This is a genomic window from Corynebacterium antarcticum, from assembly GCF_016595285.2.
In the GTDB taxonomy this organism is placed as follows: domain Bacteria; phylum Actinomycetota; class Actinomycetes; order Mycobacteriales; family Mycobacteriaceae; genus Corynebacterium; species Corynebacterium antarcticum.
The window spans coordinates 344,936-401,988 of sequence record NZ_JAENIP020000002.1 but is presented as its reverse complement, the minus strand read 5'-3'; the positions used below and the strand labels follow the sequence as shown (position 1 = coordinate 401,988).

General features: G+C 66.5%; 58 protein-coding genes and 4 tRNA genes (2 of these 62 running past the window's edge). 15 read left to right on the top strand and 47 right to left on the bottom strand.

Annotated features, from left to right (window positions below; genetic code table 11):
- From JIM95_RS06025 to rpsJ, 20 genes are all read right to left on the bottom strand, one after another.
- Positions 1-269: the 5' portion of a methionyl-tRNA formyltransferase gene (locus JIM95_RS06025; RefSeq protein ID WP_200260420.1), read on the bottom strand. The gene continues 673 nt to the left of window position 1, outside the view; 269 of the gene's 942 nt are visible here — the first part of the coding sequence; its start codon is at positions 267-269; the stop codon falls past the left edge of the window.
- A 178-nt stretch (positions 270-447) separates the two neighbouring features.
- The gene (gene rplE, locus JIM95_RS06020) at positions 448-1,017 is read right to left on the bottom strand and encodes a 50S ribosomal protein L5 (RefSeq protein WP_200260423.1); all 570 of its coding nucleotides are present in this window, start codon (positions 1,015-1,017) and stop codon (positions 448-450) included.
- Between the two features lie 2 nt (positions 1,018-1,019).
- Complete coding sequence (gene rplX, locus JIM95_RS06015) at positions 1,020-1,334, bottom strand: 50S ribosomal protein L24 (RefSeq protein WP_198739034.1); 315 nt, start codon at positions 1,332-1,334, stop codon at positions 1,020-1,022.
- Entirely contained in the window at positions 1,335-1,703 is a 369-nt protein-coding gene (rplN, locus tag JIM95_RS06010; protein ID WP_198734946.1) for a 50S ribosomal protein L14, read from the bottom strand.
- Between the two features lie 459 nt (positions 1,704-2,162).
- A complete protein-coding gene (locus JIM95_RS06005; RefSeq protein WP_200260426.1) occupies positions 2,163-3,953 on the bottom strand; it encodes a siderophore-interacting protein in 1,791 nt (596 codons plus the stop codon).
- A gap of 107 nt (positions 3,954-4,060) precedes the next feature.
- Positions 4,061-5,158: a thioesterase domain-containing protein gene (locus tag JIM95_RS06000; protein WP_200260428.1), complete on the bottom strand. Its 1,098-nt coding sequence runs from the start codon at positions 5,156-5,158 to the stop codon at positions 4,061-4,063.
- Between the two features lie 62 nt (positions 5,159-5,220).
- Positions 5,221-6,825 carry an amino acid adenylation domain-containing protein gene (locus JIM95_RS05995; RefSeq protein ID WP_200260431.1) on the bottom strand — a complete coding sequence of 535 codons (1,605 nt, stop codon included), beginning with the start codon at positions 6,823-6,825 and terminating at the stop codon, positions 5,221-5,223.
- Between the two features lie 62 nt (positions 6,826-6,887).
- Positions 6,888-8,201, bottom strand: coding sequence for a SidA/IucD/PvdA family monooxygenase (locus JIM95_RS05990; protein WP_200260434.1), 1,314 nt, complete (start codon positions 8,199-8,201; stop codon positions 6,888-6,890).
- Positions 8,202-8,466: 265 nt separating this feature from the next.
- On the bottom strand, positions 8,467-8,910 hold the full coding sequence (locus JIM95_RS05985) for a hypothetical protein (protein WP_200260437.1): 444 nt from the start codon (positions 8,908-8,910) through the stop codon (positions 8,467-8,469).
- Positions 8,911-9,097: 187 nt separating this feature from the next.
- Complete coding sequence (gene rpsQ, locus JIM95_RS05980) at positions 9,098-9,388, bottom strand: 30S ribosomal protein S17 (RefSeq protein ID WP_198739026.1); 291 nt, start codon at positions 9,386-9,388, stop codon at positions 9,098-9,100.
- A 2-nt stretch (positions 9,389-9,390) separates the two neighbouring features.
- Positions 9,391-9,621, bottom strand: a complete 231-nt coding sequence (gene rpmC, locus JIM95_RS05975) for a 50S ribosomal protein L29 (RefSeq protein ID WP_198739025.1) — start codon at positions 9,619-9,621, stop codon at positions 9,391-9,393.
- The gene (gene rplP / locus JIM95_RS05970) at positions 9,621-10,037 is read right to left on the bottom strand and encodes a 50S ribosomal protein L16 (protein ID WP_198734954.1); all 417 of its coding nucleotides are present in this window, start codon (positions 10,035-10,037) and stop codon (positions 9,621-9,623) included. Before rplP ends, rpmC begins: the two co-directional genes overlap by 1 nt.
- Positions 10,038-10,041: 4 nt before the next feature.
- The gene (rpsC, locus tag JIM95_RS05965) at positions 10,042-10,794 is read right to left on the bottom strand and encodes a 30S ribosomal protein S3 (RefSeq protein ID WP_198739024.1); all 753 of its coding nucleotides are present in this window, start codon (positions 10,792-10,794) and stop codon (positions 10,042-10,044) included.
- Positions 10,794-11,159 carry a 50S ribosomal protein L22 gene (gene rplV, locus JIM95_RS05960; RefSeq protein WP_200260440.1) on the bottom strand — a complete coding sequence of 122 codons (366 nt, stop codon included), beginning with the start codon at positions 11,157-11,159 and terminating at the stop codon, positions 10,794-10,796. The genes rpsC and rplV overlap by 1 nt, the downstream gene beginning before the upstream one ends.
- Before the next feature lie 3 nt (positions 11,160-11,162).
- Positions 11,163-11,441, bottom strand: coding sequence for a 30S ribosomal protein S19 (gene rpsS, locus JIM95_RS05955; RefSeq protein ID WP_013241207.1), 279 nt, complete (start codon positions 11,439-11,441; stop codon positions 11,163-11,165).
- Positions 11,442-11,454: 13 nt separating this feature from the next.
- A complete protein-coding gene (gene rplB / locus JIM95_RS05950) occupies positions 11,455-12,297 on the bottom strand; it encodes a 50S ribosomal protein L2 (protein ID WP_200253893.1) in 843 nt (280 codons plus the stop codon).
- A gap of 30 nt (positions 12,298-12,327) precedes the next feature.
- Positions 12,328-12,633 carry a 50S ribosomal protein L23 gene (gene rplW, locus JIM95_RS05945; protein WP_198739022.1) on the bottom strand — a complete coding sequence of 102 codons (306 nt, stop codon included), beginning with the start codon at positions 12,631-12,633 and terminating at the stop codon, positions 12,328-12,330.
- Positions 12,633-13,289, bottom strand: coding sequence for a 50S ribosomal protein L4 (rplD, locus tag JIM95_RS05940; RefSeq protein ID WP_198739021.1), 657 nt, complete (start codon positions 13,287-13,289; stop codon positions 12,633-12,635). The genes rplW and rplD overlap by 1 nt, the downstream gene beginning before the upstream one ends.
- Positions 13,286-13,942: a 50S ribosomal protein L3 gene (gene rplC / locus JIM95_RS05935; RefSeq protein WP_200260443.1), complete on the bottom strand. Its 657-nt coding sequence runs from the start codon at positions 13,940-13,942 to the stop codon at positions 13,286-13,288. Before rplC ends, rplD begins: the two co-directional genes overlap by 4 nt.
- A 38-nt stretch (positions 13,943-13,980) precedes the next feature.
- The gene (gene rpsJ / locus JIM95_RS05930; RefSeq protein WP_003854291.1) at positions 13,981-14,286 is read right to left on the bottom strand and encodes a 30S ribosomal protein S10; all 306 of its coding nucleotides are present in this window, start codon (positions 14,284-14,286) and stop codon (positions 13,981-13,983) included.
- A 783-nt stretch (positions 14,287-15,069) separates the two neighbouring features.
- On the opposite strand from rpsJ, the gene JIM95_RS05925 reads away from it, so the two are divergent.
- The 6 genes from JIM95_RS05925 (at position 15,070) to JIM95_RS05900 (ending at position 19,159) form a co-directional block, all read left to right on the top strand.
- Entirely contained in the window at positions 15,070-15,588 is a 519-nt protein-coding gene (locus tag JIM95_RS05925; protein ID WP_200260446.1) for an Asp23/Gls24 family envelope stress response protein, read from the top strand.
- A 10-nt stretch (positions 15,589-15,598) separates the two neighbouring features.
- Positions 15,599-15,907: a hypothetical protein gene (locus JIM95_RS05920; protein WP_200260449.1), complete on the top strand. Its 309-nt coding sequence runs from the start codon at positions 15,599-15,601 to the stop codon at positions 15,905-15,907.
- Positions 15,908-15,968: 61 nt separating this feature from the next.
- Positions 15,969-16,154, top strand: coding sequence for a hypothetical protein (locus JIM95_RS05915; protein WP_200253904.1), 186 nt, complete (start codon positions 15,969-15,971; stop codon positions 16,152-16,154).
- An 89-nt stretch (positions 16,155-16,243) separates the two neighbouring features.
- Entirely contained in the window at positions 16,244-18,052 is a 1,809-nt protein-coding gene (locus tag JIM95_RS05910) for an Asp23/Gls24 family envelope stress response protein (RefSeq protein WP_200260452.1), read from the top strand.
- Entirely contained in the window at positions 18,045-18,593 is a 549-nt protein-coding gene (locus JIM95_RS05905; RefSeq protein WP_200260456.1) for a DUF6286 domain-containing protein, read from the top strand. Before JIM95_RS05910 ends, JIM95_RS05905 begins: the two co-directional genes overlap by 8 nt.
- A complete protein-coding gene (locus tag JIM95_RS05900) occupies positions 18,590-19,159 on the top strand; it encodes a hypothetical protein (protein ID WP_200260459.1) in 570 nt (189 codons plus the stop codon). Before JIM95_RS05905 ends, JIM95_RS05900 begins: the two co-directional genes overlap by 4 nt.
- 598 nt (positions 19,160-19,757) lie before the next feature.
- On the opposite strand, the gene tuf is transcribed toward JIM95_RS05900, so the two are convergent.
- The 18 genes from tuf to JIM95_RS05810 form a co-directional block, all read right to left on the bottom strand.
- Complete coding sequence (tuf, locus tag JIM95_RS05895; RefSeq protein WP_200260461.1) at positions 19,758-20,948, bottom strand: elongation factor Tu; 1,191 nt, start codon at positions 20,946-20,948, stop codon at positions 19,758-19,760.
- A 433-nt stretch (positions 20,949-21,381) separates the two neighbouring features.
- Positions 21,382-23,511: an elongation factor G gene (gene fusA / locus JIM95_RS05890; protein ID WP_200260464.1), complete on the bottom strand. Its 2,130-nt coding sequence runs from the start codon at positions 23,509-23,511 to the stop codon at positions 21,382-21,384.
- A gap of 337 nt (positions 23,512-23,848) precedes the next feature.
- Entirely contained in the window at positions 23,849-24,316 is a 468-nt protein-coding gene (gene rpsG / locus JIM95_RS05885) for a 30S ribosomal protein S7 (RefSeq protein WP_198734970.1), read from the bottom strand.
- A gap of 3 nt (positions 24,317-24,319) precedes the next feature.
- The gene (gene rpsL / locus JIM95_RS05880; RefSeq protein WP_198734971.1) at positions 24,320-24,691 is read right to left on the bottom strand and encodes a 30S ribosomal protein S12; all 372 of its coding nucleotides are present in this window, start codon (positions 24,689-24,691) and stop codon (positions 24,320-24,322) included.
- Positions 24,692-25,108: 417 nt separating this feature from the next.
- Positions 25,109-29,113, bottom strand: coding sequence for a DNA-directed RNA polymerase subunit beta' (locus JIM95_RS05875; RefSeq protein WP_200260467.1), 4,005 nt, complete (start codon positions 29,111-29,113; stop codon positions 25,109-25,111).
- A gap of 142 nt (positions 29,114-29,255) precedes the next feature.
- Positions 29,256-32,753 (bottom strand): DNA-directed RNA polymerase subunit beta, encoded by a 3,498-nt coding sequence (gene rpoB / locus JIM95_RS05870; protein ID WP_200260519.1) that lies wholly within the window; start codon positions 32,751-32,753, stop codon positions 29,256-29,258.
- A gap of 369 nt (positions 32,754-33,122) precedes the next feature.
- Entirely contained in the window at positions 33,123-34,115 is a 993-nt protein-coding gene (pgfA, locus tag JIM95_RS05865) for a cell envelope lipid trafficking protein PgfA (RefSeq protein ID WP_200260470.1), read from the bottom strand.
- Between the two features lie 175 nt (positions 34,116-34,290).
- A complete protein-coding gene (gene rplL / locus JIM95_RS05860) occupies positions 34,291-34,677 on the bottom strand; it encodes a 50S ribosomal protein L7/L12 (RefSeq protein ID WP_198734974.1) in 387 nt (128 codons plus the stop codon).
- A 99-nt stretch (positions 34,678-34,776) separates the two neighbouring features.
- Positions 34,777-35,298 (bottom strand): 50S ribosomal protein L10, encoded by a 522-nt coding sequence (gene rplJ, locus JIM95_RS05855; RefSeq protein ID WP_200260473.1) that lies wholly within the window; start codon positions 35,296-35,298, stop codon positions 34,777-34,779.
- Between the two features lie 445 nt (positions 35,299-35,743).
- Positions 35,744-36,460, bottom strand: a complete 717-nt coding sequence (rplA, locus tag JIM95_RS05850; protein WP_200260476.1) for a 50S ribosomal protein L1 — start codon at positions 36,458-36,460, stop codon at positions 35,744-35,746.
- Positions 36,461-36,576: 116 nt separating this feature from the next.
- Positions 36,577-37,014 carry a 50S ribosomal protein L11 gene (gene rplK / locus JIM95_RS05845; RefSeq protein WP_198734977.1) on the bottom strand — a complete coding sequence of 146 codons (438 nt, stop codon included), beginning with the start codon at positions 37,012-37,014 and terminating at the stop codon, positions 36,577-36,579.
- A 382-nt stretch (positions 37,015-37,396) separates the two neighbouring features.
- On the bottom strand, positions 37,397-38,308 hold the full coding sequence (gene nusG / locus JIM95_RS05840; protein ID WP_234034732.1) for a transcription termination/antitermination protein NusG: 912 nt from the start codon (positions 38,306-38,308) through the stop codon (positions 37,397-37,399).
- A gap of 163 nt (positions 38,309-38,471) precedes the next feature.
- Positions 38,472-38,819 carry a preprotein translocase subunit SecE gene (gene secE / locus JIM95_RS05835; RefSeq protein WP_200260479.1) on the bottom strand — a complete coding sequence of 116 codons (348 nt, stop codon included), beginning with the start codon at positions 38,817-38,819 and terminating at the stop codon, positions 38,472-38,474.
- Between the two features lie 42 nt (positions 38,820-38,861).
- Positions 38,862-38,934: transfer RNA gene (locus JIM95_RS05830), tRNA-Trp, on the bottom strand.
- Positions 38,935-39,088: 154 nt separating this feature from the next.
- Positions 39,089-39,160 (bottom strand) — tRNA-Met (locus tag JIM95_RS05825).
- 57 nt (positions 39,161-39,217) lie between these two features.
- Positions 39,218-39,290, bottom strand: a tRNA-Thr gene (locus JIM95_RS05820).
- A gap of 234 nt (positions 39,291-39,524) precedes the next feature.
- Positions 39,525-39,606: transfer RNA gene (locus JIM95_RS05815), tRNA-Tyr, on the bottom strand.
- 96 nt (positions 39,607-39,702) lie between these two features.
- Complete coding sequence (locus JIM95_RS05810) at positions 39,703-40,746, bottom strand: polyprenyl synthetase family protein (RefSeq protein ID WP_200260482.1); 1,044 nt, start codon at positions 40,744-40,746, stop codon at positions 39,703-39,705.
- Between the two features lie 265 nt (positions 40,747-41,011).
- Here JIM95_RS05810 and JIM95_RS05805 point away from each other — a divergent pair, with 265 nt between their 5' ends.
- On the top strand, positions 41,012-42,268 hold the full coding sequence (locus JIM95_RS05805; RefSeq protein WP_200260525.1) for a geranylgeranyl reductase family protein: 1,257 nt from the start codon (positions 41,012-41,014) through the stop codon (positions 42,266-42,268).
- 4 nt (positions 42,269-42,272) lie between these two features.
- Here JIM95_RS05805 and JIM95_RS05800 read toward each other — a convergent pair whose 3' ends face one another.
- The 6 genes from JIM95_RS05800 to JIM95_RS05775 form a co-directional block, all read right to left on the bottom strand.
- Positions 42,273-42,962, bottom strand: a complete 690-nt coding sequence (locus JIM95_RS05800; RefSeq protein WP_200260485.1) for a demethylmenaquinone methyltransferase — start codon at positions 42,960-42,962, stop codon at positions 42,273-42,275.
- 20 nt (positions 42,963-42,982) lie between these two features.
- Positions 42,983-44,149 carry a glycosyltransferase family 4 protein gene (locus JIM95_RS05795; protein ID WP_248113180.1) on the bottom strand — a complete coding sequence of 389 codons (1,167 nt, stop codon included), beginning with the start codon at positions 44,147-44,149 and terminating at the stop codon, positions 42,983-42,985.
- Between the two features lie 72 nt (positions 44,150-44,221).
- Positions 44,222-45,349: a glycosyltransferase family 4 protein gene (locus JIM95_RS05790; protein WP_248113179.1), complete on the bottom strand. Its 1,128-nt coding sequence runs from the start codon at positions 45,347-45,349 to the stop codon at positions 44,222-44,224.
- Entirely contained in the window at positions 45,342-45,827 is a 486-nt protein-coding gene (locus JIM95_RS05785; protein WP_248113177.1) for a DUF3592 domain-containing protein, read from the bottom strand. Before JIM95_RS05785 ends, JIM95_RS05790 begins: the two co-directional genes overlap by 8 nt.
- Positions 45,824-47,467 (bottom strand): 2-succinyl-5-enolpyruvyl-6-hydroxy-3-cyclohexene-1-carboxylic-acid synthase, encoded by a 1,644-nt coding sequence (menD, locus tag JIM95_RS05780; protein ID WP_200257804.1) that lies wholly within the window; start codon positions 47,465-47,467, stop codon positions 45,824-45,826. The genes JIM95_RS05785 and menD overlap by 4 nt, the downstream gene beginning before the upstream one ends.
- Positions 47,468-47,505: 38 nt before the next feature.
- Positions 47,506-48,588, bottom strand: a complete 1,083-nt coding sequence (locus tag JIM95_RS05775; RefSeq protein ID WP_200257805.1) for an o-succinylbenzoate synthase — start codon at positions 48,586-48,588, stop codon at positions 47,506-47,508.
- 34 nt (positions 48,589-48,622) lie between these two features.
- Between JIM95_RS05775 and JIM95_RS05770 the strand changes: the two genes are divergently transcribed.
- The 6 genes from JIM95_RS05770 (at position 48,623) to JIM95_RS05745 (ending at position 54,120) form a co-directional block, all read left to right on the top strand.
- Positions 48,623-49,564 carry a 1,4-dihydroxy-2-naphthoyl-CoA synthase gene (locus JIM95_RS05770; protein WP_200257807.1) on the top strand — a complete coding sequence of 314 codons (942 nt, stop codon included), beginning with the start codon at positions 48,623-48,625 and terminating at the stop codon, positions 49,562-49,564.
- A 303-nt stretch (positions 49,565-49,867) separates the two neighbouring features.
- Positions 49,868-51,136 (top strand): inorganic phosphate transporter, encoded by a 1,269-nt coding sequence (locus tag JIM95_RS05765; RefSeq protein ID WP_200257810.1) that lies wholly within the window; start codon positions 49,868-49,870, stop codon positions 51,134-51,136.
- Positions 51,133-51,408 carry a hypothetical protein gene (locus JIM95_RS05760; protein WP_200257811.1) on the top strand — a complete coding sequence of 92 codons (276 nt, stop codon included), beginning with the start codon at positions 51,133-51,135 and terminating at the stop codon, positions 51,406-51,408. Before JIM95_RS05765 ends, JIM95_RS05760 begins: the two co-directional genes overlap by 4 nt.
- Positions 51,409-51,648: 240 nt before the next feature.
- On the top strand, positions 51,649-51,963 hold the full coding sequence (locus JIM95_RS05755) for a hypothetical protein (RefSeq protein WP_200257813.1): 315 nt from the start codon (positions 51,649-51,651) through the stop codon (positions 51,961-51,963).
- A gap of 33 nt (positions 51,964-51,996) precedes the next feature.
- On the top strand, positions 51,997-53,169 hold the full coding sequence (gene menE, locus JIM95_RS05750; protein WP_200257815.1) for an o-succinylbenzoate--CoA ligase: 1,173 nt from the start codon (positions 51,997-51,999) through the stop codon (positions 53,167-53,169).
- 57 nt (positions 53,170-53,226) lie between these two features.
- Entirely contained in the window at positions 53,227-54,120 is an 894-nt protein-coding gene (locus tag JIM95_RS05745) for a 1,4-dihydroxy-2-naphthoate polyprenyltransferase (protein ID WP_200257818.1), read from the top strand.
- 20 nt (positions 54,121-54,140) lie between these two features.
- Here JIM95_RS05745 and JIM95_RS05740 read toward each other — a convergent pair whose 3' ends face one another.
- Entirely contained in the window at positions 54,141-54,461 is a 321-nt protein-coding gene (locus JIM95_RS05740; protein WP_248113175.1) for a DUF4229 domain-containing protein, read from the bottom strand.
- A 75-nt stretch (positions 54,462-54,536) separates the two neighbouring features.
- On the opposite strand from JIM95_RS05740, the gene JIM95_RS05735 reads away from it, so the two are divergent.
- Positions 54,537-54,842: a hypothetical protein gene (locus JIM95_RS05735; protein ID WP_200257819.1), complete on the top strand. Its 306-nt coding sequence runs from the start codon at positions 54,537-54,539 to the stop codon at positions 54,840-54,842.
- Positions 54,843-55,121: 279 nt separating this feature from the next.
- The gene (locus JIM95_RS05730; protein WP_234034572.1) at positions 55,122-55,532 is read left to right on the top strand and encodes an ArsR/SmtB family transcription factor; all 411 of its coding nucleotides are present in this window, start codon (positions 55,122-55,124) and stop codon (positions 55,530-55,532) included.
- A 40-nt stretch (positions 55,533-55,572) separates the two neighbouring features.
- Here the strand turns inward: JIM95_RS05730 and rfbA are convergent, their stop codons facing one another.
- Positions 55,573-56,442, bottom strand: a complete 870-nt coding sequence (gene rfbA / locus JIM95_RS05725) for a glucose-1-phosphate thymidylyltransferase RfbA (RefSeq protein ID WP_200257826.1) — start codon at positions 56,440-56,442, stop codon at positions 55,573-55,575.
- On the bottom strand, positions 56,439-57,053 hold the 3' portion of the coding sequence (rfbC, locus tag JIM95_RS05720) for a dTDP-4-dehydrorhamnose 3,5-epimerase (RefSeq protein ID WP_200257828.1). It continues 18 nt past the right edge of the window; 615 of the gene's 633 nt are visible here — the last part of the coding sequence; its start codon lies beyond the right edge, outside the window; its stop codon occupies positions 56,439-56,441. The genes rfbA and rfbC overlap by 4 nt, the downstream gene beginning before the upstream one ends.

The window sequence follows — 57,053 nt, the reverse complement described above, 5'->3', positions numbered from 1 at the left end:
GCGATCACCGACGTCCAGTTCGTCACCACCATGAGATCCGCGTCCGCCTCACGGATCGCCTCCGCGGCGGCGCCGTCGAGGCGCTTCGTCTCGATGACCGGGATTCCACGCTGCCGGGCGAAAGCGGCGACGTCCTCATCCATTCCGGCGTAGTACGGATCGTCGATCGGCGGCTGGGTGCAGACGAGCACGATCTCATGACCGCTGTCGGCGAGGGCGGTGATGGAACGGTAGCCGAAGGTGGCGAAACCGGTGAAAATGATGCGCATGCCCGAATCGGACCTCTTTCCGGTGGGTGTAGATAGGGAAGCCTCAACAACGGACATCGTAGCCGAGCGGTTCAGCCTCCCCTCCACCGAGGGGCCTGAGTCGAAACCCGGAAATGCGGAACCGCCCCCTCCGGATGTCCGGAGGGGGCGGTTCGACCGATCGGCCGGAAAGCGTCGTCTAGCGCTCCTGGCCCGGCTTCTTGAAGGGGAAGCCCAGCTCGCGGAGCAGGGCACGGCCTTCATCGTTGTTCGTCGCCGTCGTGACTACGGTGATGTCCATACCACGGGGGCGGTCAACCTTGTCCACGTCGATCTCGTAGAACATGGTCTGTTCCGTGAGGCCGAAGGTGTAGTTGCCGTGGCCGTCGAACTGCTGGTCCGAGAGTCCGCGGAAGTCGCGGATACGGGGCAGGGCGACGGTCAGCAGGCGGTCCAGGAACTCCCACATGCGGTCACCACGGAGGGTGACGCGGGCGCCGATGGGCATGCCCTCACGCAGCTTGAAGTTTGCGATGGACTTCTTGGACCGACGGATCTCCGGCTTCTGACCGGTGATCAGGGTGAGGTCCTCGAGCGCGCCGTTGATGAGTTTGGCGTCGCGGGCGGCGTCGCCGACGCCCATGTTCACGACGACTTTGACGACGCCGGGAACCTGCATGACGTTGTCGTAGTTGAACTCTTCAGACAGTGCGGTGCGGATTTCCCCGCGGTAGCGGGTCTTCAGACGAGGGGTGTAGTTCTCGCTCATGTTCAGATGTCCTTCCCGTTGCGTCGGGAGATGCGCACGCGCTTGCCGTTCTCATCGATCCGGTAGCCGACGCGGGTCGGGTTTCCGTCGGAATCGATGACCATGACGTTGGAGACATGGATCGGCGCTTCCTGGGTGACGATGCCACCGGACTCGGCGCCACGCTCGGGCGCGGAGTTCGCGACGTGCTTCTTGATGCGGTTGACTCCCTCGACCAGGACCTTGGAGCGCTTCGGGTAGGCCTCGATGACCTTGCCGCGTGCGCCCTTGTCCGGACCGGAGATGACGAGGACGTTATCGCCCTTGTGGATCTTCATTTAGATTACCTCCGGTGCCAGCGAGACGATCTTCATGAACTTCTTCTCACGGAGTTCACGTGCGACGGGGCCGAAGATACGGGTACCGCGCGGATCGCTGTCGTTCTTGATGATGACGGCTGCGTTCTCGTCGAAACGAATGTAGGAGCCGTCCGGACGACGGGTCTCCTTCTTCGTGCGGACGATGACGGCCTTGACGATTTCGCCGGCCTTCACGTTGCCGCCGGGAGTGGCTTCCTTGACGGTGGCGACGATGACGTCACCGATACCGCCGAAGCGTCGGGTGGAGCCACCGAGAACGCGGATGCACAGGATCTCCCGTGCACCAGTGTTGTCGGCGACCCGCAGACGCGATTCCTGCTGAATCACTATGGGTCTCCTGACCTGGATTTCAATGTGCGCCGGATTTCCGACCCGGACGCACGCGGTCTGATGTACTTGCACGGCCACTGACGCTCCGGGGAGAACCCGGTGAAGGCGACGAACACCGTACATGAGCGGGCACCGGCGATCGGCCATGGTGGGACCGGCGATACCCGCGGTGTCGAAGGGTCTCGGCCCGCGCTCGGAAACGCACGGCGGGCCGACCCACGTCAGCGACCGAATCATTCAATCACATGCAGCGCAGCGCAGCAACCCGCCCCGGACCCACCCCACCCACGGTCTCGGTGCGTGGGGACGATGACGGGCCCGACATATCCGGTACCTGGGATTTCTCCCGGATCCCTTCCGCCCTCCACCCCGGGAGTGAACCGTGTCCGGCGCCCCGGAAGGACCGCCGTTCCCGGCGGACCCGCTTCACGCGATGTGGACGCTTTTCCGCCCCGACTACCGTCGGGTGGCCGTGACCACCCAGGAACCCCAGCCCACGGCCACGGCCCCGTCCACCTTGTAGCCCGCGCGTTCGAGCGTGCTCCGGATGTCCCGGCGCGTCGGCAGCGATGTGCCCGCCACACACAACCGCACCAGGTCGTCGACGTAGTCGTCCGCGTCCCCGCCGCTCTCATCGACCTGCCGCGTCACCAGCACCAGTTTCGGCACGCCGGTGGCGGCGAGCAGATCGGCGGGTCCGGCCGGGGCCGCCAGAGCGAAGGGGTCGACCACCACCAGCGTATCCACGTCCTCCACGGCTTCGCCCGCCGAGTAGGCGCGGCAGGTCACCGCCCCGCTGAGGGGTATGTCCGGTACACCTCCGGGGACAAGGCACACCACCGACACATCGGGGCGACGGTCGCTGCACTCCTGCGCGTAGACATCCGCGGCGGCACCGGCGAACCCCACCACCGGACGGCGTGCCCCGTCGGTCACCGCATCCAGAGCCTCCACCACCGCGGGCGCCGTCGATGCCGCCTCTGATGCCCGCCGCTGGCGGCCGACACGGTCCACCAGCGCAGCGGTGTCGATCGACCCGACCCCGTGTGCGGTACCCAGTTCGACGGCCCCACCGGTGCGCACCGCGTCGTCGAGGTGCAGAAACGCGAGCAGATCCACCAGCCCGGACCCGGCGAGCATCTGCACGGCCCGGGACTCGGGGTCGACGAGTTCCCGGCCCATCGCCGTGAGCCTGATCCGGGTCACCCCGGGCACCCCGTCCCGGTCCGCCGTCTCAAGCCTCAGAAGGCCACGGGCCTCGAGATACCGGGCGAACCGCAGCACGGCGGATTCAGTTGTTCCGGTTTCCGCGGCCACTGCCGCCGGAGTGTCCTTTCCGCCGTCCACCGCGGTGAAAAGACCGATCCGCACCGCGGCGCGCAGTGCCAGACCGCCCGAGACATCCGCGAGTTCAGCCAGCGCGTGCAGGGGTGCCGCTCCACCACCGTCACCGTCGGTCTGCTCGCGCCAGTACCCGGTCACCTCCCGGTCGGCCGGGTCCACGCCATGGTCCCTGATGACCTGACGCATCCTCCTCAGCTGGCCCGCCTCACCGGCACACCACACGTAGACGCGACCGGCGGGCCACTCCAGCGTCTCGAACGCCTCGGCCAGATTTCCCCCCTCGGCGCGGATGACCCACCGCAGGTCCACGTCCGCCGCGGTGGTGAGCTGTTGGACATCGTGTCGTTCGGCCACCTCCACGAGGGCGGTCACCGGAGTGCCGGTGGGTAGGTCCTCGAGGCATCTCCCGATGGCCGGGAGCGCGGTCATGTCCCCCACGAGGACGAGATGGTCGGCGTGGGTGGGCAACGCGCCGCACCGTTTCGGACCCGCCACCCACACCCTGGCTCCGGGTGCCGCGGAGACCGCCCAGTTCTCCGCGAGCCCCTTGCCGTGCCGGGCGAAGTCGATGGTGACCTCGCCTGCGTCTGCGTCGTACTTCCGCACGGTGTAGGTCCGGAAGAGCCGGTTGACCTCATCATTCCACTTCAGCCGGCCGTCTCCCCCCGACGGCGGGTACGGCCGGGATCCGGTCACCGGATCCGGGAAGATGATGCGGACGTCGTCGTCGAAACCGTCGCTGATGAACTCGGGCATCCCGTGCCCGTCACGGGTGTGTGCCCGAAGCCCCGGGCCGCCGAGAACGACGCGTCGCATTCCCGGGGTGAGGTCCTCGGAACGGATCACCTCGAGTTCCCGGATGCTGATCGGGTGGATGTCGTGGGTTCGACTGCTCCGCGTCATGTGCAGTGGTGTCCTTCCGGGAATCGGGGTGCGAAGATCAGGGGCACTCAGGCTACCGGGCCGGGTACGGTCCGCGGTCGTGGACTCCCCCGCCCCCTGGGGCGGCCTCAGTCGCCGAGATGGCGCTCAATCACGGGCGCCATGGACTCCCACGCCCGGACGGAACTCATCGCCAGGTGAGTGCTGTCGACCGTGTGTGAGCTGACCGGCTCGACGCCGTCCAGATCCTCCCACGCCTTGAGCGGTTCCCAGTTCAGACCGGCCATGTCCGTCGTGTCGCCGGCACGAAGCACGAGAACCGGACCGGTGTACGGCGACCGGGTCGCGGTCATGTGGATCATGAAGCACCGTCCGGATGCGTCCTTCATCGCGTCGATCTCCTCCTGCGAGAAGTTGGGGGCGTTGGCGGCCCGGATCATCTCTCCGATCAGGGCGTCATCGAAGTGTCCGAGTACGGCCATGATGTCGCCGAACCCACCGTCGCCGGGGAGCTCCGGGATCTCCTCATCCGGCTTGTGGTGCCGGATGAAGGTGTCCAGTGCGGCGGCGAGACCGTCCGGTGTGTCCGGCGCGATCCCGGAGGGGTAGGCGTCGATGACGCCGAGGAAGTCGACCGTCTCGCCGTCCTGCTGGAGCATGCCCGCGATGGTGTGGGCCAGCGCACCGCCGGAAGAGTAACCGAGCAACCGGTACGGCCCCTCCGGCTGCACCTGCCGGAGGAGATCGAGATAGTGGCGGCAGAGCGCGTCGTGATCGAGACCGATCGACAGGGTGGTCTCGGCGTCCGGGAGCTGCACCCCGATGACCCGGTGGTTCCCTTCGAGGAGCCCGGCGAGTGGGGCGTAGCTCCAGGCAAGTCCGACGACGGCGTGGAAACAGAAGATCGGGGCACCGTCACCGCCGGAGAAGTCGACCAGTACGCCCTCCCCGGGGAGCTGGGCGCGGGCCGGAGCTTCCTCCCCCCCGATGGTGGCCGCCGAGGCGATGGCCTCCGGCGTCCGGTGCGTCAGGATCGTGTCGACTCCGACGTCGAGTCCCGCCCGACGGAGACGCCCCAGGAGCTTCATCGCCGACAGGGAGTGCCCGCCGCAGGCGAAGAAGTCGTCACCGGATCCGATGACGGTTCCGGTGAGTTCGCTCATGTTCCGGGCGATGAGGTCCGTCGCCTCGGCGCGATCCGGTACGGAACTGGGATTGTTGCTCATGATTGTGGGGCTCCTCGGGAAGGTGCTTGGAGTGGGTGCGGGAGAACGGGGAGGCGGGGCTTTCAGGCGCGGTCGTGGTATATCCGGACCAGCGCACGCCGATCGAGTTTCCCGTTGCCGGTGACGGGGAGTTGATCGATCCTGGTGATGGTCGACGGCACCGCGTAGGCCGGAACCCGGTCCCGCAGGTGCGCCGTCAGCGTGTCGAATTCCGGGCATCCCGGTTCCGCGACGATGAACCCGCGCAGCTCCGGGTGCTCCCCGGTCGTGTCGGCAACCGCCGCGGCGGCACGGACGCCGTCGAGGGCTGCGAGTGCGGATTCGACCTCGCCGAGGGTCACGCGGTTGCCGCGGATCTTCACCTGGTCGTCGACACGACCGGCATAGTACATCTGACCCTTGTGCCAGCCGGCGAGATCACCCGTCCGGTACATCCGCCCTCCGTCATCGCCCTCGAAGGGGCTGGGGACGAACGTCCGGGCCGTGAGTTCCTCATCACCGACGTATCCGGCGGCGAGCTGAACCCCCGCGAGGTAGAGTTCGCCGGTCTCGTCGTCACCGACCTCGTTGCCCCCGGCATCGAGGATGTGGACGGTGACATTGTCCTCGGGGAGGCCGAGCAGGCACGTTCCCTCCGGACAGGGGGGAGTCGAATCCGCGGTGTACTCGACGCACGTGACGTCCATCGCCGCTTCCGTAGGTCCGTACAGTCCGAGTATCCGGCACCCGATCTCGTCGAGGCAACGTTGTGCCAGATCCGTCGGGACCGCCTCTCCTCCGAGGAGCAGGAACCGGAGACCGTTCAGAACCTCGAGGGAGTCGCCGAAGTCCTCGAGGACCTCGGCGACGACCCGCATGTGACTCGGAACCATGGACAGCACCGTGACCCGGTTGTCCCGGATGACGTCCACGAAGCCGTCGACGTCCCCCGGCCACCAGTCCGCCGCGGGTAGCACGACGGCGCCTCCACCGGCCAGTGGGGTGATCATCTCCGCGACACTCACGTCGAACCCCACGGGCGCCTTCTGCATCCACCGGAGGTCCTCGACCGGCCCCAGTGTGCGCACGAACCACTGCATGTGGGCGGCCGCTCCCCGGTGGACGTTCAGGACGCCCTTCGGGGTGCCCGTCGTCCCGGAGGTGTAGATCAGGTAGACGCCGTCATCCGGGGTGACGGGCCGGGTGAGCTCGGCCAGTTCGACCGCGGAGGTGTCCCCTTCCGGAGACAGGGGAACCGGAATCACCGGCAGGTCCGTGGTCGGCAGCTCCACGTCGCCGACGGTGAGCACCAGAACGGGATCGGAGTTGTCGAGTATGAACGCGATGCGCTCCACCGGATTCGAGGGATCGACGGGCGTGTAGACACCACCCGCCCGGATCACGGCCGCCGCGGCGATCGGCAGTGCGGCCGATCGCCGGGCGACGACCGCGACCCGGTCCCCCGTGGAGACTCCCGCCCCGAGGAGGGTTCGGGTGAATGCGTTGACCCGGGAGTCGAACTCACCGTGGGTCAGGGTCGCGTCCGCCGCGACCACCGCGTCGAGGTCCGGGTGCTGCTGCGCGGCGAGCCGGATCATCGCGTCGACGGTCCCGGGTTCGACCGGGACCACCGGGCCACGGTTACGGGAGGGTACCGGTCGGAGCTGGGTGGGTGAGATTGAGTTCATGGATCCGTTCTCGTGTGATGGTCTGATGTGCCTGGCCGGGTCATCGTCACCGGGGAATCCGGTCACACCCTGTCGCTGGTGGCACGGCTGCCCACGGACACCAGCCCGTCGCCTTCACCGGCGATGCCCCCGAGGATCCGATCCGCGAGGAGTCCGAGGCAGCTGAGATTTCCAAAACCCGGCCCCTGGTTGAATCCGGCGAGCGTCGGGAGCACGAGAGTCGGGTTCATTCCGTCGACCGTGAGGTCCCTTCTGATGCTTCCCTCGATACCGGTGACGAACGCAGCAGACCTGACTTCTTCGTGCGGATCGAATCCGGCGGCGGCGGCGAGCCGGGCCCGCGCACCACCACCGAGGAGACCGAGGAACCAGGACGGGTCGGCGCCACGGGCGTCGATGACGGTGTCGGCGGCGATGGAGCTCCCGGGTTGTTCCACGTGGACGACGGGTCCGACGGCCCCCGCCGTCACGGATGAAACCGACCCCATGACGTGCCTGCACCTTCCGTCGCGCCCGATGAGTTCCAGGGACTGCAGCGAGAGCACACCCCGGTCCGTACGGCAGAGCATGGCTCGCCGGGTCGCGGCGTCGAGTGACGTCCAGATCTCGGGGTCGGTGTAGAGCGCATTCTCCTGGAAGTTCTCTCCCCGGGACAGCAGGCATGCGGTGGGAGCGATGGTGATGATCTCCGCGACCCGGTGGGTCGTGAGCTCCTCGATGATGCTCGCCGCGGTCTCTCCTCCACCCACGACGCAGACCCGCCCCGTGAACCGGGTGTCCGCGGCGACGCGCGCCCAGAAACCCGCGACGCTCAGTACGTTGCTGTGCTGGAGGAAGCGGCGCTCACTCGTTCCGGGCCCGGTGAGCATGAGGGCCTCCGAGGACAGGATCCTCGGTGTCCCGGAGATGGTGTCCTCCACCCGTACGCGCCAGCCGCCATCGGAGACCTCGGCGTTGGTGACCCGGCCCGGTACGGGAGTCAGCCCGATTCGTTCGCTGACCCACCGGAGGTAGGCCGCCCATTCGCTGTGCATCGGCTGTGGTCGACCCCTGTCGATCCACCCGGCGTACGTCCCCGCGTCAATGAGATGGGACGTCCAGGACAACGCCGACATTCCACGGTCGATCTCGGTGTCGATCCGGTGGTCACCGGTGAGTTCGGTCCGGTACGGGAAGCCGAGGTCCTTCTCCGGAGATGTCCCCAGCCGGTGACGGCCGTCGGTCCAGCCGCCTGCGGCCAGCCAGTGTGCGCCGACTCCGTGGGGATCGATCACCGTTATCTCCGGTACATCCAGACCGAGGTGCCGGGCAACGTGGGCTTTGGCAGCCACCGCCAGTGCTTTCGGTCCGGCTCCGACGATGGTGAGGGTGCTCACTGGGATCTTCCGCTCCTGTCATTGTGTGGCGTTACGACACCGGATCTGTAGCTGCGGGACAGCACACCAAATCACCAGCCGGTCCACGGAATCGTTGACTCCCCGTATACCGTAGGGCAGCCTTGGCTTCAGCTCTCACCACCTTAACACTGTCGCGAGCCTCACCTAACCCGTGACACCCTATTTGAGTTGTGTCGGGCTTTGACCGGCGACGCCCCGATCACCGGGATCCGTGGAGCGGGAAACGACGGACAGGGCCAGCATTTCAGGCCCCCGTCAAGTCCCCCACACGCCGGATCAACGGCTGGAGCTCAGCCGAGATGCGTTCAGCGACGACCACTCCGATGCTCAGAGTCTCCATGATGAACTCATCCAGTTCCACCGCGGTAACCGGCTCCCGGACCGGAAGATCGAAGGTGACCGCAAGAATCCCCACATCGGGGAGGAACGAAACTTCGCCCGGTCCGGGGATCGTGTTGAGGGCGGTCGCCAGCATCTCGCCGGCGAGCGTCTCCGTCCGACCCCGGAGCACCCGCGGGTGGGCTGTCGTCACGGTCAACCGGCTCCCCGGCCCGTCCATCCTGAACCAGTAGGTGAGGTCACCGACGATCACGATCAGTTCGCCGTCGCGTGTTCCGGTACCGAATCCGAGTGCGTGGAGGCGTTCCCGGATGAACCTCATGTCCATTGCCGGCGTGGATGTTGACATCGTTACCTTTCTCTTCGGTGGGAGGGAGGTGATCACTCCGGCGGAGTGCGCGCCGGAACGAAAAAGGGCCCGAGACGCCTGAAGGCCCCGACCGGTGGGGTCGGGGCCTTCAGGTTGGCTGGTCCGGGGCGTTCACCGTGGCGGTCACCCGACCACGGGGAAGGACTCCGGATGAAGCCGGACGGGACTAGCGCGCCTTCTCGACGATGTCGAGGAGACGGAAGTGCTTGTCCTTACTCAGGGGGCGGGTCTCGATGATGCGGACGAGGTCGCCGACGCCGGCGGTTCCGTCCTCATCATGGGCCTTCACGCGGCTGTTGGTGCGGATCGTCTTGCCGTACAGCGCGTGCTGACGACGATCCTCGAGCTCGACGACGATGGTCTTCTGCATCTTCGTCGAGACAACGTAGCCGGTGCGGACCTTGCGGGCGCCCCTCTCGTTGGTGGATTCCTGGATGTTCACGTTTGCCTCACTCATGATTAGCCTTCAGCTCCCGGAACGACGGACAGACCCAGTTCACGCTCACGGATGACCGTGTAGATGCGGGCGATGTCACGCTTGACCGTCTTCAGGCGACCGTTGTTGGTCAGCTGGCCGGTGGCCATCTGGAAGCGGAGGTTGAAAAGCTCCTCCTTCGCCTCGTTGAGGCGGGTGACAAGCTCCTCGGCGTTGAGCTCGCGGAGCTCGAATGCGGGGGTACCGGTGGCCATTAGAGCTGGTCCTCCTTCTTGATGATGCGGACCTTGCAGGGCAGCTTCTGGGCTGCACGGCGGAGTGCCTCGAGGGCGACTTCCTCGTTGGCGTAGCTCATCTCGAAGAGAACGCGGCCGGGCTTGACGTTGGCCACCCACTTCTCGACGGGGCCTTTACCGGAACCCATACGCACGCCGAGCGGCTTCTGGGTCAGGGGACGGTCCGGGAAGATGTTGATCCACACCTTGCCACCACGCTTGACGTGGCGGTTGATCGCGATACGTGCGGACTCAATCTGACGGTTGGTGATGTAGCACGGCTCAAGAGCCTGGATGCCGTAGTCACCGAAGGTGACCCGGTTTCCGCCCTTGGACACACCGGTCCGGGTGGGACGATGCTGCCGGCGGTACTTGACGCGCTTGGGGATAAGCATGTGTCTAGCCCTCCTGCTTCTGCTCGGCGCGCTGGCGACGCTGGCCGCCGCGGCGCGGACGCTCGCGACGATCTGCGCCACCACGACCGCGACGGTCGGACGGTGCGTTGAGTTCGCTCTCGCGCTTGCCGCCGACGACGTCACCCTTGTAGATCCAGACCTTCACGCCGATGCGGCCGAAGGTGGTGTGGGCCTCGTAGGTGCCGTAGTCGATCTCGGCACGCAGGGTGTGCAGCGGAACGCGACCCTCGTGGTAGCGCTCGGTGCGGGACATCTCTGCGCCGCCGAGACGACCGGAGCACACGACCTTGATGCCCTTGACCTGCGGCTGGCGCATCGCGGACTGGATGGCCTTACGCATCGCGCGACGGAAGGCCACGCGGTTGGTCAGCTGCTCGGCGATGGACTGTGCCACCAGCTGAGCGTTGGCGTCGATGTTCTTGACCTCGAGGATGTTCAGGGCGACCTGCTTGCCCGTGAGCTTCTCCAGCTCGCCGCGGATGCGGTCCGCCTCGGAGCCACGGCGACCGATCACGATGCCCGGGCGGGCGGTGTGGATGTCGACGCGGACACGGTCGCGGGTGCGCTCGATGACGACGTCGGCGATGCCGGCGCGGTCGAGGCCCTTGGACAGGAACTCCCGGATCTTGATGTCTTCAGCGACATAGTCGCTGTACTGCTTGTCGGCGTACCAGTGGGACTTCCAGTCGGAAGTGATGCCCAGCCGGAGGCCGTGGGGATGAATTTTCTGGCCCACTACTGAGCACTTCCCTTCTGGCTCTCAACAACCACGGTGATGTGGCTGGTGCGCTTGCGGACGTGGAAGGCACGACCCTGGGCGCGCGGACGGAAACGACGCATCGTCGGTCCCTCGTCGGCGTAGGCCTCGGAGATGACGAGTGAGTCGCGGTCCAGACCGAAGTTGTTCTCGGCGTTGGCTGCCGCGGAAGCGACGACCTTGGCAACCGGCTCGCTGGCCGCCTGCGGGGCGTACTTCAGGATGGCGAGGGCCTCGGTCACGGACTTGCCGCGGACCAGATCGATGACCCGGCGTGCCTTCATGGGGGTGACGCGGACGTAGCGGGCCGTCGCGCTTGCGGACGTGATGGTGTCTTCGCTCATCGCTTATCGACGTCCCTTCTTGTCGTCCTTGATGTGACCCTTGAAGGTCTTGGTCGGGGCGAACTCGCCCAGCTTGTGTCCGACCATCGAGTCGTCCACGAACACCGGCACGTGCTTGCGACCGTCGTGGACGGCGAAGGTGTGACCGATGAAATCGGGGAGAATGGTGGACCGACGGGACCAGGTCTTGATGACCTGCTTGGTGCCCTTCTCGTTCTGTGCATCAACCTTGGCGAGGAGGTGCTCATCGACGAACGGGCCCTTTTTGAGGCTGCGTGGCATTGTCTGTTACCTCCTAGCGCTTCTTGTTCTTGTTGCTGCGGCGACGACGCATGATCAGCTTGTCGCTCGGACGATTGGGGCGGCGGGTCCGGCCTTCAGGCTGGCCCCACGGGGAAACGGGGTGACGACCACCGGAGGTCTTGCCCTCGCCACCACCGTGCGGGTGGTCGACGGGGTTCATGACGACACCGCGGACGGTCGGGCGCCAGCCCTTCCAGCGCATACGGCCGGCCTTGCCCCAGCGGATGTTGATCTGGTCGGCGTTGCCGACCTCACCGATGGTGGCGCGGCAGCGGATGTCCACGCGGCGGATCTCGGAGGAGGGCATACGCAGGATCGCGTACTTGCCTTCCTTGCCGAGGAGCTGGATGGACGTTCCCGCGGAACGGGCCAGCTTGGCGCCGCCACCGGGCTTCAGCTCGACGCAGTGCACGGTGGCACCGGCCGGAATGTTGCGCAGCGGCAGGTTGTTGCCGGGTTTGATGTCGGCGTTGGGGCCAGCTTCGACGATGGCACCCTGACGCAGGTTACGGGGGGCGATGATGTAGCGCTTCTCGCCGTCGACGTAGTGCAGCAGCGCGATGTTGGCGGTGCGGTTCGGGTCGTACTCGATGTGAGCGACCTTCGCCTCGATACCGTCCTTGTCGTGCCGACGGAAGTCGATCAGGCGGTACTGGCGCTTGTGTCCGCCACCCTTGTGGCGGGTGGTGATGTGGCCGTGAACGTTACGGCCGCCGGTCTTGTGCAGGGGACGCAGCAGGGATTTCTCCGGCGTCGAACGAGTGATTTCCTCGAACATCGACACGGAGCTTGCGCGCCGGCCCGGCGTAGTCGGCTTGTACTTGCGAATAGCCATGGGTTTTCTAAGTCCTTACCTTCGGCGCGCTTACGCGGCCGAACCGCCGAAGATGTCGATGGAATCGCTGCCTTCAGCGAGCGTCACGAAGGCGCGCTTGGTGGCCTTGCGCTGACCGAAACCGGAGCGGGTGCGCTTGCGCTTGCCCTCGCGGTTGGCGGTGTTCACGCTGGCGACCTTCACACCGAAGATCTGCTCGACAGCGATCTTGATCTGGGTCTTGTGGGCGTCCGGGGAGACGAAGAACACGTAGGTGCCCTGCTCCATCAGTCCGTAGGACTTCTCGGACACCACCGGGGCGATGATGATGTCACGCGGGTTAGCGATCGTGCTCATTAGTTCTCCTCCTCCTTGACCGCGCCGGTGGCCCGGTTGATGAAGGTGGTCAGAGCCTCAACGGAGAACACGATGTCGTCCGACTTGAGGACGTCGTAGGTGTTCAGCTGATCCTCGGTCAGGATGTGCACGCCCGGCAGATTGCGGACGGACTTCCAGGAGGTGACGTCCTCACGGGAGAGGACGACCAGCACGTTGCGGCGTTCGGTCAGACGCTCGATGAAGGCGCGGGCCGACTTGGTGGACGGCACCTGGCCGGCAACCAGTTCGCTGACGACGTGGATGCGCTCGTGGCGCACGCGGTCGGTCAGGGCACCGCGGAGGGCGGCGGCCTTCATCTTCTTGGGGGTGCGCTGGGAGTAGTCGCGCGGCACGGGGCCGTGCGAGATACCGCCGCCGGTGAAGTGCGGAGCACGGATCGAGCCCTGACGGGCGCGACCGGTTCCCTTCTGGCGGAACGGCTTACGACCGCCACCGGACACCTGTGCGCGGGTCTTGGTGGAGTGCGTGCCCTGGCGCTTGGCCGCGAGCTGTCCGAGAACGACCTGGTGCATCAGTGCAACTGATGCCTCACGGTCGAAGATCTCGGCAGGCAGCTCGACCTGGCCGGCGGTTGCCCCGTCGGCCTTCTGGACGTCAAGCTTGAGGTTGGTCATGCGTGTGCACCGCCCTTCACTGCGGTCTTAACGGTTACGACGCCGCCACGCACACCCGGGATCGCACCCTTGATGAGCAGAATGTTGGCGTCGGCATCAATCTTCTGAACCTTGAGGTTCTGGGTGGTGACGCGCTCATTACCCATGCGTCCGGCCATCCGGGTGCCCTTGAAGACACGACCGGGTGTGGCGCAGGCACCGATACCGCCGACGCGGCGGTGTGCTGCCTGGTTACCGTGGGACGCACCCTGACCGGCGAAACCGTGGCGCTTCATGGCGCCGGCGTAGCCCTTGCCCTTGGAGGTACCGGTGACGTCTACGAAGGTGATGCCCTCGAAGATGTCGACGGTGACGTCCTGACCCAGCTCGTAGCCGGAGACATCGTCCATGCGAATCTCCGTCACGTGCCGGCGGGGGGTAACGCCAGCCTTCTTGAAGTGACCACCGGCAGGCTTGTTGGCCTTGCGCGGGTCAATGTCGCCGTAGGCGATCTGGATGGCATTGTAGCCATCGGTGTCGATGGTGCGAATCTGGGTGACCACGCACGGCCCAGCTTCGACAACGGTGACCGGGATGACCCGGTTGTCGTCATCGAAGACCTGGGTCATACCGAGCTTGGTGCCCAGAATGCCCTTGATCTCTGTTTCACTCATTACTTATTCTCCACTGGCTGAAAGACTGTTGTACGCGATCACTGGATGTTGACGTCGACGCTTGCGGGAAGGTCGATGCGCATGAGCGCGTCGACCGTCTTCGGCGTCGGGTCAAGGATGTCGATGAGGCGCTTGTGCGTGCGCATCTCGAAGTGCTCGCGCGAGTCCTTGTACTTGTGGGGAGAACGAATAACGGCGTAAACGTTCTTTTCAGTGGGCAGCGGCACCGGGCCGACGACGCGTGCACCCGTACGGGTGACGGTCTCGACGATCTTGCGCGCGGACGCGTCGATCGCCTCGTGGTCGTAGGCCTTCAGCCTGATGCGGATCTTTTGTCCCGCCACGTTTGTCCTCTTCCTTCGCTTCCCCACATCGCGATGATTGGTGGGGGTCGCTGTTGTCATCTCTATAACGTTGTCCGGCCGTGGAACACGGAAACTCGGGCGCAACGCCAGTTGTCTTGACCTGAACCTGTCTGAAAATCTGACCGGGCGAATCTCCGGGTCACATGAACCACAAACAACCACCCCATATTCCACCGCACAGAGACCGGGTCCACCGCTGGGCCGGATCGATGTCCGGACGTGTCTGGTGAACTGGTTACCGTGAGCGTCTGAGGTGTGTGTCAGGTCGTCGGGATGAGGTCCACTCGACGCCGGATCCCCGGATGACGGAAATAAATTCAGCCATCCGATCTCCGGCGTGGGCGGGCATCCTGCCTACTGCCGCTGTTTATTTGCCATGTCCCCGTGATGATTCCCGGCCCCCGCCAACCGGGGAGCCGAGGCTCCCGTCAGTCACGGAGACACCGAGATTCCGGCGGTACCCGACCAGGTCGGGCGACCACAGGCATCAGGTGCCATGTTTGCCCCACCAGCGCCATCTGCCGTTCCGCGGATCGCGGCCTGTTTCAGTCTCGATGTCCGCGCATACGGAAATGCCGTGTTGGAGCAACCCAAGCATTGAAACACACCCCTCGCCGAGTGGCAAGCGAACCCCCGAAAAGCGACAAACATGTAACGTATTACACACAGGGCGGCACAACCCCCACGCCCTCACCTAGGATCGATCTAGTGCACCGCCGATGCGTGCACCCCCTACCGCTTGATTACACGAGGAGCATCTCAATGAGCGAAAACAAGTCCGACAGCAAGTCCCCCGCCACCGTCGAAGACAACAGCGTCGTCGAGCGCAACTCCGCTCTCGAGACCGATCACGGCCGCACCCACATCGATGACGTCGTCGTCGCCAAGATCGCCGGCATGGCGGCCCGCGAGGTCTCCGGCGTACACGCCCTCGGCGGCGGCGCAGCCCGCGCACTGGGCGCCCTCCGCGACATGGCGGGCTCCCGCGTCGACGTCCGTCAGGGCGTCTCCGTCGAGGTCGGCGAAACCCAGGCCGCCGCAGATGTGGCGATCGTCGCCGAGTACGGCGTCGCGATCCACGAGCTGGCTGAAGCCATCCGCCGCAACATCATCAACGCCATCGAGCGGATGACCGGCCTCGAGGTCACCGAAGTCAACGTCACCGTCCACGACGTGCACCTCGAGCTGGACGACGACAACGATGAGTCCGCGGAGGAAGAGGTCAAGGAGATCGAGCCGGCCGAGGTCTCCGCCGCCGACCACGAGCCCCGCGTCAAGTAGGACCGACTCCGTGCAACCTGATCCCATCCCCCTCGCGCAGGCCGAGGCACTCCGGGACGAGATTCTCGCCCTCCCGGGAGTAGCCGGCATGCACGGTGGGCAGTTCGGTGAGGTTGCGATGCTCTACCCCGGCACCCGGGTGCGTGGACTTCATCTGTTCACACCCCGGGGTCGACCGGACGAGACCCGGATGGAAATCCATCTCATCGCAGATCTGTCTCAGCTACCCGACCTCGGCGAGCTCGCCGGGGAGATTCGCACCATCGCGGAAGGATACGTCTCCGAACCCGTCGACGTGTTCTTCAGCGACGCCAGCTGACCGGCTCCCCCACCCGTCCTGCACACCTGTACCCATCACACTTCGACTCTGAAAGAGTGTCATGAAATCTCTCACTGTGACCGGCCTCATTCTCGGCTTCGCGTTCGCCTTCGCCGTGATCTTCGGTGGTCTGGTCGGCTTCCTCTGGGCCCTTCTCTTCGTCACCGTCGGTGGCGTCATCGGCGCCCACTTCGACGGCAAGATCGACCTTCGCGCCATCATCAACGGCTCCGGCAACAGGGGGTAATCTCGTTGACGAAACGTTCTGGAAGATCCCGCGAACCCGAGCGGTACTCCAGCACCGATCCCTCGGCCCCGGCGGACGACCGCCGGAACGTGACCGGGGAAACCACCGGTTCTCCCGGTGCACGACTTCGTGCGGAAGCTGATCGTCGGGCGGATCAGGCCCTCGCCGAGATCGCCCGCGAGGACGCCAAGGCTGAAGAGGACCGCCGCATCCTCCGGGAGAACGGGGTCTCCGTCGAATCCGTCGATCCCGATGGAGGAGACTCCGTCGGCGCCGATCCCCGGCCCGAGGAGTCGACGGAATCTCCGGATTCGCTTTCGTCAGAGACCGCCGGCCCCACCGACGGCCCTGAGGTCCCGGAAACCTCCACGCGCCACACGCCCGTCGAATCCGTTTCCGACGGAGAGCCCGGAGTCGGCGCCCAGGAGTCCGAGCCGGAGTCCGCGCCTGTTCCAGCCGCCGATGGGCGACCCGATACGCCCCCCACCCCGGACCGTGCGACCACCGTCGCCGGGTCGGACCACGAGGACGGGACGTCATCCGATGCTGCGGGAACACCCACAGAAGAGAACGCAGACGGCACGCCCGGTTCCGGAAGCAGGGTCACTCCGGCCGCGTCAGGACCCGCGGACTCCGACATCCCCGACGGCGCCGGGCCGGCCGGGGACGATGGGCCGAATTACCTCCGAGCTCCCGCGGAGCCTGAGGACCACAACCCGAGCCGCGGTCGGGTGAAGATCTCCGAGAAGACCGTCACCAGGATCGTCCGCCGGGCTGCAGCCAGTGTCCCCGGTACCACGGACCAGGCCGGCGGCCTGGATGTGCTCGGCCGCAACTACCCGCGATTCGACGTGGAGCTCGACAGCAACTCCGATGCCGTGGCGATCGACGCCTACATCGCCGTCACCTGGCCCTCCCCCGTGACCCGGGTCGCAGAGACGGTGCGTACGACCATCTTCGACTGGGTGCGCGACATGACCGACATTCCGGTCGTCCGCGTCAACGTCACCGTCGGCCCGATCGTCCCCGGAGCAGACCGCGTGACCGAGGCCGAACTCAGTGCCTTCGACACGGCCCCCGCCCTGCGGGAGGTCGTCGTGACCGCGTCGAACGCGGCTCTCGACGAGATCATCTGTAGCGCCCGCAACTCCGACATCACTCCGGTGTCGGTCAGATCCGGGAGCGAGAGTCTCCGGCCGATCACCGTCTCGGGGCCGGACAGCGCCGCGCTCCGGGGCATCTCGACCGGAGCGCTCGGAGACCTCCGGCCGATCACGGTGTCCGAATCCGGGGAACTCCGCGACGTATCGGTCACCGGTGACGCAGCCGCGCTGGTCTATTCGCCCGAGAGCTCGCCGGAAGCTCCGTTGAGGGAGATCACCGTAGACGATCCCCGACCGCTCGCGGAAATCACCGTCACCGATCCGCCGCCTCTCGCAGCGAGCAACGTCCCGGAGCCGGCGCCGCTGGGGCCCATCGCGGCGCGGGAGCTGCCGACGGTCACGGTCTCCGTGCCCGACGCGCCCAGCCCCCGTTCCGTGTCGGCACCACGTCCCCGGCCCTTGCGGAAGGTGGAGTCTCCCGAGCCGGCCCGGTTGGCGAGCGTCCACGCCCCGGACACCCACCGGCTGGCCCAGATCCACGCCGAGACAGTCCGGGTGAGCCCGGTCAAGGCGCCCCGTCCGACCCGCCTGACACCGGTCAGACAGAGCTCCTCCGCGGCACCGCGGAAGCCCCGGGTCGACCCGCGACGCGCCCCCGCACCGCGGAACAGGACCGGTCAGCGGGAGATCAGTGTCGCGTCGAGGGAGCTCCGGCCGATCACGGTCAAACCCAGTACCATCATTCCGGTCAGCGTCGACCCTGCCAACGCAAAGGCGGTTTTGAGAGATGAGTGAAGTCCAGACGGTCCGCGGACACCGGCCCGCCGCCAGTCCCGCAGCGAGGTACCTCGCAGTGCTGCTCGGGCTGCTTCTTCTCGCAGGCGCAGCCGTCGCCGGACGGGATCTCTACATCCGCTACACGGACGTGGACTGGCAGCCGTGGGTCTCCTCCGCGACCACGTGGATCGGAGAGCTCAGCTACCGGAACTGGATGCTCCCGGCGGGTATCGCGGCCCTGATCATCGGCCTCCTGCTCCTCTGGGCGGCCATCCGTCCGAGGACGAAGACACACCGGGAGATCGATTCCGACATCGCCGTCTGGATGCGACCGGTCGACATCGCCAGAATGTGCACCGCGAGCGCCCAGCGCGTCCCGGGCGTCATGGGGGCCCACACCGTCGCCCGGAAGCGGTCCATCGATGTGACGGTCATCGGGAACACCCGGGACCAGAGGCTCCGCGAGGAACTGCAGCAGTCACTGCAGCCCCTGGCGAACCTCGTCGCCGGTTCACCGGCACTGAACGTGCAGGTCCAGAACAAGGAGGCCAACAAGTGAGCCACGGACTAGCTTTCGTCGACCGCCTGCTCGTCTTCATCGTGGGCCTCGCACTGACGTTCCTGGGCGTGCTGTCCGTCGGACTGTTCCTCGATGTCCCCGAGGCACGACGCGTCACCGGGTACGCCGATCAGGAGATGTGGGCCAACGCGCCCGATCTCGGCTGGTACGACGGGGCACTCATCGGTGTGCTCGTCGGCGGGATCATCATCGGCCTCTGGCTGATCATCGCCAACATCCGGCGCCGGTCCGTCTCCGTGGTCAACAGCGCGTCCTCCACGGACATGGGCGACATCAACTTCAACCTCGGCACACTCGCACAGGCCGTCGCGGACTCACTCGAGGACACCCACGGTGTCTCGAAGGTCCGGAAACGGGTCGTCGTCGATCGGGGACTCACCACCATCGAGTTCACCATCGACGCCGCCTCCGACTGCAGCGTCCCGGGAATCCGGACCGCGGTCGAACAGGCTGAGCGGGACCTCCGCGACGCCATCGGCCCGAGCGATGCAGCGACGTCATACCGGATCCACATCGACAGGGTTCCGCAGAACCACGAACTCTGACCCGGCTGAAGGTCCCACCCACCTCAGGCCCCGTTGCAGACTCTCCATCCGGGAGACCGCAACGGGGCCCTCTTTTGTCCGGTGTCTCCGGTACCTCACAGCACACACCGACCGATGACGTGTATGTGGCCGTAGTCGGTCCGGAGGACACGGTGCTCCTCCCGGAAGAGAGGGGGGACCTCGGCCTGCCGGCCGAGCCGCCCCTGTGCGCCGGGTGGGGACGAGCCGGGAGGATCCTTCCACGGGTCACGGGAAGGACTTGCATGCAACCGTCAGCCCACCCGCGGGCTCACCGCACCGCGGGTGGATTCCCGAAGGTTACCCCTGGGGCCCTTCCCCTCCTATTCTTCCGCTCCCCCGACAACTGATACGGTGCCGCGGACACTCCTTCTCACCACGCTCGCCCGGATAGCGCGGCAAACCGGAGGGTGCCCGTACCCCCCAACCTCCGGTCCCCGCAGAACCCTTCCGTCACGAACCCTAGGGGCACGTCCGGTCCCGGGAATGCGGAAACCCCGCCCCACGTAACGTGGAACGGGGTTTCGGAGCACCGGCCCGGGTGCATCTCAACCCGGGAAACCGGTTCAGATCAACGGTCTTACTTGATGATCTTGGTGACGCGGCCGGCACCGACGGTGCGGCCACCCTCGCGGATGGCGAAGCGCAGGCCCTCATCCATGGCGACCGGCTGGATCAGGGTGACGGACATGTCGACGTTGTCGCCGGGCATGACCATCTCCGTGCCCTCCGGCAGCTTCACGACGCCGGTGACGTCGGTGGTGCGGAAGTAGAACTGCGGACGGTAGTTGTCGAAGAACGGGGTGTGGCGGCCGCCCTCATCCTTGGACAGGATGTAGACGGAGCCCTCGAACTCGGTGTGCGGGGTGTAGGCGCCCGGCTTGGCCACGATCTGGCCACGCTCGACGTCCTCGCGCTTGATACCACGGAGAAGCAGGCCACAGTTGTCGCCGGCCTCGGTGTAGTCGAGCAGCTTGCGGAACATCTCGATACCGGTGACCGTGGTGGTCTGGCTCTTCTCGCGGATGCCGAGGATCTCGACCTCCTCGTTGACCTTCAGCTGACCGCGCTCGACACGGCCGGTGACGACGGTGCCACGACCGGTGATGGTGAAGATGTCCTCGATCGGCATCAGGAAGGGCTTGTCGGTCTCGCGCTCCGGGTCCGGGATGGACTCGTCGCAGGCCTTCATGAGCTCGACGATCTTCTCGGACCACTCGGCGTCGCCCTCGAGAGCCTTCAGAGCGGAGATGTGGACGATCGGGGCGTCCTCATCGTACTCCTGCTCGGCGAGGAGCTCACGGACCTCCATCTCGACGAGCTCGAGGATTTCCTCGTCGTCGACCATATCGCACTTGTTGAGCGCGACGAGGATGTAGGGAACGCCGACCTGGCGCGCGAGCAGCACGTGCTCGCGGGTCTGGGGCATCGGGCCGTCGGTGGCGGCGACAACGAGGATGGCACCGTCCATCTGAGCCGCACCGGTGATCATGTTCTTGATGTAGTCGGCGTGACCGGGGGCGTCGACGTGCGCGTAGTGGCGCTTCTCGGTCTGGTACTCGACGTGGGAGATGTTGATCGTGATACCACGCTCCTTCTCCTCCGGTGCCTTGTCGATGGCGTCGAAGGCGAAGGCCTGGTTCAGATCCGGGTATGCCTCAGCCAGAACCTTGGTGATCGCTGCGGTGGTGGTGGTCTTACCATGGTCGACGTGACCGATGGTACCGATGTTGACGTGCGGCTTCGTACGCTCGAACTTCGCCTTTGCCACTGTATGTCCTCCTGGACTTCGCGGTGGCTACGACTCTCGCAGCCACATAGGTGGTAGTGCCATACTGCCGGCAGCCCCACGTCTTTCGAAAGGGGGCATACGGGTATGACTGGTTCATTTTTTGTGCCAGTTACCTGATACTAGGTGCTCAACCCGCGTTTTTCAAACGGCGGATCAACGCCCGTACCTCGGGTAACGGCCGGCTCAACCTCCGTGCGGGGAGGTTCAGCGGACCGTTACCCGAAACTGGGAGATTTTCTCAGGGGGCGATCAACCACCACTCATCCGAGTGGCGGCACCGCTCCCTGTGCTCTCCGGGTTCATCCGGAGCCACGCTTCTTCCCGCGCCCGGTGGAATTCCGGTCAACCGGAAGAGGTGGGGTTGTCCGGGAAAGGATCCGAAACCGGATCCCCTCCCGGACCGGCGGTCCTCTTAGCTGGAGGTGCCGTTGCGCTCGGCGATGATCTCGGACGCGACGTTCGTGGGAACCTCAGCGTAGGAGTCGAAGATCATCGAGTAGTTCGCGCGGCCCTGCGTCTTGGAACGCAGGTCGCCGACGTAGCCGAACATCTGGGACAGCGGGACCTTGGCCTTGACGACCTTGGCACCCGCGCGATCCTCCATGGCCTGGACCTGGCCACGGCGGGAGTTGACGTCGCCGATGACCTCGCCCATGTACTCCTCGGGCGTGGTGACCTCGACGGCCATCACGGGCTCGAGCAGGACCGGCTTCGCCTTCGCGACAGCTTCCTTCAGCGCCTGGGAACCGGCGACCTTGAAGGCCATCTCGGAGGAGTCGACCTCGTGGTACTGACCGTCCAGCAGGGTCGCCTTGATGTTGACCAGCGGGAAGCCGGCGAGGTAGCCGTACTGCATCGCATCCCGGATACCGGCGTCGACCGACGGGATGTACTCGCGGGGAACGCGACCACCGGTGACGGCGTTCTCGAACTTGTAGGTCGCGGACTCGCCCTCCTCCAGCTCCTCTGGATCCGGGGAGTAGGGATCGAGAGCGATGATGACTTTCGCGAACTGGCCGGAACCACCGGTCTGCTTCTTGTGCGTGTACTCGAGCTTCTCGACGGGCTTGCGGATCGTCTCGCGGTAGGCGACCTGCGGGGCACCGACGTTCGCCTCGACCTTGAACTCGCGACGCATGCGGTCGACGAGGACGTCGAGGTGGAGCTCGCCCATGCCGCCGATGACGGTCTGGCCGGTCTCGTCGTCCAGCTTGACGGTGAAGGTGGGGTCCTCTTCAGCCAGCTTCTGGATGGCGGTACCGAGCTTCTCCTGGTCGGCCTTGGACTTCGGCTCGATGGCGACCTGCAGAACCGGATCCGGGAAGTCCATGGACTCCAGGATGATCTGGTCGTTGAGGTCACACAGGGTGTCGCCGGTGGTGGTGTCCTTGAGACCGATGAACGCGTAGATGTTACCTGCGCGTGCCTCGTCGACCGGGTTCTCCTTGTTGGCGTGCATCTGGAACAGTTTGCCGATGCGCTCCTTGTTGCCCTTGGTCGCGTTCATGACCTGGGCACCCGGATCGACACGACCCGAGTAGACGCGCACGAAGGTCAGCTTGCCGAAGAACGGGTGAGCTGCAATCTTGAAGGCCAGTGCGGAGAAGGGCTCATCGACGCTGGGCTTACGGGACATCTCGACTGCGTCGTCCCCGACCTTGTGGCCGTGGACCTCGCCGATGTCGAGCGGAGTCGGCAGGTAGTCGATGACGGCGTCGAGCAGGGGCTGGATGCCCTTGTTCTTGTAGGCGGAGCCACAGAGAACCGGGAAGACCTCGGAATTGACCGTCATCTTCCGGATGGCGCCCTTGATCTCGTCGATCGACAGGCCGTCACCACCGAAGTACTTCTCCATGAGCTCTTCGTCGGATTCGGCGACAGCCTCGAGCAGCTTCTCGCGGTATTCCTCGGCGAGCTCCTTGAGGTCCTCGGGGATCTCCTCGTAGGTCGGCTCGGCTCCGATGTCGACCTTGCCGCGCCAGGTGATCGCGCGCATGTTCAGCAGGTCGACGACGCCGTCGAAATCGTCCTCGGCACCGATGGGCAGCTGGAGAACCAGTGGCTTGGCGCCGAGCCGCTCGATGATGGTCTTGACGGTGAAGTAGAAGTCAGCGCCCAGCTTGTCCATCTTGTTGACGAAGCAGATACGCGGAACCTCGTACTTCGCGGCCTGACGCCACACCTGCTCCGACTGGGGCTCGACGCCCTCCTTGCCGTCGAAGACGGCGACCGCGCCGTCGAGGACACGCAGGGAGCGCTCGACCTCGACGGTGAAGTCGACGTGACCGGGGGTGTCGATGATGTTGATCTGGTTGTTGTTCCAGAAACAGGTGACCGCGGCGGAGGTGATGGTGATGCCGCGCTCCTTCTCCTGCTCCATCCAGTCGGTGGTCGAGGCACCGTCGTGGGTCTCGCCGACCTTCCGGTTGATACCGGTGTAGAAGAGAATTCGCTCGGTAGCGGTGGTCTTTCCGGCATCGATGTGGGCCATGATGCCGATGTTGCGGACCTTATTCAGGTCAGTAAGCACTTCTTGTGCCACAGTGTTCCCCAAACTCGTTGGTTCTTGGTGATTGCCCGGACGTCCGCCCGGACGGTGTTGTCACCGGTGGATATGAATTCTTTGCCGTACCGCGCCACGGCCCGTACCCGGGCCAGCCGCTCGTAGAGAGCTTAGGCGCTCCGGGTGAACCGAAGGTGAACGGCGCCGGATGCCCCGCCACCCGCATGAGATGCGGGCCGGGAACGACCGACCGTCGATTAGCGCGACGACCCCGCCACCGGACCGCGGCGTCCCGGCGACGCCGGATACGCGAGGCATCCGGGACGGCGGGTGTGACACGGTGTGAACGGCGAGGGGGTCATCAGCTGATCTACTCTTACCAGCGGTAGTGGGCGAAGGCGCGGTTGGCCTCTGCCATCTTGTGGGTGTCCTCGCGGCGCTTCACCGAGGCACCGAGACCGTTGGCGGCATCCAGGATCTCGTTGGCGAGACGCTCGGTCATCGTCTTCTCACGACGCTGGCGCGTGAAGTTCACGAGCCACCGCAGAGCGAGGGTGTTGGCGCGGCCGGGGCGGACCTCGACGGGCACCTGGTAGGTCGCGCCACCGACGCGGCGGGAGCGGACCTCGAGGTCGGGCTTCACGTTGCCGAGAGCCTTCTCGAGGGTGCCGACGGGATCGGTTCCGGTCTTCTCGCGGCAGGTCTCGAGGGCACCGTAGACGATGCGCTGTGCGGTGGACTTCTTGCCGTCCAGGAGCACCTTGTTGACCAGCTGGGTCACGAGCTCGGAGTTGTAGACCGGATCCTTGACTACTTCGCGCTTCGGCGCTGCAGACTTACGCATGTCTTACTTCTCCTTCTTCGCACCGTAGCGGGAACGAGCCTGCTTGCGGTCCTTGACACCCTGGGTGTCGAGGGAACCACGGACGATCTTGTAACGGACACCGGGAAGGTCCTTCACACGGCCGCCGCGCACGAGCACCATGGAGTGCTCCTGCAGGTTGTGGCCCTCACCGGGGATGTAGGCGGAAACCTCGATACCGGAGGTCAGGCGAACACGCGCGACCTTACGGAGCGCCGAGTTCGGCTTCTTCGGGGTGGTGGTGTACACGCGGGTGCACACGCCACGACGCTGGGGCGAACCCTTGAGCGCCGCGGTCTTCACCTTGGTGGTCTTGTCATGGCGGCCCTTACGGACCAACTGCTGAATAGTGGGCATGAACCGTCTTTCTTGTCTGATCGGCTTCCTCGGTTCGATGTCGCCGACCGAGTACCGTACGTTCCTTGCTTGTCGCCTGAAACCGCAAAACTTATGTAAACGCGCGAAACCCAGTCAGCCGCTCTCGCTGGCCTACCGGGGAAATTCAGGCTCCCACCATGGAGACGTGGGACTGATGGATCAGACTACCCCATCAGTCACAGAAAAACCAACTCCCCACCCGGGGAGGAGGACGGTCGCCCGTCCGCCGACCCCTGGTGGGAGATTCTCCGCGCCGTCCGCCCGTCCCCGGCCCCCGTCCCCGGCCCCCGTCCCCGGATGAATCGGTGCGGAACGGGAAAGCCCCCGGTGACGTGCTGATGCACGCACACCGGGGGCTCGGCCGGAGCGGTGGGTGTCCACCGCTCCCCCACCGGACTAGCTGTAGTCGTCCAGCGGGACGGAGGCGCCGGTGAACTCACCGTAGCCGTCGTCGCCGTAGATCGAGTCACCGTAGGTCGGGATGGCGTACGCCGCGTTGCGCGCCGCCTCGGTCGGCTTGACCGAGATGTTGCGGTAGCGGGAGATGCCGGTTCCGGCCGGGATGAGCTTACCGATGATCACGTTCTCCTTCAGGCCGATGAGCTTGTCGGAGCGCTTGTTGATCGCGGCGTCGGTGAGCACCCGGGTGGTCTCCTGGAAGGAGGCCGCCGACAGCCAGGACTCGGTCGCGAGCGAGGCCTTGGTGATGCCCATGATCTCACTGCGCAGAGCGGCCACCTCGCCGCCGGCCGCGCGGGCCTCGGCGTTGGCGAGCTTCGCCTCGGCGAGATCCACGAGCGTCCCGGGGAGGAACTCGGTGGAGCCGGACTCGATGACGGTGCCACGACGCAGCATCTGGCGGATGATGATCTCGATGTGCTTGTCGTGGATCGCCACGCCCTGTGCACGGTAGACGGCCTGCACCTCGTCGATGAGGTGCTGCTCGACGCCGCGGCGTCCCAGGACCTCGAGGACGTCGTGCGGGTCCGCCGGGCCGCGGAGCAGACGGTCGCCCACGTCGACGTGGTCGCCCTCCTGCAGCGTGCGGTCGATGTGCGAGCCCGGAGCGTACTCCATCGGGGCGTTGATCATCGCGAGCCCCTGCCGCTTGGACAGCTTCTCGTAGACGACCTCGTCCGATCCGTCGTCCGGCGTGATCGTCAGGGTCCAGAAGTTGCCCTCGTCCTCGAGGTGAACCGTACCGGCGACCGACGCGATCGGGGCCTTGTTCTTCGGGACACGGGCCTCGAAGAGCTCCTGGACACGAGGCAGACCGCCGGTGATGTCGCCACCGACACCACCCTGGTGGAACGTACGCATGGTCAGCTGGGTACCCGGCTCACCGATCGACTGGGCCGCGACGATGCCGACGGCCTCTCCGATGTCGACCTGCTTGCCGGAGGCCATGGAGCGGCCGTAGCACTTGGCGCAGACACCGGTGGGGGTCTGGCAGGTGAGGACGCTGCGGAGCTTGACCTCCGCGACCCCTGCTTCGACGAGAGTGTCGATCTCGAGCTCGCCCAGATCGGACCCCGCCTCGAGGATGACCTCACCGGACGCGTTCGTCGCGTCCGCGGCGAGCACCCGGCCGGTGACCGAGGTCTCGATCAGCTGGTGCCTACGGTGACCGGTGACGTTGCCCAGAGCGTCGGTGACCTCGACCGCGACCGGGGCCTTGACACCCTGGCGGGTGGCGCAGTCCTCCTCGCGGACGATGACGTCCTGCGCGACGTCGACGAGACGACGGGTCAGGTAACCCGAGTCGGCGGTACGCAGCGCGGTGTCGGCCAGACCCTTACGAGAACCGTGGGAGTTGTTGAAGTACTCCAGGACGGACAGACCCTCGCGGAAAGAGGTCTTGATCGGGCGGGTGATGTAGTCACCCTTCGAGTTCACGACCATGCCCTTCATGCCCGCGAGCGTCCAGATCTGGCGCATGTTGCCGGCGGCACCGGACTTCACGATCATCGGGATCGGGTTGTCGTCCGGGTACATGTCCTCGACGGCCTTACCGACGGTGTCCGTGGCGTCCTTCCAGAGCTCGACGAGGCGGTCGTAGCGCTCACGCTCGGTGAGTGCACCCTGGACCCAGTACTTGCGCTCGACCTCACGTGCCTCGGCCTCGTAGCGGTCGAGGATCTCGGCCTTGTTCGGGAGCACGAGCACGTCGGACATGGTGATGGTGACTCCGGACCGGGTGGCCCAGTAGAAACCGGCGTCCTTCATCTTGTCCATCGTCTGCGCGACCGTGATCATCGGGTAGCGCGAGGCGAGGTCGTTGATGACGTCACCGAGCAGGATCTTGTCGGTGCCACCGCCCTTACGGACCATGACGCCTTCGAGGTACGGGTAGTTCCACGGCAGCAGGTCATTGAACATGATGCGGCCGAGGGTGGTGTGCGCCATCCAGACGTCGCCGCGCTTCCAACCGTCGGGGAACTGCTCCGCCTCGATGTCCGCCGGGGGACGCAGGTGCGAGATGCGGACCTTGATCGGGGCCTGCAGGCCCAGCACACCTCGGTCGTACGCCATGATCGCCTCGGCGAAGGAGCTGTAGACACCACGCTCGGGGCCGTTCTCGGTCGCGGCCTCGTACGCACCCTGGCCACCGAGCTCGTCGGGGCTCTTGTCCAGCGTGAGGAAGTACAGACCGGTGACCATGTCCAGACGGGGCATGGCCAGCGGCTTACCGGACGCCGGGGACAGGATGTTGTTGGAGGCGAGCATCAGGATGCGGGCCTCGGCCTGGGCCTCCGCGGAGAGCGGCAGGTGGACGGCCATCTGGTCACCGTCGAAGTCGGCGTTGAAGGCCTCGCAGGCGAGCGGGTGCAGCTGGATGGCCTTACCCTCGACCAGCACGGGCTCGAAGGCCTGGATACCCAGGCGGTGCAGGGTGGGGGCACGGTTCAGCATCACCGGGTGCTCGGAGATGGCCTCCTCGAGCACGTCCCAGACCTCGGGACGCTGGCGCTCCACCATGCGCTTCGCGGACTTGATGTTCTGCGCGTACTCGCGCTCCACGAGGCGCTTCATGACGAAGGGCTTGAACAGCTCCAGCGCCATCAGCTTCGGCAGGCCGCACTCGTGCAGACGGAGCTGCGGGCCGACGATGATCACGGAACGGCCGGAGTAGTCGACGCGCTTACCGAGCAGGTTCTGACGGAAACGACCCTGCTTGCCCTTGAGGAGATCGGACAGCGACTTCAGCGGGCGGTTGCCCGGGCCGGTGACCGGACGGCCGCGACGACCGTTGTCGAACAGGGCGTCCACGGACTCCTGCAGCATCCGCTTCTCGTTGTTGACGATGATCTCCGGGGCGCCGAGATCGATCATCCGCTTGAGGCGGTTGTTGCGGTTGATCACGCGACGGTAGAGGTCGTTCAGATCGGAGGTGGCGAACCGGCCACCGTCGAGCTGGACCATCGGCCGCAGCTCCGGCGGAATGACCGGGATGCTGTCCAGGACCATGCCCGCGGGGTCGTTGCCCGAACGCTGGAACGCGGCGACGACCTTGAGACGCTTCAGGGCGCGGGCCTTCTTCTGGCCCTTGCCCTCGTTGATGATGGTGCGCAGTTCCTCGGCCTCGGCGTCGAGGTCGAAGTTGCGGATGAGCGTCTGGATGGCCTCCGCGCCCATGCCGCCGGTGAAGTAGTCCTCGTAGCGGTCGACGAGTTCGGAGTAGATCGTCTCGTCCACGATCATCTGCTTCGGTGCGAGCTTGACGAAGGTGTTCCAGATCTCGTCCAGACGGGCGACCTCGCGCTCCGCGCGCTCGCGGATGTGCTGCATCTCCTTGTCGGCGGCGTTCTGCACCTTGCGGCGCGCGTCGGCCTTGGCGCCGGCGGCCTCGAGCTCGGCGAGGTCCTCCTCGAGCTTCTGGGCCCGGTCCGCGATGTCGGACTCGGCGTCAGCCTCGACGTCCTTCTTCTCCAGGAGCATCTCTGCTTCCAGGGTGGAAAGGTCGTTGTGGCGGGCCTCGTCGTCGACGGAGGTGATGATGTTCGCGGCGAAGTAGATGATGCGCTCGAGGTTCTTGGGCGCGAGATCCAGCAGGTAGCCGAGACGCGACGGGACACCCTTGAAGTACCAGATGTGGGTGACCGGAGCGGCGAGCTCGATGTGTCCCATGCGCTCACGGCGCACCTTGGACTTGGTCACCTCGACGCCGCAGCGCTCACAGATGATGCCCTTGTAGCGGACGCGCTTGTACTTGCCGCAGGCGCACTCCCAGTCGCGGGTGGGTCCGAAGATCCGCTCGCAGAACAGGCCGTCCTTCTCGGGCTTGAGGGTTCGGTAGTTGATGGTCTCCGGCTTTTTGACCTCGCCCTTGGACCAGCGGCGAATGTCGTCGGCCGTAGCAAGGCCGATGCGGAGTTCGTCGAAGAAGTTGACGTCGAGCACGTAACTCCCTTTCCCCCCGTCTTTCCGGGGGTGTTGTGTGAAGAAGAAGAATATCGGTGATTAGCTGCCCGTCCCGCGGGCCGCCCGTCCAGGTGAGGACGGGCGGCCCGCGGTCAGACCGTCGTGCGGTGCCGGGTGACCGTCAGGCCACGTCGTCGGTTCGCTCGTCGCGGGACAGGTTGATGCCCAGGGAGGCACCGGCCTGATCGAACTCGTCGTCGTCGGTGGTCCCGAGCTCCATCGGGGTGCCGTCGGCCGAGAGAACCTCGACGTTGAGGCACAGCGACTGGAGCTCCTTGAGCAGGACCTTGAACGACTCCGGAATACCCGGGTCCGGGATGTTCTCGCCCTTGACGATGGCCTCGTAGACCTTGACGCGGCCGACGACGTCGTCGGACTTGATGGTCAGGAGCTCCTGCAGGGTGTAGGCGGCGCCGTATGCCTGCATCGCCCACACCTCCATCTCACCGAAGCGCTGTCCACCGAACTGGGCCTTACCACCGAGCGGCTGCTGGGTGATCATGGAGTACGGGCCGGTGGAGCGGGCGTGGATCTTCTCGTCGACCAGGTGGTGCAGCTTCAGCATGTACATGTAGCCGACCGACACCGGGTACGGGAAGGGCTCACCGGAGCGACCGTCGAACAGCTGCGCCTTGCCGTTGCCGTCGACCAGAGTCTGGCCGTCACGGTTCGGGCGGGAGTTCGCCAGCAGGCCCGCGAGCTCCTCGTTGGAGGCACCGTCGAACACCGGCGTGGCGGTGAGCGACTCCGGCGGGACATCGTAGAGCGACTCGGGCAGCGTCTTGATGAGCTCGGCGTTCTTGACGTCCTCCGGGTCGACGTGCCAACCCGCGGCGGCGAGCCAGCCGAGGTGCACTTCGAGAACCTGGCCGATGTTCATACGACGCGGGACACCGTGGGTGTTCAGGATGATGTCCACCGGGGTGCCGTCGGGCAGGAAGGGCATGTCCTCGGCGGGGAGGATCTTGCCGACGACGCCCTTGTTTCCGTGGCGACCGGCGAGCTTGTCGCCGTCCTGGATCTTGCGCTTCTGGGCGACGTAGACACGGATCATCTCGTTGACGCCGGCCGCGAGGTCGTCATCGTCCTCGCGGGAGAACCGGCGCACACCGATGACCTTGCCGGTCTCACCGTGCGGAACCTTCATGGAGGTGTCGCGGACCTCGCGCGCCTTCTCACCGAAGATGGCACGCAGGAGGCGCTCCTCCGGGGTCAGCTCGGTCTCGCCCTTGGGCGTGACCTTGCCGACGAGGATGTCGCCGTCGCGGACGTCGGCGCCGATGCGCACGATACCGCGGTCGTCGAGATCCTTGAGGACCTCCTCGGAGACGTTCGGGATCTCGCGGGTGATCTCCTCGGCACCGAGCTTCGTGTCGCGGGCGTCGATCTCGTGCTCCTCGATGTGGATCGAGGTGAGGACGTCCTCCTCCACGAGGCGCTGGTTGAGGATGATCGCGTCCTCGTAGTTGTGGCCCTCCCACGGCATGAATGCGACGAGCAGGTTGCGCCCGAGCGCCATCTCGCCCCGGTGGGTACCGGGGCCGTCCGCCAGGACCTGGCCCTCCTCGACACGGTCACCCATGTTGACGATGGGCTTCTGGTTGTAGCAGGTGCCCTGGTTGGTCCGCTGGAACTTCCGCAGCATGTAGGTGTCGCGGACACCGTCATCACCCATCACGGTGATGAAGTCGGCGGCGATGTTCTCGACGACACCGGCCTTGCTGGAGATGATGAGGTCACCGGCGTCGTAGGCGGCGCGCAGCTCCATGCCGGTGCCGACGTACGGCGACTCGGCGCGGACCAGCGGCACGGCCTGCTTCTGCATGTTCGCACCCATCAGGGCACGGTTGGCGTCGTCGTGCTCGAGGAAGGGGATCATCGCCGTGCCGACGGAGACCATCTGGCGCGGCGAGACGTCCATGTAGTCGATGCGCTCGCGGTCGACGACCTCGTTGTCGCCGCCCTTCATGCGTACGACGACCTGTTCCTCGGTGATCAGACCGTTCTCGTCGTAGGGTGTGTTCGCCTGCGCGACGACGTGCCGGTCCTCCTCATCCGCGGTGAGGTAGTCGATCTCGTCGGTGAGTCGACCGTCGACGACCTTGCGGTACGGGGTCTCGATGAACCCGAAGGGATTGATCCGGGCGTACGACGACAGGGAACCGATCAGGCCGATGTTCGGGCCCTCAGGGGTCTCGATGGGGCACATGCGACCGTAGTGCGAGGGGTGCACGTCACGGACCTCGATGCCGGCACGCTCACGCGAGAGGCCACCGGGGCCGAGCGCGGAGAGACGACGCTTGTGCGTCAGACCGGACAGTGAGTTGTTCTGGTCCATGAACTGCGACAGCTGCGAGGTTCCGAAGAACTCGCGGATCGCGGCGGAGACCGGACGCACGTTGATCAGCGAGGTCGGGGTGATCGACTCGGCGTCCTGGGTGGTCATGCGCTCACGGACGACGCGCTCCATGCGGGACAGGCCCACGCGGACCTGGTTCTGGATGAGCTCGCCGACGGTGCGCAGGCGACGGTTGCCGAAGTGGTCGATGTCGTCGGTCTCGACCGGGATGGTCGTTCCGGCGGGTGACTTCATCGAGTTCTCGCCGGCGTGCAGCCGGACGAGGTACTCGATGGTGGTCGCGATGTCGTCCTCGGTCAGCGTGAGGTTGCCCTCGTTGTCGCCGCCGAGCCCCAGCTTGCGGTTGACCTTGTAGCGACCGACCTTGGCCAGGTCGTAACGCTTGGCGTTGAAGAAGGAGTTCTCGAGGAGAGACTGCGCGAGATCACGCGTGGGCTGCTCGCCCGGGCGCTGCTTCCGGTAGATCTCCAGGAGCGCCTCGTCGGTGTTCGAGACACCGTCGGCCTCGAGGGTCGACATCATGATCTCGGAGAAGCCGAAGCGCTCCACGATCTGCTCAGTGGTCCAGCCGAGCGCCTTCAGCAGCACGGTGACAGGCTGACGGCGCTTCCGGTCGATGCGGACACCGACGGTGTCGCGCTTGTCGACGTCGAACTCGAGCCAGGCACCACGGGAGGGGATGACCTTCACGGCGTGCAGGGGCCGCTCGGTGGACTTGTCTATGGTCTGGTCGAAGTAGACACCCGGAGAACGGACCAGCTGGCTGACGACGACGCGCTCGGTGCCGTTGACGATGAAGGTGCCCTTGTCGGTCATCATCGGGAAATCACCGATGAATACCGTCTGGGACTTGATCTCTCCGGTTTCGTTGTTGACGAACTCCGCCGTCACGTACAGCGGAGCGGAGTAGTTGATGTCCTTGTCCTTGCACTCATCGATAGAGTTCTTGACCTCTTCGAAGCGTGGCGTGGACAGGGACAGGGACATATTTCCGGAGTAGTCCTGGATCGGGGACAGTTCCTCGAGGATGTCCTCTAGTCCACTGGTCACTCGGGCACCTTCAGGCGCTTCGGCCTGGGTGCGTTCACGCCACTCGGGCGTTCCGACGAGCCATGCGAACGACTCGAGCTGCAGGTCGAGAAGACCGGGCACCTCGATGGGTTCGTTGATCTTCGCGAACGAGTAACGCTGCGGAGCTCCGGGGATTTCGGTCACTGACTTGGTCTGGCGGGAGACTGCCAAGATGCGTCCTTCCAGCACCTCACGCGGTGGGCTCACCCACGACGATGGTGAGCCCGTTCCGCTAGAATTTTTAGCATGTGGTCTGCTGTGGAACCAATCATCTCCGGATAGCACTGAATGACCTTGTCAAACCGGGTTTTTCAACCGGTTCGTTCAAGGTCGGACAGGATAACCGGAAAGAGATTCCAGCGCAACGAGCTAGCCTATACCATTTTCTTCAGTCTGTAAAGTACCAGTTTTCGGCCACCGACAGCCGGAACGGGGACTCCGCCAACGTTCCCGATTCAACCCCCGGCCCGGGGAACGGGCACCGGAAGGACGTGCTGTTGGCGCCACCCTAACAGATCGCCGGCGATCCGCCACCCGAAACCGCCGGACGGCACGGAATCACCGATCCAGGCTCGGCTCCCCCGATTTGCCTCCGCGCCGCAGCCGGCGCCGGCCACCGGACAACGCCCCGATCAATCCGACGAGCAGAAGCAGGGCTCCGAGCGCCAGTAGCACGGTGGTGACGGTCCGTTGCCCGGAACCGTCCGGTACCCGTTCAGCCTGGGCGATGAGCCGTTCGACGGATTCCTCCGTCCCCGCCCCGTGGAACCGGAGCACCTGTTCGCGGCGTTCACCGTCGCGGGTCCCGTAGTAGGAGTCCAGATCCTCCCGGATGTCCACCACCAGTCCCGTCCCGGCGTCGACGTACCAGTCACGGTCGGCCGAGTAGAACAGGTATCCGGGCTCGGTGCCGCCGTCCCCGGTCTCGAACGTCGTGGTGTTGAACATGTCGGCGTACCGGGTCGCCAGGTTCGTCGGTTCGATCGTCTGCCGGTAGACATGGAGCTGCCGCCCACCGCGTTCGACCGTCTCGCGGTACACCGCGGGTGCGCTCCCCCGCAGTGTGGCGTCAAACACCTCGTAGGTCGTCTTCGCCGGGTCAGCGGGGAACTTCGCCCAGAGCCCGGTCACGGGGACCTGGGTGGGCGGCAGGCCGAGCTGGGATGTCATAGTGGCGGGTCCCACGGCCTCCCCCGTCGTCCGGTCCATGACGAAACTCCACACGGACGCCTCGACGAGACGCTCTATGTCGTCCTCGTTTGCCTCACGCATCATCGTCGATCCGATCCGCACGGTCACGGTCTCCGCGTCAGCGGGATCGAGGAGTTCGACGTGGTGCTGGCGGATCACCGCGGCGGCGACGATCTCCCCCGGGCCCGGATTCAGCGTGGTCTCGGCGTTCCCGTCACGCACAGTCAGTGTGGTGTCCTCCAGCGACAGCGGCAGCCTGCCGTCGTCATGGAAGAAGTGCGGCGCAACCAACCCCCAGGTGATGAGGGCGGCCCCCAGACCGAGGATCAGCACCGAGAAAATACGCGACTTCGCAAGCATGACCCGATGCTACCCCGCGCGCCGGCGGGTGATGAAGATCAGTTTTGCTCCGCTATCCGTCGTCGAAACAGCCCCGGAACAGGAAAACGGCCCGCAGGTCCCCGTTCTCCACGGGAATCTGCGGGCCGTTCGCCGGCCACCGTCCGGCGGTGGCGGGAAGTCGAACCCGGAGGGACTACTTCAGGGAGACCTTGGCGCCGGCCTCTTCGAGCTTGGTCTTGGCGGCCTCGGCGTCGTCCTTGGACGCAGCCTCGAGGATGGCCTTCGGAGCGGACTCGACGAGCTCCTTGGCCTCCTTCAGCCCCAGACCGGAGACGATCTCGCGGACAGCCTTGATGACGCCGATCTTCTTGGCACCGGCATCCTCGAGAACGACGTCGAACTCGTCCTTCTCTTCCTCGGCGGCGGCAGCGGCACCGGGGGCGCCGGCGGCGACGGCGGCGACCGGAGCGGCGGCGGTGACGTCGAAGGTGTCCTCGAAGAGCTTCACGAACTCGGAGAGCTCGATGAGGGTCATTTCCTTGAAGGCCTCGATGAGCTCGTCATTGGTGAACTTAGCCATGGTGGCAGTCCTTTCAGTTGGTGGCCCGGGTACACCGGGCCGAAAAGTTTGTGCTGTGGTCTAACTCTGTGCGTCTCACACCGCGTGGCGGGAGACGACTTATTCTTCGCCCTGCTTCTTTTCCTGGAGCGCAGCGCTGAGGCGTGCGATCTGGGAAGCGGGGGCGTTGAACAGGCCTGCGGCCTTTGCCAAGCTGCCCTGCATGGCGCCCGCCAGTTTCGCGAGAGTGGTCTCGCGGTTATCCAGCTCGGCGATGGCTTCAACCTGAGCCGCGCTCAGGAATTCGCCGTCCATGTAGCCACCCTTGACCACGAACGCCTTGTTGTCCTTACCGAAGTCCTTCATCGCCTTGGCTGCGTCAACAGCCTCGCCCTCGATGAAGGCGATTGCGGTGGGACCGGTCAGGATGTCATCAAGACCTTCGACGCCGGCTTCTTTCGCAGCCAGCTTGATCATGGTGTTCTTGGCGACGGAGTAGGTGACATCCGAGCCGAGAGCCCGACGCAGTTCGGTGGTCTGAGCCACGGAGAGGCCGCGGTACTCGGTGAGCACGACGGCGTTGGTGGACTCAAAGCGCTGCTTGAGTTCAGCCACTGCGGCGACGTTCTTTGCGTTAGCCATTACTTCGCCTCCTTCCTCATGTGTGTAGGTCGTCTGATCCGCCGGGACTCTCTCACGTCACCGACCGCGTGAACGGTGGAAACATGACAAAGCCCCGTGCAAGAGCACGGGGGGCACACCTCGGGGAGAGGGAGGCTCCAAGTGTCTCCTGCGTGGGCCGTTCCGCGGTGCGGAAACCTTCGATCCCGGGTACCGGGATGACCGACGGTCTTCGGTGAAACTTGAGCTCGTCGCGTGGAAACGCGCCGTTCAAACTTCGTTGGGTCAGTGTATGCACGCGGTCCCGGCGGGTCAAATCAAGGGTGGCCGCTCCCCCATGGGTACGCGCCCGGACACTCCCCCGGGGACAGCGGACCGGAGACGCGGAGCGCCCCGCGTCCCATCACGATGGACGGTACGCAGGGCGCTCCGGTCGACCCGGTAGTCGGATCAGCGGTGGGCTGATCTAGACCTGGGGCTCGTCGAGGTAGTTCTTCACCACGGTGTTGTCCACGGGGATGCCGGGACCGTTGGTGGAGGAGATGGTGACCTTCTTCAGGTAGGCACCCTTCGAGGAGGACGGCTTCAGACGCAGCAACTCATCGATGAGCGCCCCGTAGTTCTCCGCCAGCTTCTCGGCGTCGAAGGATGCCTTGCCCAGCACGGCGTGCAGGTTGGAGGCCTTGTCGACGCGGAAGGAGATCTTGCCGCCCTTGATCTCGGTGACGGCCTTCGCGACATCCATGGTCACGGTGCCGGTCTTCGGGTTGGGCATGAGGCCACGGGGGCCGAGGACGCGGGCGACGCGACCGACCTTGGCCATCTGGTCCGGGGTGGCGATCGCGGCGTCGAAGTCGGTCCAACCGCCCTGGATCTTCTCGATCAGCTCGTCGGTTCCGACCATGTCGGCGCCGGCCTCCTCGGCCTGGGTCGCCTTCTCGCCGGCGGCGAAAACGACGACGCGGACGGTCTTACCGGTGCCGTTCGGCAGGGAGACGGTGCCGCGGACGAGCTGGTCGGCCTTGCGGGGGTCGACGCCCAGACGGATGGCCACGTCGACGGTGGCGTCGAAGTTGTCGGAGGAGGTCTCCTTGACCAGGCGCGCAGCCTCGATCGGGGCGTAGATGCGACCTTCGTCGATCTTCTCGGCCTTGGCGCGGTATGCCTTGGACTGCTTGCTCATTGTGATTCCTTAGTTTTCAGATGGTGAAAAGCGGGTGGGAATTTGTGGTGCGGGCCGAAGCGGGCCCTCCCACGTGCTCCGCGACCCGGGGGTACGGGTGCGGAGCTTCAGGGGTCTTAACCCTCGACCTCGATACCCATGGAGCGGGCGGTGCCCGCGATGATCTTCGCCGCGGCGTCGATGTCGTTGGCGTTGAGGTCTTCCTTCTTGGTCTCCGCGATCTCCTTGACCTGCGCCATGGTGACCTTGCCCACCTTCTGGGTGTGCGGTACGCCGGAGCCCTTCTGCAGGCCGGCGGCCTTCAGCAGCAGCTTGGCTGCCGGCGGGGTCTTCAGCTTGAACTCGAAGGAGCGGTCCTCGAAGACGGTGATCTCGACGGGGACGACGTTGCCGCGCTGCTGTTCGGTGGCGGCGTTGTAGGCCTTGCAGAATTCCATGATGTTGACACCATGGGCACCCAGGGCGGGGCCGACCGGCGGGGCCGGGTTGGCCTGTCCCGCCTGGATCTGCAGCTTGATGAGGCCTGTGACCTTCTTCTTCTTCTTCGGGGGCATCGTAGTACCTCTTCCTTGTTACCGACGGCGGTGGCCGATGTCCGTGTGTGGGCGTGACCGGGACTGATCCGTTCCGGCCCCGCACAACCACCGTCGTCGTCCGGATGCCGGGCCCCACCCGCAGTTCCGACTGCGTTGAAGGCGTAACCCGGCCACCGGGGATTGATGTGTGTGGTTTCCCGGATCCCTGTGCACGGGTGCACGTCGTTGTCCGGGTCAGCGTGTCCCCTTCTTCAGCTCCTCCACCGTCACCGGCTTCCCGGAGCTGCGGTCCGGGCACACGCATCGAGCCAGACTACCCGACCCGGCGGAACGACACAAAACCCGCCCGCCGGCCTGACGGCCGTGACGGACGGGTTTCACGTCGTGGAGATGGGACGCCCTAGGTGAGCTTCTCGACCTGGTCGAAGGTGAGGTCAACCGGGGTCTCACGACCGAAGATGGAGACGAGTGCCTTGAGCTTGCCGCCCTCGGCGTCGATCTCGGAGATGGTCGCGGATACGGAGGCCAGGGCGCCGGTGAGGATGGTGACGGCTTCGCCGACCTGGAAGTCCACCTCGACCTGCTTGCCCGCGGACGGGGAAGGCTGTGCGACCAGCTTCTCGCCGGAGGCGTCGACCGTCCCCTCCTCGCCCTCGACCGGGGTGGTCTCCTGCGGCATCAGGAACTTCGCGACGTCGCGGTGCTTGACCGGGGTGGCGTTACCCTCGTTACCGACGAAGCTGGTGACACCCGGGGTGTCGCGGACGACGGACCAGGAGCGGTCGTTGATGTCCATGCGGACGAGAACGTATCCGGGCAGGAGCTTCCGCTTGACGGGCTTGCGCTTGCCGTCTCGGATTTCGATGACCTCCTCGATCGGGACGACGACATCATAGATCGAGTCCTCGACCTCGAGGGTCTGGGCACGCATGTCCAGGTTGGTCTTCACCTTGTTCTCGTAGCCGGAGTAGCACTGGATGATGTACCACTGGCCCGGGAGCTTCTTCAGCTCACGGAGGAACTTGCGGAGGCGCGCCTTGTACTCGGCGAGTGCCTCCTCCTCCTCGCTCTGCTCCGCAGCCTCCCCGTTGTCGTCACCGAGCGCCGCCGCGGCCGAGGCCACGTCGGTCGGTGCCGCGGCGGCCTCGGACGGCTCCGCGCCCTCCGCTTCCGTGAGGGCGTCCTCGGCCGTGACATCACCAAGGTCCGGCTCCCCGGAGTTCTCCGTCATCTGCAGGTCCGCCTCCTGTACAGGCTGCTCGGGGGTGACGGCCTCGTCGGCGTTCTCGGGAATGGTGTTGTCGTCGCTCATCTGGGTGTACTCCATTGGGTTTTCGATCGGGTGGGGCGGAGATGCGGGCCGGGCCCGGTGGGGTCTTTTCGCCACATTCTACGCCGACCACCTCATGAAATATCCCGCCGGACCTCGTGGGGTCGGGCGGGATACTGCGTGAAAAGTGTTCGTTCACGGAATTCTAGTTGGCCGTGAGCACCTTCTCAACTCCGAGTCCGGCGAGGAAATCAACTCCGGACACCAGTGTGGTCAGGACGATCAGGAAGATGAGCACGATGATCGTGTAGATGAACATCTGCTTGGCGGTGGGCCAGATGACCTTCCGCATCTCCCGGACGACCTCGGGGAGGAAGTTGCCGACGCGCGACGCCAGGCCGGATCCCTCGTTTCCGTCACCGGAGACGGCGACGGATTCACGCGCCTTCTTGGCGGCGTAGGAGTCGCTGCTGGTGGTGGCCACCCCCGCAACCTGTCGCTTACCGGCCGGACGCGCCGAACCCGTCGGCTTCGGCTTGTTTTCGTCGGTCACGGTGCGGTGCTCCTCGGATCTGCGTGCGCATAAAGTGTCTTGCAGGGGCGACAGGACTTGAACCTGCAACCTGCGGTTTTGGAGACCGCTGCTCTGCCAGTTGAGCTACGCCCCTTCATGCACTGCGTTCTGCAGTACGCGACCACCCTACCAGACGTACGAAGGCCGGATGAATGCGCCTTCAACAGCCCCGTGGGCACCCGCTGGGATACCAGAGAAACACCGCCCCGACATCCTTGCGGAGCCCGGACGGTGGATCTGTATCCCGGTAGCGATGGCGAGAATTGAACTCGCGACACAACGATTATGAGTCGTTTGCTCTACCACTGAGCTACACCGCCATGTGGCCGTTTCCCCACGACCGCGACCGTAGAAGACCCCGGCGGGAAAAACAACAGAGCCCCCTGACAGAATCGAACTGTCGACCTTTTCCTTACCATGGAAACGCTCTGCCGACTGAGCTAAGGGGGCACAGCCTCTTGGAATCGTACGGCATGCGCCCGCTCCGTTGAAGCCTCACAAAGATTAACCTGTTCCCACCAGGCTACACAAATCAGCAGTTCAAGGCCATTTTCCGGACCCCGGACAACGCCGTCACGGACGGTCGGGAACCGGCGCGCCGGACCCGCGGGGCCCCGGAAACGCGAAAAGCCCGTTCCGGCGGATCTTCGTGGAAGATTCCGACCGGAACGGGCTGTCCCGATGTGCCAGGTGATGGATTCGAACCAACGTAGGCATAGCCGACGGATTTACAGTCCGCTCCCTTTGGCCGCTCGGGCAACCTGGCGTGCGCCGCTCACGCGGTGCACTGAACACTCTACTACGCCGTGAGTGGCTCGGCGCAAGTCCGCATGTCAGCAGACATTTTCCGGCCTCACACCGGTCAACCGACGCGGCTCACCATGAATCGGGTGAGGGTACGGAGTGCGGCGGTGGTCTCGTTCTGCGGCAGTTTCGTGAGTTCGACCTCGGCGAGTTCCACGTAGTGGTGGACGTCCGCCAACGCCTTCTCCCTTCCCGTCGACCGGTGCAGGAGATCGAGAACTTCGGCCACCTCGTCATCGTCGGTGACGGGCCCCGTGAGCCGGATCCGGAGTTCGTCCCCCACGGTGCTCTGTTCCGCCAGCGCGTAGAGGACGGGCAACGTGAACACGCCCTCCTTGAGGTCCGTCCCGGGGGTCTTTCCCGATTGGGTGGTGTCGGAGTAGATGTCGATGATGTCGTCGACGATCTGGAACACCGTGCCGATGGCATATCCGAAACGGTGCAGCGCGTCAATCTGCTCGGGGGTCGCACCACCGTGCAACCCACCGAGAAAGCCCGCGGAAGCGATGAGCACGCCGGTCTTCTCCCGGACGACCGCCCGGTAGTGCTCGATCGGGTCCCCGTCGCCGGGCCCGACCGTTTCCCGCATCTGTCCGGTGACCAGCTCGCCGAAGGTGGCTGCGAAGTGCGCGACGGTGTCGACCCCGAGCTGCGCCATGATCCTGGAGGCCCGGGCCAGCAGATAGTCCCCGGCGAGGATCGCCATGGAGTTGCTCCACCGGCTGTTCGCGGAGTCCACGCCCCGTCGCTTGTCCGCTTCGTCCATCACGTCATCGTGATACAGGGTGGCCAGGTGGGTCATCTCCACCACGACCGCCGCCTTGATGACGTCCGCGTTCGCCGGGTTCGCACCGTACCGGGACGCGAGGAGCGCGAACATGGGGCGGAAACGTTTCCCGCCGGCCGCGGCGAGGTAACGGACCTTGTCGGTGACGAATCCCTCACCGACCGTGAGTTCGGCCGCGAGGAGTTCCTCGACCTCACGCATGCCGGAGGAGATCGCCTCGTTGAGTTGCTCGTCTCCCAGGTTGACGGACGTTCCCCGGGAGAACGTCTTGTCGTGGTCACCTGGACCGTGCGTCACGGTACGGCCGTTACTCATGCGGTTGCCCTCATTGTCTTCTCGCGGCGGGCTGGACCGGCCGCCGGATTGGAGTGGTGTGCTGGGACTGATTCCGGTTCCCGGATACCGACGTCGTCCGACGTCGTCTCCGTGGATGCCGCCGGGGTGATGCCACGTTCCCGCGCGGCGGACCCCGCGGGCCCGGAGCGGACCCGGGATCAACCGTAGTCGACGCGGGCGGTCACCGGACACTCCGGGGTGAAAACCCGCCGGGTCCCGGAAGTGCGACAATGGGGCGGTGAGTATCTCCCGGTCCCGGACCGCAACAACCGACGTCCTCGTGGTGGGGGGTGGCCCCGCCGGAGCCTCCGCCGCGATCCACGCGGCGAAACGCGGTTTCGACGTGCTCCTCGTCGACGCCGCCCGTTTCCCACGTGACAAGACCTGCGGCGACGGCCTGACCCCCCGTGCGATGCACCAGTTGCAGCTTCTGGGGTTCGGCCCGGAGATCGCCGGCGGCTACCGGTCCCGCGGCCTGAAGCTGCACGGTTTCGGCGGTGACGTGACAGCGCCGTGGCCCCTGTCCGCGTTCGGTCGCGAGGGATCCGCGATGCGCCGCACCGAGCTCGATGCGCTCCTGTTCGAACGCGCCCGCGCCACCGCGGGCGTGACGGTGTGGGAGGAGTGCCCCGCCGTCGACATCTCCCTCCGCGGCGGCCGGTTGGAGTCGGTGACCCTGATCGCGCCGGACGGGGAACGCAGGGTGCGGTGCGGCACGGCCATCGTCGCCGACGGGGTCCGATCCCCCATCGGCAAGAAGCTCGGCCGGACGTGGCACCGGGGTGAGGTGTACGGGATCGCCGCCCGCGCCTACTGCACGACGCCCTTCTCCGACGAGGAGTGGATCCACTCCCATCTGGAGCTCCGCGACGGGGCGGGTGTGGCGCAGCCGGGCTACGGGTGGATCTTCCCGCTGGCCGAGGGGCACGTGAACATCGGCTGCGGGGCGCTGTCGACGACGGCACGGCCCGCCAAGGTGAACACGAGGAAGTTGCTCTCACACTATGCCGCGCTCCGGCGGGAGGAGTGGCGACTCGGGCCGGAGACCGACGTGGCGGGTGCCCTGTTGCCGATGGGGGGCGCGGTGAGTGGGGTGGCCGGTCCGAACTGGATGCTGATCGGGGACGCCGCGGCGTGCGTGAATCCGCTCAACGGCGAGGGGATCGACTACGGACTGGAGACCGCGCGTCTCGCGGCGGAGCTGATCGACCCACGGCGCGACCTGACGGTGGTGTGGCCGCGGGTGCTGCGGGAGAACTACGGGGAGGCGTTCCTGCTGGCCCGGACCGCGGCCAGGTTGCTGACCCATCCGCAGCTGCTCCCGATGGTCGGACCACTCGGTTTCCGGGGCCCTCAGGCGGGCCCTCTCATGCGCGCCACAGCGCGGTTGATGGGCAATCTCGTCACGGACGGGGACCGCGATGTGGTTGCCCGTGCGTGGCGTGCCGCCGCCGGGGGTTTCCACCGGCTGCGGGGCTCCGGCGCGGCCCTCTGGGAGTGAGCCCCTACGCGGGTTTCACCGCCGAGTGCAGGGCGGTGATGCCTCCGGTCAGGTTCTGCCAGCCGACCTCGGTCCAGCCGGAGGCGGCGATCTCCCGGGCGAGCTGCTCCTGGTCGGGCCAGGCGCGGATCGACTCCGCCAGATATTCGTAGGCGGAGGGGTCGGAGGAGACGAACCGGGCGAGAGCGGGCAGCGCCCGCATCAGGTACTCCTTGTACACCTGCGCGAACACGGGGACGACCGGGGTGGAGAACTCGGCGACCGTCAGCCGTCCGCCCGGCCGGGTCACGCGGGCCATCTCCCTGAGTCCGGCGCGGGTGTCGGCGAAGTTGCGGAGCCCGAAGCTGATGGTGACCGCGTCGAAGGACCCGTCCGCGAAGGGCAGGGCGAGCCCATCGCCGGCGACCTTGGACACCGCGCGGTGTGCTCCCGCGGCGAGCATCCCGGAGGAGAAGTCACACGCCACACACCAGGCACCGGAGCGGGCCAGCTCGACGGTGGACACGGCGGTCCCGGCGGCGAGGTCCAGGACGCGTTCACCGGGGCGGAGATCCAGGCGCTGTCGGGTGCGGCGCCGCCAGTGACGGTCACGTCCGAGGGAGAGCACCGTGTTCGTGATGTCGTACTTCGCGCCGACGGCGTCGAACATCCGCGCGACCTCGTCGGGATTCTTTTCCAGGGATGCCTTGACCACGGGTCAAGGCTACGCGACGACTAGCGCCACCGGGCCCATGCCCCGGGTCGAACCCCGGTGGACCGTTCCACCCGACGCTGATCCGCGAGAACCGCCGAATAGTGTCCGCGCAGTTCGCCGCAGACGCCCTCCCAGGTCCGGCCGGAGACCCGGTCGAGCGCCGTGGCGGACATGTCCGCCAGATTGTCCAGGACGCGGTCCACCGCCGCGGGCAGGTCCGCACTGAACGTGGCGACGTCGAGAAGCTCTCCGTTCCCGCCCGGGGTGATGAGGTCCACCGGCCCACCGGCACGGGGCCCGATGGTCGGCACGCCGGAGGCCTGCGCCTCCTGGATGGTCTGGCAGAACGTCTCGAACTCCCCGGGGTGGACGAACACGTCGAAACTGGCGTACGCCCTTCCCAGCTCCTCTCCCCCGAGGGCCCCGGTGAATACCGCCCCGGGCAGTGTGTCGCGCAGGGCACCGTACTCGGGTCCGTCACCGACGATGACGAGCTGGAGATCATCGCGTCCGGACAGGGAGACCAGCCGATCGACGCCCTTCTCCGCGGCGAGTCGGCCGACGTAGCCGACGATGCGCCGCTCACCCGACGGGTCCCAGGAGCGGCGTAGTCGGTCACACCTGTGGGCCGGGTTGAAGCACTCGGTGTCGACGCCCCGGGCCCACCGGTGGACGTCGGTGATGCCGTGGGATCTCAACGCCTCGATCGCGGGCGTCGCGGGGGCGAGGGTGCGGGCACAGGAGTTGTGGATCAGGCGTGTCCACTCCCACGCGGCGGTCGACAGGGCCGACAGGTGGTACTTCTCGGCGAATCCGACCACGTCCGTCTGATAGACCGCGACCGCCGGGACCTTGAGCTGCCGGGCTACGAAAGCCCCCGCCGCCCCGAGGACGAACGGGCTGGCGAGGTGCACCACATCGGGCCGGAACGAACGCAACGCGTGGTTGACGGCGGGCACGGGGACCCCGACGGGCAGGGAGTTGATGAGCGGGACCATCACGGTGGGCACCCGCACCACCGGGAAACCCACGTAGGAGACGACCTCCTCCTCGAAGTCCCGCGCCCCCGGCGCTATGACGAGAGCGTCATCACCGTGGCGGTTCAGGTGCTCGAGAATCCGGAGCACGGAGTTGGTGACACCGTTGACGTTGGGGAGGAAGGATTCGGCGACGATGGCTACACGCATGTCCCCGATGATGGACGCTCCGGTGGACGGTGAGGTCACGGGCGGGTGACAGGAGAATGACGATGTCCGTAACTATCGGTGCCGCAGGATCTGCCGGTAGTGTTCGACGAGTTTCGCACAGAGGACCGGCCAGGTCCGCCCCTCGACGGCACGCCGGGCGGCGACCGACATGGTGTCCCGACCCGCCAGGACGCGGTCCACCGCCGCGGGCAGGTCTGCACTGAACGTGGCGACGTCGAGAAGCTCTCCGTTCCCGCCCGGGGTGATGAGGTCCACCGGCCCACCGGCACGGGGCCCGATGGTCGGCACGCCGGAAGCCTGCGCCTCCTGGATGGTCTGGCAGAACGTCTCGAACTCCCCGGGGTGGACGAACACGTCGAAACTGGCGTACGCCCTTCCCAGCTCCTCTCCCCCGAGGGCCCCGGTGAATACCGCCCCGGGCAGTGTGTCGCGCAGGGCACCGTACTCGGGTCCGTCACCGACGATGACGAGCTGGAGATCATCGCGTCCGGACAGGGAGACCAGCCGATCGACGCCCTTCTCCGCGGCGAGTCGGCCGACGTAGCCGACGATGCGCCGCTCACCCGACGGGTCCCAGGAGCGGCGCAACCCCGTGCTCCGGTTCGCCGGATTGAATCGTCCGGTGTCCACGCCCCGGGCCCACCGGTGGACATTGCGGATCCCGTGGCCGGTGAGCTCGGCGATCGCCGCAGTGGATGGTGCGAGGGTCCGGGCACAGGAGTTGTGGATCATCCGGGTGACCCGCCAGGAGGCGGAGGTCAGCAGCCGGAGGTGGTAGCGGAGAGCGAAGCCCGCGACATCGGTCTGGTAGACCGCGAGCGCCGGTACCTTCAACCGGCGGGCGGCGAACGCGCCGGCTGCACCGAGGACGTACGGACTGGCGAGGTGGATCACGTCGGGCCGGAAGTCACGCAGTGCCCTGTGCACCAGCGGGACCGGGACCCCGACGGGCAGGGAGTTGATGAGCGGGACCATCACGGTGGGCACCCGCACCACCGGGAACCCCGCGTAGGAGACGACCTCCTCCTCGAAGTCCCGTGCGCCCGGCGCGATGACGATCGCCTCGTGGCCGTGCGCGGACAGGTGCTCGAGAATCCGGAGCACGGAGTTGCTGACACCGTTGACGTTGGGAAGGAAGGACTCGGCGACGACGGCGACCCGGAGACGCTGCTCAGACACCGGCGGGCCCCTCCCCGCGACGGGCGCGCCTGCGGTCCATCACCGCGATGAGCCACCAGGCGACCGCGGCCAGGAGGCTGGCGACGGTGGCGGTTGCGAGGGCCGGGGGGAGGGCCTGTCGGAAGTCCCTTCCGGAGATCTTCACCAGATCGGGGTTCGAGCGGTCGTAGTCCACCCAGACGCCGCTGCCGGTGGCCAGGTCTCCGGGATAGAGCACACCTTCCTCGGGGGCCAGGAGAAGGCCGCTCTCGTCGCGGTACTCGACGGTCGTCCGCCACCAGCCGGCGTCGGTGACCGTCGCATAGGCCTGCGCCCGGTCGGCGGCGATCGTCCGGTCGTTCAGCCAGGGGCCGACGACCATGGCGAGGGCCATCAGCATGGCGGCCATCCAGAACAGGATCACCAGCTGGTGCTGACGGCGGCGGGCCCGGTCGCGGGGCACACGGGCGAGTGCCGCGCGGAGCGGATTACCGGTCACCTGCCGACCACCCTGCCCGACAGTGCGTCGTGCAGCTCCCGCCGGGTGGAACGGGTGGTGCGGGCCTCGATGATGAGCGGCGGGTGCGGGAGTTCGATGGATTCCTCGAGTTCCCGGATGAGGTCGGCGATGGTGTCCACCGCGCGGTGTTCCCAGCCGTTGGCGGCGGCCAGCGCGGCGATGTCGACGCCGTGGGGGGTGCCGAACACGCGCTCGAAGTTGTCCCGGAGTCCGGGCGCCCCGGCTTCCAGGGTCTCGAAGATCCCGCCGCCGTCATCGTTGGCGACGACGACGGTGAGATTGTTCGGGAGCGGGTCACCCGCACTGATGAACAGGCCGCCGGAGTCGTGGAGGAAGGTCACGTCGCCGAGCAGCGCGACGGTGCGTGGAGCGCGGGGCGCGGTCCGATCCCGGGCCTGCGTGGCCAGGGCGACACCGACCGCCTGGGAGACGCTTCCGTCGATGCCTGCCGCTCCGCGCGGGGCGTGGGTGGCGACACCGTCGAAGGGGAGCCCCACCAACGCGATGTCGCGGACGGGATTCGACGCCCCGACGAAGAGGGTGTCGCCGACCGCGAGACCGTCGGCGACCGCGGCCGCGACATGGAGGCCGGTGAAACCGAGATCCCGGTCCCCGAGAACCTCACGGACCGCCTCGGCCGCCTGTCCGCCCGCGACATCGCAGAGTTTCAGCCACTGCTTCGTGGGCTGGCCATCCACACGTATCCGGCTGGCGACCCGGTGCGCGTTCCCCGCGGGATCGGTGTATCCGTCGGAGCGGGTGAGCACCGTGACCTCGATGCCGGGGTCGGACATCAGCGCCAGGACGTCACGGTGCAGGGTGGGGTGTCCGATGACGACGAGCTGTTCCGGGCGGGTGCGCAGGACGTGCCCCTCCGCCGACACCTGTTCCCGGGTGAAGAGTCCGGCAGCCGCGGGGTGCACGGGCCGGTCGGGGGCGGGTGCGGTGGGTTCGGCGATGGTGGGGACGCCGGCGAGTTCCTCCACCGGCCAGGCACCGTCTCCGGCGATCACGAGGGTGGGCCGCGTCAGGTCGAGGTTGGCGGTGCCCCAGTCGCGGTGGGGCCGGCGTACCGGCGGGTGGCCGACGGGCGGGTCGGCAGGTACCGGCGGTTCCGGATCGACGAGCGGCGTGTCGAACGCGACGTTGAGGTGGACACGGTCGTGCGCCAGCGCACGACGGGTGACCGCGGCGGCCTGGTCCGCGTCGGCACCGGAATCGATCGTGACGCACTCGGCGAATGTCCCGAAGATGCCCCTCTGGTCGATGGTCTGCGAGGCACCGGTTCCGATGAGCCGGGAGGGCCGGTCCGCGGCGAGCACGACGAGCGGGAGATCACTGTGCCGGGCCTCCACCATGGCGGGGAGGCAGTTCGCCACGGCTGTCCCCGAGGTGACGATCACGGCGACGGGCCGGTGGTCCACCCTCGCCATCCCGAGGGCGAGGAACGCGGCGGAGCGTTCGTCGAGTCGGACGTGGAGCGTGATGTCGGTGCGGGCCGCGACGGCGAGTGCCAGCGGGGCGCTCCGGGACCCGGGACAGACGACGACGTTCCGGATCCCGGCGGCGGCGAGCTCCGCGGCGATCGCGGCGGCGGTTGCGGTGGCGGGGACGGTCATGATCTGCAGAGTCTAACCGGGTCCACCCGTCCCGGTCGTCACGCACCGACCTGATGCTTCAGGCACTCCAGGGACTCGCGCAGATGGGTGTGCCAGAAGTCGACGGTGTCGGGATCCGCGGCGAGTCCCGCGAGCCGGTCGGGGTCCGGCTCCACCGGGGCACAGGAGAGGTGGCCGTCGGCGACGAGCCGTCCGGCTGTGGCGGAGTCGACGACGTCCTCGATGAAGAACCCTCCGGTCCCCAGTCCCGCCGGAGCGGGTGGGACGTCGATCTCGTCGTCGTCGGTGTGCCCGGGCAGGGCGGCCACCGCGGCGAGTCCGGCGTTCAGTCCGACGGCCGTGTCGAGTGCACTGGCGACGGTGACCGAGACCCCGTGTGCGGCGATCCTGTCCGCGATGTCGAGCAGCCGCCGCACACCACCGAGCGGCGCCACCTTCACCACCGCGACGTCGAGGGCACGGGCCTCGAGCACGGCGAACGGGTCACCGGCCCGTCGGATCGACTCGTCGGCGGCGACCCGGCAGAAGATCCCGGAGCGGACCAGTCGCTGGCGCAGTTCCGCCAGTTCCGCGGTGGTGGCACAGGGCTGTTCGAAGTAGTCGAGGGGACCGAACGCACGGGCCGCGTCGAGTGCGCGGTCCACGGTGAATCCCCGGTTCGCGTCGACGCGGACCAGCGCATTCGGGACCTGCTCCCGGACCGCGGCGATCCGGGTGACATCGTCGTCGAGGGTCTGCCCGGGTTCGGCGACCTTCACCTTGACCGTACGGCAGCCCGGGAACCGGGAGAGGACGCCGGGTACCTCATCGGGGGTCACGGCGGGGACCGTCGCGTTGATCTCGATACGGTCACGTTCCGGGGTCGGCGCCCCGAGGTACGCCATCTCTACCGCGCCGGCCAGCCAGGCCGCGGCCTCCTCCGGACCGTAGTCGCGGAAGGGCGCGAACTCACCCCACCCGACGGGCCCGTGGATGAGCAGGGCCTCCCTGCGCGTGATCCCCCGGAACCGCACCCGCATGGGCAGGGCGACGGTGTGCGAACGGTCGATGAGCTCACCGGCGTCGAGGGTCGAGACGAGCTCTACGAGGCGTGGATCCAGGGGGGCGTGGATGAACGGCATGGTCCCCAGAATACGAGACGCTACCGTTGTCCCCATGGACACACCGGACTACAGCACCGACAATCCCTTCGACCCGACGCAGTGGCGTGAGGTCCCGGGCTTCGACTTCACCGACATCACCTACCACCGGCACATCGGCGAGGGACGGGTGAATGGCATCGTTCGCATCGCCTTCGACCGCCCCGAGGTACGCAACGCCTTCCGCCCGCACACCGTCGACGAGCTCTACCGGGCGCTCGACCACGCCCGCCGCACCCCCGACGTGGGCTGCATTCTCCTGACCGGGAACGGCCCCAGCGGGAAGGACGGCGGCTGGGCGTTCTGCTCGGGTGGAGACCAGCGCATCCGCGGGCGGTCCGGCTACCGGTACGCCGACGGCGAGACCGCTGACACCGTGGACACGGAGCGCGAGAAGGTCGAGGGGGGCCGCCTGCACATCCTCGAGGTCCAGCGCCTGATCCGCACGATGCCCAAGGTGGTCATCGCGGTGGTCAACGGGTGGGCCGCGGGCGGAGGACATTCCCTGCACGTCGTGTGCGACCTCACGATCGCCTCCCGCCAGGAGGCGCGGTTCAAGCAGACCGACGCGGATGTGGGGTCCTTCGACGCCGGCTACGGTTCGGCGTACCTGGCGAAGCAGGTTGGTCAGAAGTACGCCCGCGAGATCTTCTTCCTCGGCCGGACGTATGACGCCGAGCGGATGCGGCAGATGGGGGCGGTGAATGAGGTCGCGGACCACGGGGCCCTGGAGGACACCGCCGTGGAGTGGGCCCGAGCGGTCAACGGGAAGTCCCCCACCGCCCAGCGGATGCTGAAGTTCGCCTTCAACCTCACCGACGACGGGTTGATGGGGCAGCAGGTGTTCGCCGGTGAGGCGACGCGACTGGCGTACATGACGGACGAGGCGGTGGAGGGCAGGGACAGCTTCCTCGAGAAGCGTACCCCCGACTGGTCCGCGTTCCCGTACTACTATTGATCGGACCCCCGGGTACGGGAGGGACCGGGAACCAACCCGCCGATCGGCAGAATTCACCTAAAGTTCATCTTTCCGTTTCCGGCCCATCGCGGTGACCGGCCCTGGGCCCCACCACCGCTTCCGACACACCCCACCTCACGGTAAACGCAGGTGAAACAATGGGGAAACGTAAACCATCGGGTGAGGAAACTACAGTTTAATACCCCCATTTGTGCAAAATCATCGAACGGGAGCCATCCGAACCTTCCGATCACCTGTTCTTTCCGCCATGACAGGGGCAGATCTGCGGCATACTCCTTTGATGTGACCGAATTGATCATCCTGCTCATCGTGGTTGTCACGGCTCTCGCCTTCGACTTCACCAACGGCTTCCACGACACCGGCAACGCCATGGCCACATCAATCGCCACCGGGGCGCTCCGCCCGAAGGTCGCGGTGACGCTCTCGGCCGTCCTGAATCTGGTCGGTGCGTTTCTGTCGGTGGAGGTCGCCACAACGGTGGCGAAGGGGGTCGTCGACCTCGACCAGTTCAACCTCGCGGACCCGGGGCAGGCGCACCAGCTGCTCCTCGTCGTCTTCGCGGGCCTGATAGGCGGCATCGTCTGGAACCTGATGACCTGGCTGCTCGGCATCCCCTCCTCATCGTCGCACGCCCTCGTCGGTGGTCTCATCGGCGCGGCGGTGGCGTCCCTGGGAATGCAGGGTGTCGCCTGGAACGGCGTGCTCGCGAAGGTCGTCGTCCCCGCTCTCTGCGCCCCCGTCGTCGCCGGTCTGGTCGCCACGGTCGGAACCTCACTGGTGTACCGGTTCACCCGCCCGGTCGCCGAGAACGACAAGAACCGGTATTTCCGCTGGGGACAGATCGGCTCCGCCTCCCTCGTCTCCCTGGCCCACGGCACCAATGACGCGCAGAAGACGATGGGCGTCATCTTCCTCGCGCTCGTAGCGACGGGCGGCCTCGGAGCGGACGCGGGTATCCCCTTCTGGGTCAAGTTCTCCTGCGCCATCGCCATCGCGCTCGGCACCTACATGGGTGGCTGGCGGGTCATCCGCACCCTCGGCAAGGGCCTGGTGGAGATCGATTCCCCACAGGGGATGGCGGCAGAGACCTCCTCCGCCGCCATCATCCTCACCTCCTCCCACTTCGGTATGGCGCTGTCCACCACCCACGTCGCAACCGGATCGATCATGGGGTCCGGGCTCGGACGGAAGGGTGCGGAGGTCCGCTGGAGCGTCGCCGGCCGAATGGCCGTCGCCTGGATGATCACCCTGCCCGCCGCGGCACTCGTCGGCGGACTGACGTGGCTGCTCGCCCACACGGTCGGCACCGCCACGGATGACCTCGTGGGGGTCATCCTCGCCTTCGCCGTCCTGGTCATCCTCGCCGGCCTCATCTTCGTCCGGTCCCGCCGCGCTCCGGTCAACTCCGGCAACGTCAACGCAGACTGGGACGCAACGACCAACCGTGTCGCACCACCGGTGGCGGTCATCCCCGATCACGAGGACCTGTTGAGCCCGGCCGACACCGTCGGCACCCGAATCAGTGACTCCGCCGAGAGGACCGTCCGATGAGCGCCGCCACCCTGATATCCGATCTGCTGCAGGTACTCCTGGCCGGACTCGTCCTCGGCGCCGGACTCCCGGCCCTGTTCGCGGTCGGCATCCGGCTGGCGACACCCGCAGCGACCAGTACGGCGCAGAGCGTTCCCGTGTGGCGGAAGGGGCTCGCGGGCCTGTGTTTCGCGGTGATCATCGGTGCGATCATCCTCGGCATCATGTGGATCACCAAGGGTGTCTTCCACGACGCCTTCGGACTCGACCCGTTCGGCACCGAGGCCCACTGATCCCACCCCGGACCGCTTCCGGCCCCGGCACGCAGATCTCCTGCGAGCCGGGGCCGGACTTTTTCAGCCCGGCCGGGAAATTCCCGGCTTGCACCCCGGCGGACTGATCGCTAATCTAATCAATCATTGTTATTCACCAACTAATTCTGCACCCCATCATCGTTGATCGTCCACTAACTGATCCGGTGGCGCAGACCACGCGGATCCCGCGATCCCCCCCAAAGAAAGGAGGCCGGCACAATGTCCCTGCTCCACGTGTCCGCCACGAGTCCACTACTCGGTGCAGTCGGCCGGATTCTCAACTGGCTGCGCCCGGCGCCGGCACCTGTGCCCGCTCCCCTGACCGTCCTCGCCGAACCCGCGAAGATCCGGGAACTGCTCAAAGAGGATGACGACATCTTCGTCTGGTACCTCATTGAAGCCGGCATGACCCCTGCAACCAGGGAGGACGTCGAACTCGCCTGGATCATTCTCCACGGACTGCGCCCCAACGAGGAAACCGTCTCCCACCTCCGCGACGAGGTCCTCGAGCCGCTCGGGCTCAACGCCGGTTAGGCGGTACCGCACCGGGACGTAGACTCTGCTCCCATGAGCACCCGAATCCTGCGTCCGCTGCCCGTCCCTCCGGACGATCCCGCTGCGGTACTCCCCGACCTCGCCGACGCGATAGCCGGAAACGCCACCTGGCTTCCGGTGCCGGGGGGACCCGGCCGGGCGGACCGGGACCGGGCGGATATGCTGATCCGCTCCCAACGCTGCGGCGAACCCGTGGACCCGGGGGTCGCGGTCGTGGTCGCCACCTCAGGATCGACGGGAACACCCAAGGGCGCTCTCCTGACCCCCGCCAACCTCGTCGCCGCGGCGGATTCCACCCATTCGGCGTTGGCAGGGGAAGGCCACTGGCTCCTCGCGATGCCCGGCCACCACATCGCGGGCCTGCAGGTTCTGGTCCGGGCACTGGTGGCCGGAACCGAACCGGCCTGTCTCGATGTCTCGACCGGTTTCCACGTGGACGCGTTCGCCGACCTGTCCGCACGACTGTCCAGCGCCGCCACATCAGAGGGACTGCCCGCCTACACCGCACTCGTCCCGCTGCAGCTCGCCAAGGCCCTGGACACGCTCACCGGCATCGAGGCACTCCGCGAATTCGACGCGATCCTCGTCGGCGGCGGTCACCTCCCCCGCCATCTCCGGAACTCCTGTGACCGCCTCGGAATCCGCGTCGTCGCCACCTACGGATCATCCGAGACCACCGGTGGCTGCGTGTACGACGGACGCCCGGTACCCGGCGCGCGGGTCAGGGTCAGCGACGGCCGCATCCACCTCGGCGGACCGATGATCGCGGCCGGGTACCGGACCGCACCCCCGGGCGACGACTCCTTCGCCGAACCCGGCTGGTTCGCCACACGGGACCGCGGGGAGATCACCGAAGGAACCCTCACCGTCACCGGACGCCTGGACGACATCATCGACTCCGGTGGGCTGAAACTGGACCCCGGCATCATCGAGCACGCGATGCTCGACATCGACGGAATCGACTCGGCCTGCGTCGTCGGGATACCCCACCCACGACTCGGGCAGGCCGTGGTGGCCGCCTACACCGGCTCGATAGAACCGTGGGAGGTCGTCGAGGGACTTGATGAACTGCCCAGGTGGCAACTGCCGAAGGACATCCGCCACCTGGCGACGATGCCGGCCACCGGCCCCGGAAAACCTGACCGTGACGCCGTCAGGAGGCTGTTCGCCGCACGGGGGCGGTGAACACGGGTGCGGGGTGCCGATTGAGCACGCGACGAGACGGTCCGCCAAGATGGTGACATGGCTGATTCAACCACCACCCCGTCACCCCGGCCCGCGGACTGGATCGAGGGGGCCCGCCCCCACACCTGGCCGAACGCGTTCGCACCCGTCATCGCGGGCTCGGGAGCGGCCGCCGCAGTCTGCGGATTCGTCGCCTGGAAGGCGGTCTTCGCGGCAGTGGTCGCCCTCGCACTCATCATCGGGGTCAACTACGCCAACGACTACTCGGACGGCATCCGCGGCACCGACGACGATCGCTCGGGCCCGCTCCGGCTGACCGGGTCCGGACTCGCCCGCCCCGAACATGTCCGGGCGGCCGCGTTCGCCGCCTTCGGTGTCGCCGGTGCGTTCGGACTCGTCCTCTCCGCGACGAGCGCGTGGTGGTTGATCCTTCTGGGCGTGGCGTGCATCGCGGGCGCATGGTTCTACACCGGTGGAGAGAACCCCTACGGGTACCGGGGACTCGGCGAGGTCGCCGTTTTCGTGTTCTTCGGCCTCGTGGCGGTGCTCGGCACCGAATTCACGCAGGCCGGCCGGATCACGTGGACCGGACTGGCCGCCGCGGTCGCGGTGGGCTGCTTCTCCTCGGCGGTGAACCTCGCCAACAATCTCCGGGACATTCCCACCGACGCGGACAGCGGAAAGATCACCCTCGCGGTCCGGCTCGGGGACCGTGGAACCCGCCGCGTGTGGGTCCTCCTCGCCGGGGCCCCCTATCTGCTGAGCCTCGCCGTCGCCGCCGCACACCTTCCGGCACTCGCCGCGCTCATCGCACTACCGGTGTCGGTCGTGGCCGCCGAACCGGTGGTTCGGGGAAGGACGGGACGGGATCTCATTCCGGTCCTCGGCGCCACAGGGAAGGCCATGCTCCTGTGGTCGACGGTCACGGCGATCTCGCTGGCACTCAGCTGAACTCCCGCGGGACCGTGAAATCAGCGGGCGGCCAGCTGGCTCTTGACCCACTCCTTGTGCGCCTGCCGCTGCGCGTTCCACACAGCCAGATTCCGGGTCACCCTGAGACGTAGGGACCGGAACACGAACATCGAGAGCGGGAACGCGACCAGCAGTGCCAGCAGCGATGAGATGACCAGCGGAACCGGCGCACCGATGAGGACGGCCAGACCCTGGATGATCACGGTCAGCAGAAGGAACAGTCCCAACCGGGCCAGGCCGTAGAGCACCATGTCCCGTCGGACGCGACCACGTAGTTCCCTGTCGAGTTCCGGGGCATCATTGACGGCGTTATCACTCACATCCACCGACACTACTAAACCCCGGTACAGGGACCGTATTGTTGTTGGGGTAAACCCTGTCGGAAGGAATCCCCTGTGGGACGTCTCATACTGCTGCTCCTCATCATCGTCGTCGTCGTTCTGGTGTGGAAGGCCTTCGGCCCCGGAAGCCGCCGACGCTACCGCGCGACACCGGTGCAACCGCAGATCAAGGGCCCCGACGACGACGATGAGTTCCTCTGGAGCATCAAGAAGCAGCGCTTCAAGGAACGCCGCGCGGCCGAGCAGGCCGCCCGCGAGGAGGAGGAGCGCATGCGGCGGGCACGAGAAAAGTACACGCAGCGACCGGAAACCTCGACCGAAGGTGACGGATCCGACGATCCGGACACATCCCGCGAGTGACTTTTGTCACCCGTGGGCCCCATGTCGCAGCCCCGTCACCGGCACCAGCGGTCGATCACCCCTGAATCGCGGTGGATTCAGCCGCCCCGACCCTCGACCACATAGGTCCAGCACACCCCCGGTTTCGGACCATCCACGAACCGAAACCGAATGCCGGAGAGATCCTGACGGCACCCGCCCGACCAGGGGGGTATTCCGGTCCCCGCCCCGGCCACTCCGAACAAAAATGCACCGACCAGCAGTTATTAGGCTACCCACAGTTACGCTATATTGGGCAGCATGCCCTTCATGAAACAGCCGACCGACCCCACGAGCGGAGAACCGGGCCACCGCAAGGACGCCCCCACCTCCGGAGGTATCGCCGTCGACGAATGCCCGGATTTCACGGGCCCCCATGCTGTCCGGGCACTCCCCCCTGAACTCAGCGAACGTGCCAGCGAGCTGTTCAAGGCACTGGGAGATCCGACTCGACTGAAACTCCTCTATCTCATCGCGGAGAGCGACACCACCGAGATCTGCTCCCACGAGCTGTCCGTCGCCCTCCAGGTCTCCGCACCGACGATCACGCACCACATGAAGAAACTCGCCGCAGCCAAGCTGGTCAACCGTGAACAACGCGGAAAGTGGGCGTACTACACAGTCAACTCCGACGAGTTCAACCGGGTCCACTCCCTGATCCACGCCCTGTGACAGGCGGCGTCGCCCTCCGCCGGAACGGAAGTCCGACGCCTCATCTACCCCGCTGCAGTGTCTGCAGCAGATAGTCGCCGTAGCCGGACTTCCGCAGTGTCTGCGCCCGCTCGGCGAGCTCGGTGTCGTCCAGATACCCCATCCGCCACGCGACCTCCTCCGGGCAACCGATCTTGAGTCCCTGCCGCTGCTCGATGGTGCGCACGAAGTCCCCTGCGGCCATGAGCAGGTCGACCGTCCCGGTGTCGAGCCACGCCGTACCCCGGGGCAGCACCTGAACCTGCAACCGCCCACGTTCCAGATAGGCGGAGTTGATGTCGGTGATCTCCAGTTCTCCCCGGGCGCTCGGCGTCAACCCCCGTGCGATCTCGACGACATCGTTGTCGTAGAAGTAGAGCCCCGGTACCGCATAGTGCGACTTCGGTTCCGCGGGTTTCTCCTCGAGAGCCAGCGCGCGGCCGGACGCGTCGAACTCGACGACCCCGTAGGCGCAGGGGTCCGCGACCCAGTACGCGAAGATCGCGCCGCCCTCCGGCTCCGTGAACCGCCGTAGCTGGGTCCCCAGTCCCGCACCGTAGAAAATGTTGTCCCCGAGTATCAGCGCGACCGAATCATCGCCGATGTGCTCCGCCCCGAGAATGAATGCCTCAGCGAGACCGTTCGGTGCGGTCTGCGTGGCGAAGCTCAGCCGGATCCCGAACTGATCCCCGTCGCCGAGCAGCCGCTCGAACTGGGGCCGGTCGGCGGGGGTCGTGATGATCAGGATGTCGTCGATCCCGGCGAGCATCAGCGTCGACAACGGGTAGTAGATCATCGGCTTGTCGTAGACGGGGACGAGCTGCTTGCTCACCCCGAGGGTGATCGGGTGCAGACGTGAACCGGCACCTCCCGCGAGGATGATGCCCTTCACAGCCCTGCGTCCTCATTCGCCAGTGCCCAGCCGTTCTTCAGATCGGACTCGTGGGCGAGGCAGTCCCCGACGTCGGGGAGCATCCCGGACGCCCGTGCGGACGCCAGGGACGGCGCGGCGGCATCTTTGTCGGACACGATCCGGTCCCCCGCCGCCACGGGCCAGTCGATGCCGAGCTCCGGGTCGAAGGGGTCGATGCCGTGCTCGGCGTCCGGGTTGTATCCGGAGGAGGTCAGGTACACGACCGTCGCATCGGTGACCGCGGCGAACCCGTGGGCGAATCCCACGGGAATGTACAGGCAGCGTCGGTTCCCGTCGTTCAGTTCCACCGACACATGCCGACCGAAGGTGTCTGAGCCGGTGCGGATGTCGACCACGACGTCGACGATCCGGCCGTGCACGCACGTCACCCACTTCGCCTGCCCGGGCGGGACATCCGCGAAGTGCAGCCCCCGCACCACACCCGGTCGGGAGACACTCAGGTTCGCCTGCTGCAGGTCGAGCGGATACCCGGTGTGCTCCTCGAAGCGGGCGGCGGAGAACCACTCGTGGAAACTCCCGCGTGAATCAGGGAACACGCGGGGATCATCGACGAGGATCTCTGGCAGGTC

Excerpts from the sequence above, each read along its gene's own strand:
- JIM95_RS05985 (WP_200260437.1), bottom strand. The coding sequence starts at position 8,910 with ATGTCAACATCCACGCCGGCAATGGACATGAGGTTCATCCGGGAACGC.
- rplB (WP_200253893.1), bottom strand. The coding sequence starts at position 12,297 with ATGGCTATTCGCAAGTACAAGCCGACTACGCCGGGCCGGCGCGCAAGC.
- rplJ (WP_200260473.1), bottom strand. The coding sequence starts at position 35,298 with ATGGCTAACGCAAAGAACGTCGCCGCAGTGGCTGAACTCAAGCAGCGC.
- JIM95_RS05770 (WP_200257807.1), top strand. The coding sequence starts at position 48,623 with ATGGACACACCGGACTACAGCACCGACAATCCCTTCGACCCGACGCAG.
- rplK (WP_198734977.1), bottom strand. The coding sequence starts at position 37,014 with ATGCCCCCGAAGAAGAAGAAGAAGGTCACAGGCCTCATCAAGCTGCAG.
- rplE (WP_200260423.1), bottom strand. The coding sequence starts at position 1,017 with ATGAGCGAGAACTACACCCCTCGTCTGAAGACCCGCTACCGCGGGGAA.
- JIM95_RS05760 (WP_200257811.1), top strand. The coding sequence starts at position 51,133 with ATGAGCGCCGCCACCCTGATATCCGATCTGCTGCAGGTACTCCTGGCC.
- rplL (WP_198734974.1), bottom strand. The coding sequence starts at position 34,677 with ATGGCTAAGTTCACCAATGACGAGCTCATCGAGGCCTTCAAGGAAATG.
- menD (WP_200257804.1), bottom strand. The coding sequence starts at position 47,467 with ATGACCGTCCCCGCCACCGCAACCGCCGCCGCGATCGCCGCGGAGCTC.
- JIM95_RS05730 (WP_234034572.1), top strand. The coding sequence starts at position 55,122 with ATGCCCTTCATGAAACAGCCGACCGACCCCACGAGCGGAGAACCGGGC.
- JIM95_RS05995 (WP_200260431.1), bottom strand. The coding sequence starts at position 6,825 with ATGAACTCAATCTCACCCACCCAGCTCCGACCGGTACCCTCCCGTAAC.
- rplX (WP_198739034.1), bottom strand. The coding sequence starts at position 1,334 with ATGAAGATCCACAAGGGCGATAACGTCCTCGTCATCTCCGGTCCGGAC.
- rpmC (WP_198739025.1), bottom strand. The coding sequence starts at position 9,621 with ATGGCCACCGGTACCCCCGCATTCGAGCTCCGCGAGCTCAACGCCGAG.
- rplV (WP_200260440.1), bottom strand. The coding sequence starts at position 11,159 with ATGAGCGAAGACACCATCACGTCCGCAAGCGCGACGGCCCGCTACGTC.
- nusG (WP_234034732.1), bottom strand. The coding sequence starts at position 38,308 with ATGAGCGACGACAACACCATTCCCGAGAACGCCGACGAGGCCGTCACC.
- rpsG (WP_198734970.1), bottom strand. The coding sequence starts at position 24,316 with ATGCGTAAGTCTGCAGCGCCGAAGCGCGAAGTAGTCAAGGATCCGGTC.
- JIM95_RS05905 (WP_200260456.1), top strand. The coding sequence starts at position 18,045 with ATGAGTGAAGTCCAGACGGTCCGCGGACACCGGCCCGCCGCCAGTCCC.
- JIM95_RS06000 (WP_200260428.1), bottom strand. The coding sequence starts at position 5,158 with ATGAGCAACAATCCCAGTTCCGTACCGGATCGCGCCGAGGCGACGGAC.
- JIM95_RS05925 (WP_200260446.1), top strand. The coding sequence starts at position 15,070 with ATGAGCGAAAACAAGTCCGACAGCAAGTCCCCCGCCACCGTCGAAGAC.
- JIM95_RS06005 (WP_200260426.1), bottom strand. The coding sequence starts at position 3,953 with ATGACGCGGAGCAGTCGAACCCACGACATCCACCCGATCAGCATCCGG.
- JIM95_RS05755 (WP_200257813.1), top strand. The coding sequence starts at position 51,649 with ATGTCCCTGCTCCACGTGTCCGCCACGAGTCCACTACTCGGTGCAGTC.
- rpsS (WP_013241207.1), bottom strand. The coding sequence starts at position 11,441 with ATGCCACGCAGCCTCAAAAAGGGCCCGTTCGTCGATGAGCACCTCCTC.
- rpsQ (WP_198739026.1), bottom strand. The coding sequence starts at position 9,388 with ATGAGTGAGGCAAACGTGAACATCCAGGAATCCACCAACGAGAGGGGC.
- rplW (WP_198739022.1), bottom strand. The coding sequence starts at position 12,633 with ATGAGCACGATCGCTAACCCGCGTGACATCATCATCGCCCCGGTGGTG.
- rplP (WP_198734954.1), bottom strand. The coding sequence starts at position 10,037 with ATGCTTATCCCCAAGCGCGTCAAGTACCGCCGGCAGCATCGTCCCACC.
- rplC (WP_200260443.1), bottom strand. The coding sequence starts at position 13,942 with ATGAGTGAAACAGAGATCAAGGGCATTCTGGGCACCAAGCTCGGTATG.
- JIM95_RS05795 (WP_248113180.1), bottom strand. The coding sequence starts at position 44,149 with ATGCGTGTAGCCATCGTCGCCGAATCCTTCCTCCCCAACGTCAACGGT.
- rplA (WP_200260476.1), bottom strand. The coding sequence starts at position 36,460 with ATGAGCAAGCAGTCCAAGGCATACCGCGCCAAGGCCGAGAAGATCGAC.
- JIM95_RS05810 (WP_200260482.1), bottom strand. The coding sequence starts at position 40,746 with ATGAGTAACGGCCGTACCGTGACGCACGGTCCAGGTGACCACGACAAG.
- menE (WP_200257815.1), top strand. The coding sequence starts at position 51,997 with ATGAGCACCCGAATCCTGCGTCCGCTGCCCGTCCCTCCGGACGATCCC.
- rplD (WP_198739021.1), bottom strand. The coding sequence starts at position 13,289 with ATGACCAACCTCAAGCTTGACGTCCAGAAGGCCGACGGGGCAACCGCC.
- rpsL (WP_198734971.1), bottom strand. The coding sequence starts at position 24,691 with ATGCCCACTATTCAGCAGTTGGTCCGTAAGGGCCGCCATGACAAGACC.
- JIM95_RS05915 (WP_200253904.1), top strand. The coding sequence starts at position 15,969 with ATGAAATCTCTCACTGTGACCGGCCTCATTCTCGGCTTCGCGTTCGCC.
- JIM95_RS05775 (WP_200257805.1), bottom strand. The coding sequence starts at position 48,588 with ATGCCGTTCATCCACGCCCCCCTGGATCCACGCCTCGTAGAGCTCGTC.
- JIM95_RS05745 (WP_200257818.1), top strand. The coding sequence starts at position 53,227 with ATGGCTGATTCAACCACCACCCCGTCACCCCGGCCCGCGGACTGGATC.
- pgfA (WP_200260470.1), bottom strand. The coding sequence starts at position 34,115 with ATGCTTGCGAAGTCGCGTATTTTCTCGGTGCTGATCCTCGGTCTGGGG.